The organism is Burkholderia sp. Bp8984, assembly GCF_003853755.1.
In the GTDB taxonomy this organism is placed as follows: Bacteria; Pseudomonadota; Gammaproteobacteria; order Burkholderiales; family Burkholderiaceae; genus Burkholderia.
On sequence record NZ_QTQN01000018.1, the window covers coordinates 1 to 57,671 of the forward strand.

At 69.3% G+C, this 57,671-nt stretch carries 46 protein-coding genes and 2 pseudogenes (1 of these 48 running past the window's edge); 29 read left to right on the plus strand and 19 right to left on the minus strand.

What is annotated here, in order from left to right; translation table 11 throughout:
* A pseudogene (locus tag DID98_RS36320) lies at positions 1–197 on the minus strand (hypothetical protein); the annotation flags it as partial.
* A gap of 197 nt (positions 198–394) precedes the next feature.
* On the opposite strand from DID98_RS36320, the gene DID98_RS19010 reads away from it, so the two are divergent.
* The gene (locus DID98_RS19010; RefSeq protein WP_124488002.1) at positions 395–676 is read left to right on the plus strand and encodes a XapX domain-containing protein; all 282 of its coding nucleotides are present in this window, start codon (positions 395–397) and stop codon (positions 674–676) included.
* A gap of 222 nt (positions 677–898) precedes the next feature.
* The gene (locus tag DID98_RS19015; RefSeq protein ID WP_124488003.1) at positions 899–1,807 is read left to right on the plus strand and encodes a LysR family transcriptional regulator; all 909 of its coding nucleotides are present in this window, start codon (positions 899–901) and stop codon (positions 1,805–1,807) included.
* 48 nt (positions 1,808–1,855) lie between these two features.
* Here DID98_RS19015 and DID98_RS19020 read toward each other — a convergent pair whose 3' ends face one another.
* The 3 genes from DID98_RS19020 to DID98_RS19035 all read right to left on the minus strand — a co-directional run bounded on the left by DID98_RS19020 (position 1,856) and on the right by DID98_RS19035 (position 5,905).
* A complete protein-coding gene (locus DID98_RS19020) occupies positions 1,856–3,319 on the minus strand; it encodes a mechanosensitive ion channel family protein (RefSeq protein WP_124488004.1) in 1,464 nt (487 codons plus the stop codon).
* Positions 3,320–3,491: 172 nt separating this feature from the next.
* Positions 3,492–5,291, minus strand: a complete 1,800-nt coding sequence (locus DID98_RS19025) for a winged helix-turn-helix domain-containing protein (RefSeq protein WP_124488103.1) — start codon at positions 5,289–5,291, stop codon at positions 3,492–3,494.
* A 230-nt stretch (positions 5,292–5,521) separates the two neighbouring features.
* Positions 5,522–5,905, minus strand: coding sequence for a hypothetical protein (locus DID98_RS19035; protein ID WP_124488006.1), 384 nt, complete (start codon positions 5,903–5,905; stop codon positions 5,522–5,524).
* Positions 5,906–5,961: 56 nt separating this feature from the next.
* Here DID98_RS19035 and DID98_RS19040 point away from each other — a divergent pair, with 56 nt between their 5' ends.
* Positions 5,962–6,207 (plus strand): hypothetical protein, encoded by a 246-nt coding sequence (locus DID98_RS19040; RefSeq protein ID WP_124488007.1) that lies wholly within the window; start codon positions 5,962–5,964, stop codon positions 6,205–6,207.
* A gap of 49 nt (positions 6,208–6,256) precedes the next feature.
* Here DID98_RS19040 and DID98_RS19045 read toward each other — a convergent pair whose 3' ends face one another.
* A complete protein-coding gene (locus tag DID98_RS19045) occupies positions 6,257–7,078 on the minus strand; it encodes an alpha/beta fold hydrolase (protein WP_124571207.1) in 822 nt (273 codons plus the stop codon).
* 67 nt (positions 7,079–7,145) lie between these two features.
* Positions 7,146–7,571 (minus strand): DUF3331 domain-containing protein, encoded by a 426-nt coding sequence (locus DID98_RS19050; RefSeq protein WP_124488009.1) that lies wholly within the window; start codon positions 7,569–7,571, stop codon positions 7,146–7,148.
* 549 nt (positions 7,572–8,120) lie between these two features.
* Here DID98_RS19050 and DID98_RS19055 point away from each other — a divergent pair.
* Complete coding sequence (locus DID98_RS19055; RefSeq protein ID WP_185640873.1) at positions 8,121–8,942, plus strand: alpha/beta fold hydrolase; 822 nt, start codon at positions 8,121–8,123, stop codon at positions 8,940–8,942.
* A gap of 130 nt (positions 8,943–9,072) precedes the next feature.
* Here DID98_RS19055 and DID98_RS19060 read toward each other — a convergent pair whose 3' ends face one another.
* A complete protein-coding gene (locus DID98_RS19060) occupies positions 9,073–10,659 on the minus strand; it encodes an MFS transporter (protein ID WP_124571208.1) in 1,587 nt (528 codons plus the stop codon).
* An 83-nt stretch (positions 10,660–10,742) separates the two neighbouring features.
* Here DID98_RS19060 and DID98_RS19065 point away from each other — a divergent pair, with 83 nt between their 5' ends.
* Both DID98_RS19065 and DID98_RS19070 read left to right on the plus strand, forming a co-directional pair.
* Positions 10,743–11,771 carry an HlyD family secretion protein gene (locus DID98_RS19065; protein WP_124488012.1) on the plus strand — a complete coding sequence of 343 codons (1,029 nt, stop codon included), beginning with the start codon at positions 10,743–10,745 and terminating at the stop codon, positions 11,769–11,771.
* Complete coding sequence (locus DID98_RS19070; protein ID WP_124488013.1) at positions 11,768–13,204, plus strand: efflux transporter outer membrane subunit; 1,437 nt, start codon at positions 11,768–11,770, stop codon at positions 13,202–13,204. The genes DID98_RS19065 and DID98_RS19070 overlap by 4 nt, the downstream gene beginning before the upstream one ends.
* Positions 13,205–13,308: 104 nt before the next feature.
* Here DID98_RS19070 and DID98_RS19075 read toward each other — a convergent pair whose 3' ends face one another.
* The 3 genes from DID98_RS19075 to DID98_RS19085 all read right to left on the minus strand — a co-directional run bounded on the left by DID98_RS19075 (position 13,309) and on the right by DID98_RS19085 (position 16,038).
* A complete protein-coding gene (locus tag DID98_RS19075) occupies positions 13,309–13,977 on the minus strand; it encodes a response regulator transcription factor (RefSeq protein ID WP_260428093.1) in 669 nt (222 codons plus the stop codon).
* Between the two features lie 118 nt (positions 13,978–14,095).
* Positions 14,096–14,467: a response regulator transcription factor gene (locus DID98_RS19080; protein WP_124488014.1), complete on the minus strand. Its 372-nt coding sequence runs from the start codon at positions 14,465–14,467 to the stop codon at positions 14,096–14,098.
* Positions 14,468–14,568: 101 nt separating this feature from the next.
* A complete protein-coding gene (locus DID98_RS19085) occupies positions 14,569–16,038 on the minus strand; it encodes a winged helix-turn-helix domain-containing protein (protein WP_185640874.1) in 1,470 nt (489 codons plus the stop codon).
* A gap of 357 nt (positions 16,039–16,395) precedes the next feature.
* Here DID98_RS19085 and DID98_RS19090 point away from each other — a divergent pair, with 357 nt between their 5' ends.
* Entirely contained in the window at positions 16,396–21,480 is a 5,085-nt protein-coding gene (locus DID98_RS19090; protein WP_124488016.1) for an ATP-binding sensor histidine kinase, read from the plus strand.
* Between the two features lie 40 nt (positions 21,481–21,520).
* Here the strand turns inward: DID98_RS19090 and DID98_RS19095 are convergent, their stop codons facing one another.
* Positions 21,521–22,792: an NAD(P)/FAD-dependent oxidoreductase gene (locus DID98_RS19095; RefSeq protein ID WP_124488017.1), complete on the minus strand. Its 1,272-nt coding sequence runs from the start codon at positions 22,790–22,792 to the stop codon at positions 21,521–21,523.
* Positions 22,793–22,998: 206 nt separating this feature from the next.
* On the opposite strand from DID98_RS19095, the gene DID98_RS19100 reads away from it, so the two are divergent.
* The 14 genes from DID98_RS19100 (at position 22,999) to DID98_RS19165 (ending at position 38,494) form a co-directional block, all read left to right on the plus strand.
* Positions 22,999–23,271, plus strand: a complete 273-nt coding sequence (locus tag DID98_RS19100) for a UBP-type zinc finger domain-containing protein (protein WP_124488018.1) — start codon at positions 22,999–23,001, stop codon at positions 23,269–23,271.
* A 134-nt stretch (positions 23,272–23,405) separates the two neighbouring features.
* Entirely contained in the window at positions 23,406–23,888 is a 483-nt protein-coding gene (locus DID98_RS19105) for a VOC family protein (protein ID WP_124488019.1), read from the plus strand.
* 1 nt (position 23,889) lies between these two features.
* Positions 23,890–25,116, plus strand: a complete 1,227-nt coding sequence (locus DID98_RS19110; RefSeq protein WP_124488020.1) for an FAD binding domain-containing protein — start codon at positions 23,890–23,892, stop codon at positions 25,114–25,116.
* 94 nt (positions 25,117–25,210) lie between these two features.
* Entirely contained in the window at positions 25,211–25,570 is a 360-nt protein-coding gene (locus DID98_RS19115) for a DUF485 domain-containing protein (RefSeq protein WP_124571210.1), read from the plus strand.
* The gene (gene actP / locus DID98_RS19120; RefSeq protein ID WP_124488022.1) at positions 25,567–27,213 is read left to right on the plus strand and encodes a cation/acetate symporter ActP; all 1,647 of its coding nucleotides are present in this window, start codon (positions 25,567–25,569) and stop codon (positions 27,211–27,213) included. The genes DID98_RS19115 and actP overlap by 4 nt, the downstream gene beginning before the upstream one ends.
* Positions 27,214–27,242: 29 nt before the next feature.
* Positions 27,243–28,388 carry an amidohydrolase family protein gene (locus DID98_RS19125; RefSeq protein WP_124571211.1) on the plus strand — a complete coding sequence of 382 codons (1,146 nt, stop codon included), beginning with the start codon at positions 27,243–27,245 and terminating at the stop codon, positions 28,386–28,388.
* A gap of 146 nt (positions 28,389–28,534) precedes the next feature.
* Positions 28,535–29,659 carry an FAD-dependent monooxygenase gene (locus DID98_RS19130; RefSeq protein ID WP_124571212.1) on the plus strand — a complete coding sequence of 375 codons (1,125 nt, stop codon included), beginning with the start codon at positions 28,535–28,537 and terminating at the stop codon, positions 29,657–29,659.
* 653 nt (positions 29,660–30,312) lie between these two features.
* Positions 30,313–31,596 carry a cytochrome c gene (locus DID98_RS19135; protein ID WP_124571213.1) on the plus strand — a complete coding sequence of 428 codons (1,284 nt, stop codon included), beginning with the start codon at positions 30,313–30,315 and terminating at the stop codon, positions 31,594–31,596.
* The gene (locus tag DID98_RS19140; RefSeq protein WP_044847105.1) at positions 31,593–32,093 is read left to right on the plus strand and encodes a (2Fe-2S)-binding protein; all 501 of its coding nucleotides are present in this window, start codon (positions 31,593–31,595) and stop codon (positions 32,091–32,093) included. Before DID98_RS19135 ends, DID98_RS19140 begins: the two co-directional genes overlap by 4 nt.
* A complete protein-coding gene (locus tag DID98_RS19145) occupies positions 32,093–34,354 on the plus strand; it encodes a molybdopterin cofactor-binding domain-containing protein (RefSeq protein WP_124571214.1) in 2,262 nt (753 codons plus the stop codon). The genes DID98_RS19140 and DID98_RS19145 overlap by 1 nt, the downstream gene beginning before the upstream one ends.
* Before the next feature lie 71 nt (positions 34,355–34,425).
* Positions 34,426–35,343 (plus strand): LysR family transcriptional regulator, encoded by a 918-nt coding sequence (locus DID98_RS19150; RefSeq protein ID WP_044847103.1) that lies wholly within the window; start codon positions 34,426–34,428, stop codon positions 35,341–35,343.
* Between the two features lie 141 nt (positions 35,344–35,484).
* Entirely contained in the window at positions 35,485–35,904 is a 420-nt protein-coding gene (locus DID98_RS19155; RefSeq protein WP_124571215.1) for a hypothetical protein, read from the plus strand.
* 98 nt (positions 35,905–36,002) lie between these two features.
* The gene (locus DID98_RS19160) at positions 36,003–37,220 is read left to right on the plus strand and encodes an MFS transporter (RefSeq protein WP_044847102.1); all 1,218 of its coding nucleotides are present in this window, start codon (positions 36,003–36,005) and stop codon (positions 37,218–37,220) included.
* Positions 37,221–37,381: 161 nt separating this feature from the next.
* On the plus strand, positions 37,382–38,494 hold the full coding sequence (locus DID98_RS19165; RefSeq protein ID WP_124488028.1) for an alkene reductase: 1,113 nt from the start codon (positions 37,382–37,384) through the stop codon (positions 38,492–38,494).
* Between the two features lie 137 nt (positions 38,495–38,631).
* Here the strand turns inward: DID98_RS19165 and DID98_RS19170 are convergent, their stop codons facing one another.
* The 3 genes from DID98_RS19170 to DID98_RS19180 form a co-directional block, all read right to left on the minus strand.
* The gene (locus DID98_RS19170) at positions 38,632–39,303 is read right to left on the minus strand and encodes a phosphohydrolase (protein ID WP_124521123.1); all 672 of its coding nucleotides are present in this window, start codon (positions 39,301–39,303) and stop codon (positions 38,632–38,634) included.
* 79 nt (positions 39,304–39,382) lie between these two features.
* Positions 39,383–41,359 (minus strand): amidohydrolase, encoded by a 1,977-nt coding sequence (locus DID98_RS19175; protein WP_124571216.1) that lies wholly within the window; start codon positions 41,357–41,359, stop codon positions 39,383–39,385.
* Positions 41,360–41,440: 81 nt separating this feature from the next.
* Positions 41,441–44,344, minus strand: a complete 2,904-nt coding sequence (locus tag DID98_RS19180; RefSeq protein WP_124571258.1) for a winged helix-turn-helix domain-containing protein — start codon at positions 44,342–44,344, stop codon at positions 41,441–41,443.
* Positions 44,345–44,740: 396 nt separating this feature from the next.
* Here DID98_RS19180 and DID98_RS19185 point away from each other — a divergent pair, with 396 nt between their 5' ends.
* Positions 44,741–45,649, plus strand: a complete 909-nt coding sequence (locus DID98_RS19185; RefSeq protein ID WP_124571217.1) for an AraC family transcriptional regulator — start codon at positions 44,741–44,743, stop codon at positions 45,647–45,649.
* Positions 45,650–45,671: 22 nt separating this feature from the next.
* On the opposite strand, the pseudogene DID98_RS19190 reads toward DID98_RS19185, so the two are convergent.
* Together DID98_RS19190 and DID98_RS19195 are read right to left on the minus strand one after the other, a co-directional pair.
* Positions 45,672–45,830 (minus strand): annotated as a pseudogene (locus DID98_RS19190) (MBL fold metallo-hydrolase); the annotation flags it as partial.
* A 216-nt stretch (positions 45,831–46,046) separates the two neighbouring features.
* Entirely contained in the window at positions 46,047–46,697 is a 651-nt protein-coding gene (locus DID98_RS19195; RefSeq protein WP_124571218.1) for a DsbA family oxidoreductase, read from the minus strand.
* Between the two features lie 104 nt (positions 46,698–46,801).
* On the opposite strand from DID98_RS19195, the gene DID98_RS19200 reads away from it, so the two are divergent.
* Positions 46,802–47,707 carry a LysR family transcriptional regulator gene (locus DID98_RS19200; RefSeq protein WP_044847188.1) on the plus strand — a complete coding sequence of 302 codons (906 nt, stop codon included), beginning with the start codon at positions 46,802–46,804 and terminating at the stop codon, positions 47,705–47,707.
* Positions 47,708–47,735: 28 nt separating this feature from the next.
* Here the strand turns inward: DID98_RS19200 and DID98_RS19205 are convergent, their stop codons facing one another.
* Genes DID98_RS19205 through DID98_RS19215 form a run of 3 tightly spaced genes read right to left on the minus strand, consistent with a single transcriptional unit; the run spans position 47,736 to position 50,926 of the window.
* Entirely contained in the window at positions 47,736–49,190 is a 1,455-nt protein-coding gene (locus tag DID98_RS19205) for an alginate export family protein (protein ID WP_260428094.1), read from the minus strand.
* Positions 49,191–49,204: 14 nt separating this feature from the next.
* Complete coding sequence (locus DID98_RS19210; protein ID WP_124488033.1) at positions 49,205–50,146, minus strand: glyoxalase; 942 nt, start codon at positions 50,144–50,146, stop codon at positions 49,205–49,207.
* A 48-nt stretch (positions 50,147–50,194) separates the two neighbouring features.
* A complete protein-coding gene (locus DID98_RS19215; RefSeq protein ID WP_044847097.1) occupies positions 50,195–50,926 on the minus strand; it encodes a YoaK family protein in 732 nt (243 codons plus the stop codon).
* Between the two features lie 362 nt (positions 50,927–51,288).
* Here DID98_RS19215 and DID98_RS19220 point away from each other — a divergent pair, with 362 nt between their 5' ends.
* The 6 genes from DID98_RS19220 to DID98_RS19245 form a co-directional block, all read left to right on the plus strand.
* Positions 51,289–52,008 carry a TetR/AcrR family transcriptional regulator gene (locus DID98_RS19220; RefSeq protein ID WP_044847096.1) on the plus strand — a complete coding sequence of 240 codons (720 nt, stop codon included), beginning with the start codon at positions 51,289–51,291 and terminating at the stop codon, positions 52,006–52,008.
* Between the two features lie 131 nt (positions 52,009–52,139).
* Positions 52,140–53,015: an alpha/beta fold hydrolase gene (locus tag DID98_RS19225; RefSeq protein WP_124571220.1), complete on the plus strand. Its 876-nt coding sequence runs from the start codon at positions 52,140–52,142 to the stop codon at positions 53,013–53,015.
* Between the two features lie 37 nt (positions 53,016–53,052).
* The gene (locus DID98_RS19230) at positions 53,053–54,195 is read left to right on the plus strand and encodes an FAD binding domain-containing protein (RefSeq protein WP_124571221.1); all 1,143 of its coding nucleotides are present in this window, start codon (positions 53,053–53,055) and stop codon (positions 54,193–54,195) included.
* A 176-nt stretch (positions 54,196–54,371) separates the two neighbouring features.
* Complete coding sequence (locus DID98_RS19235) at positions 54,372–54,713, plus strand: DUF4148 domain-containing protein (protein ID WP_124571222.1); 342 nt, start codon at positions 54,372–54,374, stop codon at positions 54,711–54,713.
* Positions 54,714–54,993: 280 nt separating this feature from the next.
* Complete coding sequence (locus DID98_RS19240; RefSeq protein ID WP_124488038.1) at positions 54,994–56,229, plus strand: efflux RND transporter periplasmic adaptor subunit; 1,236 nt, start codon at positions 54,994–54,996, stop codon at positions 56,227–56,229.
* Positions 56,226–57,671: the start of an efflux RND transporter permease subunit gene (locus DID98_RS19245; RefSeq protein WP_124571223.1), read on the plus strand. It continues 1,746 nt past the right edge of the window; only the first 1,446 of its 3,192 coding nucleotides appear in the window; it begins with the start codon at positions 56,226–56,228; its stop codon lies beyond the right edge, outside the window. The genes DID98_RS19240 and DID98_RS19245 overlap by 4 nt, the downstream gene beginning before the upstream one ends.

Below are 57,671 nucleotides of genomic sequence, written 5' to 3' on the forward strand. Positions count from 1 at the left end.
ACGCCGAACGCCATCTGCGGCTGCTGGTCGATGAAGATCAGCTGGCTGTTGTGCGGAGTGAGTACTTCAAGCTTCGGGTTGCTCATGGCGGTGATGTCCTTTGACGCGGAGAAAAATGCGGCCTGCCTCGCCGACCCATGCGGGAGGCAGCCAATACGCTGTGCCGGGAGATTCGACAGCCAGCCGGCATCATTCAATACGCAAATTCCCGATCACGCCAATTAATCATTCTGATTCGCGCGGGCCGCGACGCTCAGGCTTAAAAGATCTGAATTTCGTTGAACCGAACCATGGTGAACGCGAAGACCTGATAGGCTGATCGCGGACTGCCGAAGCGACGCCGGATCGGTAGTTATCCGTATTTTTTACACGACCGCCATTTCACCCGGATCCCATGAAACCGTACACCGCCTCGCTGTTCGCCGGCCTCCTCGCCGGTATCGTCTATGCGCTGATCGACGTGCCGTCGCCGGCGCCGCCGATCGTCGCGCTCGTCGGCCTGTTGGGCATCCTGGCCGGCGAACAGATCCTGCCGGTCGCGCGGCGGATGTTCAGCGGTATCCGGCTCGGCACCGCGTGGCGCGATGCGAAGTGCAGCCAGCACATGTTCGGTGCGCTGCCCGGTGCCCACGCACCCGACACCGCCGCGACGCGCCGCGATTCGACGCCGACGTGACGCCGACGTGACGCACGCACGTTGACCGGATGCAGCCATGCCCGTCCGCGGGCATCGCCACGCCGTCGTGTTCCTTCGATCACGGTGGTGCCACGCGGCCTGGCCCGCGCCATGCCGTTGCGTCCCGCCGCCTGGCCGCGCGATGGATCGTCCTGAACGGTATTGGATCGAGCGGCGCTTGACGCTAACATGGCAGCCCGACGTCCCTCCGTGGAATTCGCCATGAAGCTGTCATTCGAAGCGCTCGAAGCACTGGACGCGATCGACCGCACCGGCACGTTCGCCGCAGCCGCCGAACTGCTGCACCGCGTGCCGTCCGCGCTGACTTACCTCGTACAAAAGCTCGAAAGCGACCTCGACGTCGCGCTGTTCGACCGAAGCGGACGCCGCGCGAAACTCACGCACGCGGGGCGCGTGGTCGTCGAAGAGGGCCGCCGGCTGCTGCATGCCGCCGAACAGCTCGAACGCAAGGCGCAGCGTGCGCAGCAGGGCTGGGAAACCGAGGTCCGGATCTGTGTCGACGAGATCCTGCCGTTCGAGGCGATGTGGCCGTACGTGCACACGTTCTACGGTCTCGAGATGGACACGCGGCTGCGACTGTCCACCGAAGTGCTCGGCGGCACCTGGGATGCGCTGATTTCGCGCCGCGCGGATCTCGTCGTCGGCGCCACGGGCGAGCCGCCCGAGCTGCCGGACATCGTGGCACGGCCGATCGGCACGCTCAGGCACGTGTTCGCCGTCGCCCCCACCCACCCGCTCGCGGCGCTGCCGGAACCGCTGTCGCTGGCATCGGTCGTCGCCCATCGCGGCGCGGCGATCTCCGATACGTCCCGCGAGCTGCCGCCGCGTTCGGTCGCCATCGACGCGGGGCAGCCGTATCTCGCCGTCCCCACCCTCGCCGCCAAACTGGCCGCGCAGTGCGAAGGACTCGCGGTGGGCACGCTCCCCGACTGCATCGCGGCACGCGCGATCGCGCAAGGCAAGCTGGTCGCACGCCAGGTGACCGGCATGCGCGACACGACCCAGTGCTACCTCGCGTGGCGCGGCGACGAGGCCGGACGCGCGCTGCACTGGTGGGTCGAACAACTCGACCGCCCGGACCTCGTCGACCGGTTCACCGCGCTCGCCTGAGCCCGCTCTCTTCGCGGCCGCGACCACCCTTACCCGCCGCCCGCCGCGTCAGCCGAACGAATCGTGCAGGCGCTTCATCTCCTTCTCGAGCCACTCGATCAGGTTGAACGACGCATGCTCGCTCGCGGCCGGCGGCATCCGCATCTTCTCCTCGGTCGCGATGTGCTCGGTGAGCGATTCGCACATCAGCCGCCCCAGTTCGGGCTTCCTCGCGAGCAGCGGCGACAGGTCGCGACTGCTCAGCTGATAGGCCGTCACGGCCGTCACCGCGTAGACGCTCGCATGCAGCTGCGTGCCGGCGAGCACGACGGACTGGCCGATCGCGTCGCCGGGCGCCATCCGCCTGACTTCCGTGTTGCCCGTCGCGCCGGGCACGAACACCGCCGCGACGCCGGCCGCGACGATCGTCAGCAGGCGCGCGTCGGAGTTCGACGCGTAGATCACCTCGCCCTTGTTGAACACGCGTGACGCGAGCGCATCGGCCAGTATCGCCAGGTCCGCGTCGTCGAGCTGCCTGAACAGCTCGACCGCGCGCAGCAGGCGTTGCCCGCGCGACGCCGGACCGGGTGCCGCCGGTGCGCCCGTCAGCGGGCGCAGCGCGACGTCCGCGGCAGCCAGATGCCGGTGGGCCAGATCGTAGAGCCGGTTGCGGACGTCGATCTTTTTCTGCAGCGAGTCGACGTAACAGACGAGTTCGTATTCGATCGAGTTGGTCCTGAACGCCTTGACGACCGGGATCGGCGCCGGACTCGCGAGCACGTCCAGCGAACTGGCCGCGGCATGCGCGAGCGCATCGACGACGACCGCGGGCCGCGCTTGCGGGTCGAGCTCGATCGTCAGCGTCACGCCGTACACGTTCGCCGGTTCGCTCAGGTTGACGATCGCCGCCTTGGCCGCGACGCTGTTCGGCACGACGACCAGGTTGCCGAGGCTGTCGATCAGCTTGGTCGCGCGCCAGTTGCTTTCGACGACGCGCCCTTCCAGCGCGCCGATCGCCACCGTGTCGCCGAGACGAAACGGCTGCGTGGTATTCAGCACCAGGCCCGAGAACACGTCGTTCAGCGTGTTCTGGACCGCGAGCCCGAGGATGACGGCGACCGCCCCCGACGTCGCGACCACGCCGCTGAGCGGCAGCCCCAGCACGTAGCCCAGCGCGGCGACGGCGGCCGCACCGAACACAGCGCCCGCGGCGATGTCGTGGAACAGCCGCTGGTTGCGCCATGCGCGCGGCAGCAGCAGATGATCGAGCATCAGGCTGAACACCAGCGCGCACTGCAGCCACCATGCGACGCCGATCACCTGGATCGCGAGCCGGTCGAACCGGTCGGGCGACGCCGGCACCGCGAGCGGGCTCACGCCGGTCGAGAACAGCACGTAGGTCAACGCTGCGAACGATGCGCAGCGCCACACGGCTTTCGTCGTCGAACGGCCGCGCCCGAGCAGCCGCCAGGCGATCAGGTCGGCAAGAACGATCGGCGCGCCGTAAGCGACCGTGACGGACAGGTTCGGCATGCTGGAATGGGCTGAGGGCGTGCTTCGCGACGGGCGGGGACCCTGCGCCGGCAGTCGGTGGCGTCGCGACAGCGATGAGCGGACAGTCCCCGCGCATGCAATGTAGACGCGCCGGCCGGCCAGGTCCTGTGTTCGGCCTGAAATGTTCTGAATGCGCGCTCGGCGCGCCGCGCTACGCGTCGCGCGGCGGCAGTTCGGCCTCGCCCGCCTCGAATCCGAGCGCATGCACTTCCGACCATGCGTCGTGCGCGATCTGCGTCGGCCCCGACGTGTGCGCGAGCGCGGCCGCATACGCGGCCAGCAGCCGCACGCGCGCGTCGGCGCACGCGGGCGTGTCGTCGAGATCGCGCATCGCGTCGAGCGCCGCGCGCGCCCGTTCGCGACACTCGTCCACGAGCGACAGGTCGAACAGGCAGGGCACCGCGACCGCGGCCAGCGCGATGCCGACCCGCGCGTCGCCGTTCGGCGAAAACGCCCAGTCGAGCGCCGCGCGTAGATTGCCGAGTTCGCGCCGGATCACGTCGAGCCGCGATTCGGCGAGCTGCCCGTCGTCGCTACCGGGCGCACGCCGGAACAGCGCCAGGAAGTAGCGCGCGTGCGCGAGCGCCGCGGCCGCGCATTCGCCGTTGGTCTCGAGCTGCTGCAGCGCGTACGCGCGCGTCGTCGTCAACAGCCGGTAGCGCGGCGCGCCATGCGCGCTCTCGAGGCTCAGCAGCGATTTCGACACAAGGCCCGCGATCGCGTCGAGCAGCGCCGTGTCGACGAGCCCCTTCGTTCCGACGATGTCGCGCACCGCGTCGATCGAGAAGCTGTCGCGGAACACGCCGAGCCAGCGCAGCAGCAGGCGCTCCGCGTCGTCGAGCAGGCGGTAGCTCCAGTCGTACATCGCCTGCAGTGTCTGATGACGCGGCAACGCCGTGCGAAAGCCGCCGGTCAGCAGCCGGAAATGGTCGTCGAGATGCGCGGCCAGCACGTCGATGCCGAGCACGGCTGCGCGGGCCGCGGCCAGCTCGATCGCGAGCGGCAGCCCATCGAGACGCCGGCAGACCGACGCCATCAGCGCCAGGCAGCGTTCGTCGAGCGGAAAGCGCGGGTCGGCGGCGCGGGCGCGCGCCGAGAACAGTTGCACCGCGCTCGCGCCCGCGGTCTCGCGTTCGTCCGCGCCCTCGGCGGGTACCTCGAGCGGCGGAACCGGACACAGTCGCTCGCCCTGGATCCGCAGCGCCTCGCGGCTGGTCGCCAGGACGCACAAACCGGCATCCGACTCGGTCAGCGCGGTCGCGATCCGCGCGGCGGCATCGAGCAGGTGTTCGCAATTGTCGAGCACGAGCAACATCCGCCGATGCGCGACGCTGGCGAGCACGGCTTCGAGCGTCAGCGACCCGGCCGGGTGCACGAGGCCGAACGCGCCGGCCAGCGCGTCGGGCACGAAGTGCGGGCACGCCACCGTGGCCAGCGATACGAACGCGGCGCCATCCGGAAAGCGCGCTTCGGCCCGCATGGCCGCTTCGAGCGCCACCCGCGTCTTGCCGATGCCGCCCGCACCGACCAGCGTCACGACGCGCGCGGTGTCGAGCGCCGCGAGGACGTCCGCGACCGTCTGCTCGCGGCCGATGAGTGCGGTCGGCGCGGGCGCCAGCCGCGATGTCGCGGGACGCACGGGCGCCGCGGCCGGCGCTTGCGCTTGCCCGGCGACCAGCCGGTAGCCGCGCCCCGGCACCGTGATGATCAGGTTCCGGTCGCCGGCGAGCGCCTTGCGCAACGCGGCGACATGCACCTGCAGGTTGTTTTCCTCCACGACCGTGTGCGGCCACACGCGCTGCATGATCTCGTCTTTCGATACCAACGCACCGTTCGCCCGAATCAGGAGTTCGAGAATTTCGAATGCGCGACTGCCGATTCGCAGCAGTTTGCCGTTCGAGCGAATTTCACGCCTGTCGAGGAAAACGTGAAGTGTTCCAATCCGGATCATTTGAATTCTTAATCGCTTTCCATTCATCGATGCCCTGTCGGAAATGACACCGGTGATGCAGATGCTACGGCATTTTAAGCATCCATTGATTCAAATTATTAGAAGCCAAAGAGCAAATTTTTTGAATCGACGACAACCGCGAATGGCCGCCGCAGGCCGGTATTCGCGCTGCACCTCGTCCAGCGCCGCGCATCACGGCTTCCAGCGCCGGCAACAGGCGAAACAGCGATTCACCAATGAACCCGTTTGGTGTGATAAAAGCGCCGCCATTCCTGATTTGCTTTTGCACGAATCACTTGCCGTGGCGATTTGAATGAATTGCGCCGAGGTTGCGGGAAAAAACTTTTGTTCTGCATGCGATGCGCGTGTTCGCATTTGCATCGATCATCGGTATGCGCCGCGGCATCGCATTCGATGCCGAATTGCTGTACGCCGCCGCGTTGTTCCATCGCATCGGGCCGACGGAAGGCCAGCGGCACAGGCGCCGGCGCGACGAGAGCGACGGCGCGAACGTCACGCACGCGTTTCTCTTTCCCGGCGGACACGGCGTCGCCGCCGAAGACGGGGCCGCGGTATGGCGCGCGATTGCGCTGCACGCGGCTGTCGGCATTCATCCGTACATGACACCACCGACGGCATTACTCGGCGCGGGGTCGAAGCGGATCTCTTTGTGCTGCGTTTCGACGAGGTGGGCCGCGCCAAAACACGCCAAAACGCGACGAGATCGTGCAGGCGTGGCCACGGGCGGAGCCCACGCTTCAAGGCGCCGTTCCTCGAGGCATACGCCGCGGGCACCGCGCATCGCCCCGAAATCGCGTTCGGCAACGTCGTCGCTGACGTGCTCGAGCGCTGCGACCCGGACTATCGTCGGACGAATTTCTGCGGCCTGGTGCTCGGGTCGAAATGGGCGGAGTGAGTGCGAGCGGCCGGCCGTGTTCGCCGCGCCGCGTCGCTCCGCCGCCGCATCACGCGCGGACGAACGCCAGCAGTTCGTCGTTCAGGCGTTGCGCGTGCGTCAGATACAGCGCGTGCGGCCCGCCCTCGTAGACGCTCAGCGTCGCGCGCGGCACGCGCTTCGCGGTCGCGGCGCCCGTCAGCGCGAGTGGCACCGTCTGGTCGTCGTCGCCGTGAATCACGAGCGTCTGCACGTCGAACCGGTCGAGATCCGCCCTGAAATCGGTTTCGGAAAACGCCCCGACGCAATCGAGCGTGCCCTTCAACCCGGCCTGCAACGCCATGAACGTGGTCCAGTCGAGCGCCGCGCGCGAGATCGTCGACGCGGGCCGGTTCGAACCGGTGAACAGCGGCCAGAAGTTCTCGAAGAACGCCGCGCGATCCGCGACGATGCCCGAGCGAATGCCGTCGAACACGGCGACGTCGACACCGTCGGGATGATCGTCGCGGCGCGCGACCAGCGGCGTCACCGCGCCGATCAGCACGGCTTTCGCGATGTGCCGCGTACCGTGCCGGCCGATGTAGCGCGCCACCTCGCCGCCGCCCATCGAAAAGCCGACGAGCGTGACGTCGCGCAGCCCGAGCGTCTCGATCAGCGTCGCGAGATCGTCGGCCAGCGTGTCGTAGTCGTAACCCGTCCACGGCTGGCCGGAGCGGCCGAAGCCGCGCCGGTCGTAGGCGATGCAACGCATGCCGTGCGACGCGAGATGATGCATCTGGACGTCCCACATGTCCGCATTCAGCGGCCAGCCGTGAATGAACACGACCGGGCGGCCGGCGCCCCAGTCCTTGTAGTAAATCGAAACGCCGTCGCGTGTCGTGAACGTGCTCATGCGGATTCCTCGGTGGTGATCAGGCGGCCGCCGGCCGGTGCCGACGGACGGCGCGCGGAGCGCCGCGTCATGACCGCGACAGCCTGGCGATGAAGCGGTTCAGCTCGGCCGCGAGGATCACGTCCCGATAGTTCGCCGGGCGCTTCGCGCCGCGCCATTGCGGCTTGTAGATCGCATCGCCGGCACGGATCGTGATGCCGGTCAGCGCGCAGCGCCCGAGACCGCGCGACTTGGCGCTGATCCAGCGCTGCTCGTCGTAGCGAAAGCGCGTGGGATCGCTCCACGATATCAGGACCGACGAATCGGTCTGCCGCTCGGCCGCGACGATCGCGCACCGGCGGCGCATGCCGCCGCTCGACGCGGCCGGCACTTCGTCGCGATGGCGACGGCACGCGGCGTCCGGGTCGCGAAGTGGCGGCGGCGCGTGGCGGCGCGCGGCGGCCGACGGGTCGAGCAGCGTCATCACGTGTTCCCAGCGATTGAAGGCGTCCATGGCGGCGTATCCGGGCAAGTGGCGACGGGCCGGATGTCTCGCACCCGCACGCATCGCGATGCGTCATCCGCCGCCGCGAACCGGCAAGATCCGCGACGGGATGACCTGATGCCGACGATAACGGGCCGCCGCTGAAGAGTCTTTACGCCGGGCTTAATTTTTCTGGCGGGTGCGCTCGCGCGGCGCGCGGCGGCCGCGTTCACGACAATTCAGCACGATTTCAGTACGCGCCGCGCGGTCGCGGGATAGCCTCCTGTCGGCGTTCGTTCGTGCCCTTGCGTGCCTGCCGGCGCGCGAACGCGAACGCGCCGGCTGCCCGCGCGAGCGCCGCTCGCGGGCAGATCCGAAACCCTTCAAATCCAACGCGGCACCATTGCACCGCACGTTCAAGGAGTCCTCATGCGTCCCGCAGATCACGACGCCATTCCCTCGGCGCGCCGCCGAGACATGCTGCTGGCCGGCGCGACCGCCGTTGCCGCCGCCGCGCTGCCGGCCGCTGCCGCCGCCGCCCCCAAACACGCCGCTTCCGCCCATCAAGGAGCCCATGCGATGAACACGATCACCACCAAAGACGGTACGCAGATTTACTTCAAGGACTGGGGCAGCGGCCGTCCGGTCGTGTTCTCGCACGGCTGGCCGCTGTGCGCCGATGCGTGGGACGCGCAGATGCTGTTCCTCGTGCAGCACGGCTACCGCGTGATCGCGCACGACCGGCGCGGTCACGGCCGCTCGAGCCAGCCGTCGCAGGGCAACGACATGGACACGTATGCCGACGACCTGGCTGCGCTGATGAATGCGCTCGACCTGCGCGAGGCCACGCTCGTCGGCCATTCCACCGGCGGCGGCGAAGTCGCGCACTACATCGGCCGGCACGGCACGAAGCGCGTGGCGAAGGCCGTGCTGATCGGCGCGGTGCCGCCGCAGATGGTGAAATCGGCGTCGAATCCTGGCGGCCTGCCGATGGACGTGTTCGACGGCATCCGCAAGAACGTCGCCGAGAACCGTTCGCAGTTCTACAAGGATCTCGCGGTGCCGTTCTTCGGCTTCAACCGGCCGAACGTCAAGGTGTCGCAAGGCACGATCGACGCGTTCTGGGCGCAGGGCATGATGGGCGGCGTGTACGGCCAGTACCAGTGCGTCAGGGAATTCTCCGAGGTCGACTACACCGAGGACCTGAAGAAGATCGACGTGCCGACGCTGATCCTGCACGGCGACGACGACCAGATCGTGCCGATCGACGATTCGGCGCGCCTGTCCGCGAAGATCGTGAAGCACGCGCAGCTGAAGGTGATCCCCGGCGGCGCGCACGGGATGTGCGTCGTCAATGCCGACCTGATCAATGCCGAACTGCTCGCGTTCCTGAAGGCGTAAGCGCTGCGGCACGGCGCGCGCGGCCCTGGCGCCGGCGCGCCGTTCAGGAAGATTCAGGAATTTTCAGGCCGACGCGATTCCGTCGCGGGGAGCGCGATCGCTAAGATCGTCGCTGCGCGATGCCGGGGGCTCATGGCGATGGCGCGCGCGCCGGCCTGAGCAGGATGCCGATCAACACCCCGGCGACGGCGAACGCCATCGCGACCCGGAAATTGTCCGCGAGCGCGAGCGTGGTCGCCTGGACCCGGACCGCCCGGTCGAGCAGCGCATAGGTCGCCTGATCGCCCGTGGCGAAGGTGGCGCCGTGCGACACGAGCGACGCCGCGCCAGCCCGCAGCCGCGCGAGCGTTTGCGGATCAGACAGCGTGACATGCAGACCGACGAGATTCGAATGGGTAGCCTCCATGATGCGCTGGATCACCGCGATCGACGTCGTGCCGAGTTGCCCGCTCAGCAGGCGCGTCGTCTGCACGACGGCGCCGAACGTCAGCGCGTGCTCGGCCGTCACATGCTTGCCGAAGAAGAAGATGACCGACGTGAGCGCCATCGTCTGCCCCAGCGCCTGGAGCAGTTGCGACGGGATGAAGTCCGGCTCGGCCCACGCGGGCGTGAGACGCGCGCCGAGCGCGAACGCGACCGCCACCATCAGGAAACCGGCCACGATCAGCCGGCGCGGATCGACGCGCTGCAGCAGCCACGCGACGCACGGCGCGAACAGCAGTTGCGGAATCGCGATCCAGCGCAGCGTATCGCCGATCTGCAGCGGGCGAAGCCCGTAGGTGCTCGCGAGAAACACCGACGGAATGAAGCTCGTGTTGAGCACGGTGAAGCGCACGAGACCGACGAGCAGGATCAGCAACGCGACGTTGGGCAGCGCGAGGTAGCCGAGATCGAGCCCGGCCTGCCGGGACGTGAGTTCGTGGATCAGGAATGCGGCAATCATCAGGATGCCGATGCACAGCAGCGCGACGATCAGCGGCGACTGGAACCAGAACAGCCGTTCGCCCTGGTCGAGCGCGATGCACAGGCACGCGAACCCGCCGGCGCCGAGCAGCATGCCGCGCGCGTCGAGGCCGGATGTGAAGCGCTTGACCGGCTCGTTCGACAGCGACAGCAACAGGCAGACGATGAACGGCACCGTCAGCAGCGCGTTCTGCCAGAACAGCCAGCGCCAGCTCAGGTGTTCGCTGTACCAGCCTTCGAGCGTCGCGGACAGGTTCAGCGACATCTCGAGGTTCATCGCATACGCGGCGATGCCGAACGGGATCAGCCGCGGCGGCAGCGTGCGGACGACGAACCCGACGGTCAGCGGCACGAACACGCCGGACGCGAAGCCGGCGAGGCTCTGGAACGCGATGAAGGTGCCGAAGTTCGTGCACAGCGGCAGCACGGTTTCGACGACGAGAAACACCGAGGCGCCCGCCAGCAGCACGCGGCGCGTGCCGAACACGAAGGCCGCCGCGATCGCGAGCGGGCCGACGAACATCTGCGACGCGGTGAACGCCGTGTTGATCCACGCGCCTTCGTCGAACCCCACGCCGAGCGCGCCGCGCACGTCGGCGAGCCCGAGCGACGTGATGCGCGACGTCAGCGTCGCGATGATCGCGCCGAGCAGCACGGACGCGATCGCGGCGATCGAGCGAAACGTCGGTATGTCGGCGGCCGGCGCGGCGGCTGGCCCCGGTGTCGCGCCACCGGGGGCGAACGTGGTGTTCATCGTCGAGCGGCTCCCGCATATGAGGCTCGCGCAAGCATAGCGCGATACGAAGAAAGTCGTCCGTACGATGGAGTATCCCGACCATGACCCCGAACCCGCCGGACTCGCCGTCCGTTCCCGCCGCGCGTTCGCGCAAGTGGCCGGTCGTGCTGATCGCCGCCGGCGCGCTGCTGCTCGTCGCGCTGCTGGTCTACGAATACGATGCGCACGAGCGCGGCACCGACGACGCGTACGTGACCGGCCATCTGCACGTGATCTCGCCGCGCGTGGCCGGCACGGTCGAGCGCGTGCTGGTGGACGACAACCGGTTCGTGCATGCGGGCGAGCCGCTCGTGCGGCTCGACCCGCGCGATTTCGACGTGCGCGTCGCGCTGCAGCGGGCGCGCGTCGCGCAGGCCCACGCCGATGCGAGCCGCGCGAAGGCGCTGGTCGAGCAGGCCGACGCGACGCGCGTGTCGGCGCATGCGGATGCCGAGAAGGCCGAGCTCGATTACGCGCGGGCCCGCGAGCTGACCCGCGAAACGCCCCGCGGGCTGTCGCAGCAGGAATTCGATGCGGCCAACGCGGCCCGCAAGTCCGCCCGCGCGCGCATCGACGCGGCCGACGCGCAATGGCGCAGCGCGCAGGCCGCGTGGCAGGCGGCGGCCGCCGTGTCGAACCAGAACGACGCCGAATTGCGCGACGCGGAACTCCAGTTGCAATACACGACCGTCGTCGCGCCGTCCGACGGTTATGTCGGCAAGAAGACCGTCGAGACCGGCGAGCACGTCGCGCCCGGCCAGGCACTGCTCACGCTCGTCGAGCCGCACCCGTGGGTGGTCGCGAACTTCCGCGAAACCCAACTGCGGCACGTGCGCACCGGCGACGCCGTGCAATTGCGCTTCGACGCGCTGCCGGAGCGGACCTTCAGCGGCCACGTCGACAGCCTGTCGCCCGCGACCGGCGGGCAGTTTTCGCTGCTGCCGCCCGACAACGCGACCGGCAACTTCACGAAGGTCACGCAGCGGGTGCCCGTGAAGATCCTGCTCGACGGGCAAGCGGTGACCGAGCCGCGCATCCGGCCCGGCCTGTCGGTCGTCGTCACGCTGCAACCCGAGCGCGCGCAGCCATGATCCGCATCGCCGCCCCGTTCGCCGCCGTGTTCGCGGCCTGCCTGCTGAGCGCATGCACGATCGCGCCGCGGCCGCTTGCGCCCGTACCGGTCGGACCGGCCCCGTTCCGCCATGCGGATGCGGCGAACCCACCCGCCGCGCCGCTCGCCGAGTGGCCCGCATGGTTCGGCGCGCCGCCGCTCGTCACGCTCGTCGACGCCGCGCTCGCGGGCAATCCCGACCTCCGCGCCGCCGCGGCGCGCGTCGACCAGGCGCAGGCGCTGCTCGGCGTGCGCGAAGCCGCGCTGGCGCCCACCGTCGGTGTCGCGCCGTCGTTCAGCCGCTCGCGCGTGTCGGGCACGGTCGACAACGCATTGCCGAAACGCACGATGCACAACTGGTCGGTGCCGTTCACCGCGAGCTACGAAGTCGATCTGTGGGGCCGCCTGCGCGGCGACGCCGAGATCGGCCGGCAGAACGTGCTGCAGGCCGACGCGGATCGCGCGGCGGTGCGCCTGCGCGTGGCGACCGACGTCGCGGCCGACTACCTGACGCTCCATTTCGTCGAACAGGATCTCGCGACGCTCGCGCGCGCGATCGACCTGCGCCGCACCGCGCTCGACGTGATCGCCGCGCGCGTGCGGGCCGGCGCGGCGAGCGATCTCGACGCGCTGCGCGCGTCGGCCGATCTCGATACGGCACGCGCCGATCTCGCGGACAGCCGCCGGCTGCGCGAGAACCTCGTCGACGCGCTCGCCGTGCTGACCGGCGTGTCGCCGACCACATTCGCCGTCGCGCCCACCGCATCGCTCGTGCGCGTGCCGGACGTGCCGCCCGGGCTGCCGTCCGCGCTGCTCGCGCAACGGCCCGACGTCTACGCGGCCGCGCGCCGTGCCGACGCGGCGTCGCTCGAGATCGGCGTCGCCCGCACCGCATGGCTGCCGACGTTGACGCTGACCGCGCAGGGTGGTTTCGCGAGCCGCGATCTCGGCACGTTTCTCGATCGCAACAGTTCGCTGTGGGGGCTCGGCGCGAGCGTCGCCGAAACGCTGTTCGACGGCGGCAAGCGCGACGCCGCGGTGGCCGCCGCGACGGCCGGCGCGGACCTCGCCGACGCGAACTATCGCGCGACCGCGCTCGGCGCGCTGCGCGAGGTTCAGGACGCGCTCAACGACATCGCCGCGCAGAAGGAGCGGATCGCGCGCTACGACAGCGCGGCGCGCGCGACCGAGGCGGCCGCGCGGTTGTCGCTGAGCCGTTATGCGCACGGCTACGTCAGCTATCTCGAGGTGATCGACGCGGACCGCGATGCACTGAGCGCGCAACGCCAGCTGATTCACAGCCGGCAGTCGCTCGCGATCGCGACGATCGGCCTGGTGCGCGCGCTGGGCGGCGGATGGACGCCGCCGGCGTCGGCGTCGGCCGGCGACGCACGTCGCGCCGGACGCTTGTGACGCTGCACGAACGCGCGCCGCGCGTTCGCCGGACGGGCGTCAGACGCTTTCATGCCGCTCTTAAGCTTACCTAACGTTTTTTGCGTTGTTGCACGGTCACCCGCTCAGTCACCCGCTCTGCCACCCGCCCCCGCCGGGCGCACGCCGAGCGCTTCGGCCTGGCGCACGAGATCCGGCAGCGTGCGGACCTGCATCTTCTTCATCACCTGCGCACGATGCACCTTCACCGTGATTTCCTGCAGCCCGAGATTCGCCGCGATCTGCTTGTTCATCAGGCCCGCGATCACCTGGCTCATCACTTCGCGTTCGCGCGGCGTCAACGACGCATAGGCCTGCCGCACCGCATCCAGCGCACGCTCGCGCGCGAGGCGTTCGCCGTCGCTGGCCAGCGCGCGGCCGACGGCATCGAGCATCGTGTCGTCGTCGAACGGCTTGGTCAGGAAATCGAGCGCGCCGCCCTTCATGGCCTTGACGGTGGTGGCCACGTCGCCGTAACCCGTCATGAACAGGATCGGCACGTTCATGCCCGCGCGCACCGCTTCCTCCTGGACGGCGAGCCCGCTCTCGTCGGCCAGGCGCACGTCGAGGATCAGGCAGCTCGGCACGTCGGGCCGCTCGAATGCGAGGAACGCGCGCGACGACGCGAACGTCTCGACGCGAAACCCGGCCGAACGCAACAGTGCGCTCAGCGCGCGCCGCAGCGTTTCGTCGTCGTCGACCACATAGACGATCGGCGCGGGATCGCCCGCGCCCTGGTGACGGTTCGAAGTCATATCCGGCGTGCTCGCCATCGCATTCCTCGTGTAGGCATCCGCTTCATTATCGAATGATAAACCGAGAAAAGTCCGGGCGGACACGCCGGCGCGCGCGGCATGACGGCGGACGCGCCACTCACGCGGGCGGTGTGCCGGATGCGACCTGATCGATCAGGTCGAGCAGGTCGTCCGATGGAAACGGCTTGCGCAGGAACGCGACCGCGCCTTGCGCGAGCGCACGGCGGACCGACTCGTCGTCGCCGTGCGCCGACATCAGGATGACCGGCAGCGCCGCGTTGCGCCGCACCAGCAGGCGCTGGACGTCGAGACCGCCCATCCCTTTCATCTTCAGGTCGAGCAGCACGCACGCCGCGTCGTCCAGCGGGCCGGTCGCGAGAAATTCTTCGCCCGACGCGAACGGCAATGCGGTATGGCCCGCCGATTTCAGCAGGCTGGCAAGACTCTTTCGGACCGACGCATCGTCATCGATGATGCAAACAAGGGCCATGAAATAAAAACCTAAATGGTGTCAATCGAGGTGAGCGCCGTGCGGTTCATGCCGCATCGACAGGCGCCGCCGCTGCGCGCCAGGTCCGCGCAGCCCGGCTGTCACGCCCACGATCCGGCGACCGGCACGGCCGGCGCCGGCTGCAGCGCGTCCGCGTGCGGATCGGCCGCAAACGACGCGCGGCGCGCGTGGAGACGCCCGGCTTCGCCCGATTCCGCCAGTTTCTCGAGCGCATACGCGCGCACGACCTCGAGCAGCGAGTAGCGCTTCGACAGTCCGACCGAATGAACGACCAGCAGCGATTTCGACGCCAGGCTGACGAGACAGTCCAGCACCTCGTCCGCACCCAGTTCGTTGCAGGCGGCCAGCGCGCAGGCCGCGTCGAGCCGGAACGCATCCGGAAACACCGCGAGACGGCACAGCACGGTGCGCTCCATGTCATCGAGCAGCCGATAGCTCCACTCGATGGTGGCCCTGAGTGTCTGCTGGCGCGGGTGCGCCGTGCGCAGGCCGCCGGACAGCGACAGCACCGACTTGTCGAGATCCGCCGCCAGCCCCTGGATGCCGAGCGACGCGACACGGGCCGCGCCGAGCTCGAGCGCGAGCGGCAGGCCGCTCAGGCGGCGGCAGAGGGTTGCGATCGCGTCGAGCGTCTTCGCGTCCGCCGGAAGATCCGTACCCATCGCGCGCGCGCGCGCCAGGAACATCCGGACCGCGCCGCTCGCGACGATGTCGTCGGCGTTCGCGCCGGCCGGCGGCAACGACAGCGGCCCGACGCGATAGACCCGCTCGCCCGCCACCCGCAACGGCTCCCGGCTCGTCACGACGAGTATCGCGCCAGGGTTCGCGTCCGCGATCGCTTCGCTCAGGTCGGCCAGTTCGTCGACGTACTGCTCGGCGTTGTCGAACACGAGCACGACGCGCTGCTCGCCGATCGCCTGGACGACGTCGGCGGGACCCGCGCCCGGGCCGCCCGGCAGGTCGAACGCGTCCAGCACCGCGCACGCCAGGGTCGCGTCGGCCCGCAGGCCGGCCAGGTCGACCCGGACGATCTCGATCGCGTGCGCCATCGACCAGGCCGTCGCGACTTCCAGCGCCAGATGCGTCTTGCCGACGCCGCCGGGACCGACCAGCGTGACGAGCGCCTCGCGTTCGAGCAGCCCGTGCAGCTCGGCCGCTTCCTGCTCCCGGCCAATCATCGGACATTTGCGCGGCGTAGCACTCGCGCGGACATTGCCTGCCGAGTCGAACGCGAGCGGCGGGCGATCGCCGTGCGCATGGTCGGCCGGCGGCGCGAGCCGGTAGCCGCGGCCCGATTCGGTCCGGATCCACCCGTGCTTGCCGCCGAACAGCTTGCGCAGCGTCGAGACGTGGACCTGGATGTTGTTCTCGACCACGATCGTGTTCGGCCACACGGCCTGCATGATCTCGTCCTTCGACACGAGCCGGCCGGCCGCCTTCACCAGCAGTTCGAGGATCTCGAACGCCCGGGCGCCGATATACCGGGGCTGCCCGTCGACACAGACTTCGCGGCATTCAAGGGAAACCGTCACCCGTCCGAACGTGTACATGATCCGCACTCGCTTATGCTGCCTGCCACCTCGCGCCGCCTCGCGAGGCGACGCGCTCCTGGGTTGCCCGTCCGGCCATGCCGATGCATGCCGGAAGGCGTGACCGTATCGTAGGTCGCAACCGGCGCCGCGAATATTATCCATAGGTTTAAGTCCGGCCCCGGCCGGCCGCCGGGGCTCAAGGGCGCGGCGGGTACTGCAAAATCCCGCGGGCTGTCGGACAATGCACGGGTCGCGGCCCGAACGCGCGCGACCGAGCCCGGCCGATCCCGCATCGCGAGCCGCTTCCACCTCCTCCACCCAGCCCGCCGCCCCACCGTGAATCAGCCCTTGCGTAACCCGGACGACACGAACCGAATGGATGCCGAATGGCTCGCGCGTGCCCGCCTGTCGAACGTGGTGCGCTCGGGCGACGTCCTGACCTTCGACCTGACCGACCGCGCGACGGGGCGCGTGTGGCCGGCGTGCCAGACCGGCTGGGAATTCGACCAGCGCTGCCGGCAGTTCGAGCAGGAACATGCGTTGAACGGGATCCTGGACCCGGCCTGGGCGCTCTTGCCGGTGGCGCTGATCCGCGCGGCCGACGGCCCGGTGCTCGTTCATCCGCGCCTGGACGTGCGTGCGTTCGACACGCTGACCGACGGCCGGCTACCGCTCGACGCCTTTCTCGAAACGGCGATCGGCGCCGCCCGCACGCTCGGGGAACTGCATCGGCGCGGCTGGCTGCACGGCGATCTCCAGCCGGCCAGTTTCGTCATCGCAGCGGACGGCACCGTCATGCTCCGCTCGTTCGCCCATGCCCGGGAGCGCGCGACGAAACAGGCGGCGGACCGCACGATGCGCACGGATTTCGCCGCGTACGCCGCGCCGGAAGTCTCGGCAGGCGCGTGCGTCGACGAGCGCGCCGACCTGTACGCGTTCGGCATCACGCTGTTCCGCCTGCTGACGGGCGCGATGCCTTACAAGGCCGCGTCGACGTCCGACTGGGTCCACGCGCACGTCGCGATCAAACCGTCGCCGCCCACGGCGTTTCGCGGCGACGTGCCCGCCATCCTGAACGATCTGATCCTGAAGCTGATCGCCAAGGAACCCGCCGATCGCTACCCGTCCTGTGAAGCGGTGCAGCACGATCTCGAACGGATCCTGCACGACTGGCTCGCCGCGGGGCGCGTCGAGCCCTTCGCGCTCGGCGGCTGCGATCCGTTCGCCGGTCTGCACACGCTCGACCTGCCGGTCGGCCGAGACGTGGAAATTCATCTGCTCGAGGGGATCCTGGAGAGCGTCACGCGCACCGGCGAGTCGGCCCTCGTGCTGGTCGGCGGACCGGCCGGCGTCGGCAAGACCGCGCTCGCCGAACACTTCGTGCGTCATGCGCGCGCCGCGTCGCGCACCGCCTGGTTCGCGTCGGCCACGGTCGACCGGTTCCAGCCCGCGCGGCCGTATGCGCCCGTGCTGCAGGCGCTGCGCACGCTGTTCGGCAGTGCGCTGGCGAGGCGCGACGACGAAATCGCGGCGATCGCCGCGCGGCTGCGCGACTGCGTGGGTCGGCAGGCCAGTCTTCTTGCGGCGATCTTCCCGGAAACCGGGTGGCTGCTCGACGTCGAGCCCGTCGCGTTCGACCCTACCGATGCGATTCCCGAATTCCATCTGTGCCAGATCGTCGTGAATGCATTCCGCGCGTTCGCGGCGCCGGGCGAGCCGCTCGTCATGACACTGGACGACATCCAGTGGGCCGACGAAGCGACGCTCGCGTTCCTCGCATCGATCGCGCTCGATCCGCCGGCCCATGTCTGCATCGTCGCCAGCTATCGGAGCGGGCCGCCGCATGACGACGCGCCGGCGTTCCGGCACCTGCGCGAGCAGCTCGATCGCGCCCGCGTCGCGTCGCTGACGCTGGCACCGCTCGATACGCCCGACGTCACGCGGATGCTCGCCGGCATGCTCGGCGAGGCGCCGGCCCGCTTGTCCGGGCTCGGCGACATCGTTCATCGCAGGACGGGCGGCAATCCGTTCTACATCCAGCAGCTGCTGCGCACGCTGATCGACGAGCAGCTGCTCGGCTACGATCCGGTGCGGCAAGCGTGGCAATGGAATGCGGACGACATCGAGGCGCGCCACGAGACCGAGAACGTCGTGAGCCTGCTCGCGGTCCGGATGCAGCGCTTGCCGCACGAAACGAGAACGCTGCTGGCGCTGATGGCCTGTATCGGCATCGACATCGACGAAGCGCTGTTGCGCGCGGCCGCCGACAAAACGCTGGCCGAACTCCGCTTCTGGCTGGACCCGGCGCGCCGGATGGGTCTCGTGTCGCTCTCCGGCGACCGCTGGCGCTTCGCTCACGACCGCATCCTCGAGGCCGTCTACGCGCTAACGGGGCGCCCGGAGCGCGCGCTGCGCCACGCCCGGATCGCCGCCGCGATGCTCGCGCGCGCGAACCCGCCGTCACCCGACTCCTTGCTGGCGCTCGCCGCCCAGATCGAACTGGCGCAAGGCGTGCCGCTCGACGACACGCTCGCGCTCGCATACGCGGGTGCGCTCGCCGACGCCGCGGAGGCCGCGGCCACGGCCGCCGCGCGCGATCGTGCGTTGTCGTTTCTTGCGTCGGCGCAATCGCTGCTCGGCCCGCATGCCTGGTCGCAACACTACGGCCTCGCCAGCCGGATCGGCATCCTGCGCAGCGGCCTGCTGCTCGCGACCGGCGAAACCGCACAGGCGTCCGACGCGATCGACACGCTCATGGCACGTACGCGCACGCCCGCCGACCGCGCCGAGGCGCATCGGCTGAAGGCCGCGCAGCTCACGGTGGAGGCGCACTACCGGCAAGCCATCGACGTCGCGCTGGCCGGGCTGGCGCTGCTCGGCGTCGAACTGCCCGCCGAGCCGGTCGAGGCCGATCTCGCGGCGGCCTGCGATGCGGTGCGCGCGGCGCTCGACGGCCGCGACATCGCCGACCTGGTCGACCTGCCCGTGATGACCGACACGCGCGTGGAAGCCACGATGGCACTGCTGACCGCGCTCGAAGCCGCGATGTTCTATCCGAGCGGCGGGTTGATGCTGCTGCATTTCGCGACGATGGTGCGGCTGACGCTGCGCCACGGCGTCACCGCCGCGTCGGTGCAGGGGCTCGCGTGGTACGGCGTGAGCATCGCGGAGCACCACGGCGCGTATGAAGACGGCTTCGAATTCGCCAGGGTCGCGCTCGCGCTGGTCGATCGCCACGGCTTCGAGCGCTATCGCTCCGCCACGCTGATCGCGCTCGACCAGGTGAGCGTCTGGACCCAGCCGCTGTCCTACGCACTCGAACGCGCACGCGATGCGAAAGCCGCGGGCAATGCGAGCGCCGAGCTGCGATGGATGTGCTACAGCTGCAATCACATCGTCAGCGATCTGTTGTCGATGGGCGAGGCGCTGCCCGCGATCCGCGCCGAAATCGACCCGCTGCTGGAGATCGCGCGTGGCGCGCACTACGACGACATCACCGACCTCGTCTCCACACAATCCGAATTCATCGATGCGCTGCAGTTCGGCCAGGACCGGCTGATCGGCAGCTGGCGTGCCCGTGCGTCATCGCGGACCCCGATGTCGGTCCTGGCGTTCTGGACCGACGTGCTCGCCGGCCAGGCGGCCTTCATCTTCGGCGACGCCGCGACGGCGCGCGCATCGCTCGATGCGGCTACGTCGAGTGCATGGTCGACGCCCGCGCACATCATGCTTGCCGATTTCCACCTGTTCAGCGTGCTGGCCGGGATCGCATGCGACGACGGCGCAACGCCGCCCGAACGCATGCTCGAACGCTTCGCGCCCCAGCGCGCCCGCTTCGCGGTGTGGAGCGAGCGAAATCCCGGAACGTTTCTCAACAAGCTCGCGCTGATCGATGCCGAGTTCGCGCGCGTGCGCGGCGAGCACGTGGTCGCGATGCAGCAGTACGAAACGTCGGCCAGCCTCGCGGCGGAACACGGCTTCGTGCACGAACAGGCGCTCGCGCACGAGCGGGCCGCGCAGCATGCCGCGTCGCTCGGGCTCGGCGGCCAGGCCCGTCATCAGTTGCGGCTCGCCCATGCGTGCTACCGGCGCTGGGGCGCGACCGGCAAGACGCGGGCGATGGAAGCGCAGCATCCGTTCCTCGTGATGGATCCGTCGCCGGGCGGCCCGGCCGCGCCCGCGCGCGAAGATCTCGATTTCGCGCTCGCGATGCGCGCCGCCCATTCGTTATCCGAAGAAATCGTGCTCGGGCGCCTGATCCAGACGCTGATGCGCAACATGCTCGTGTATGCCGGCGCGCGCCATGGCCTGCTGCTGCTCACCCGGCACGACCGGCTGACCATCGAGGCGGTGGCGCGCATCGCGGGCAGCGACGTGATCGTCGATATCGCCCGCAGCGAACCCACCGAACAGGATGTGCCGCTGTCGATCCTGAACACCGTCGCGCGCACGCGCAAGCCGATCGTGCTCGAGAATGCGCAGCGCGACGGCGTGCCCGATCACGTCGACAGCCTGCGCGCGCACCCGACGCGCTCGCTGTTCTGCCTGCCGCTGTTGAAACAGGGCGCGCTGGTCGGCGTGCTTTATCTCGAGAATGCGCTGAGCAACGGCGTGTTCTCGCCGCGGCGCATCGCGATGCTGGAAGTGCTCGCGCCGCAGGCGGCCAACGCGCTCGAATCCGCGCGGCTTTACGCAGAACTGATCGACGAGAACGCGCGCCGGGTCGAGACCGAGGCCGCGCTGCGGCACGCGCGCACCGAGCTCGCGCGCACCGCGCACATGACGGTGATGGGCGAACTCGCCGCATCGATCGCGCACGAGATCAATCAGCCGCTGACGAGCATCGTGTCGAGCGCCGGCGCGGGCATGCGCTGGTTGCGCGGCCCGCAACCCGATCTCGGCGAGGCGCTCGCGAGCCTGGACGACATCCGTGCATCCGGCGTGCGCGCGGCCGACATCGTCCGCGCGTTGCGATCGCTCGCGCGCCAAACGCCGCCCGCGCTGGCGCCGGTCGCGATCGACGACCTGATTCGCGACATGCTGCGTCTCACCGAGACGGAAATCGACGCGAAGCAGGTGGTGCTGCGCACCGAACTGCACTGCGACGGCATCTGCGTGATGGCCGACCGCACCCAGATCCAGCAGGTGATCCTCAACCTCGTCACCAATGCACTCGACGCAATGGACGGACTCGTCACGCAGCGCGAACTCGAAATCGCGTCGCAGGTCAGCGACGGCCATGCGGTGGTCCGCATCGCCGATCGCGGCGCCGGCATCGCTGCGGACATCGCCAACCGGATCTTCGATCCGTTCTTCACGACGAAATCGCACGGCATGGGAATGGGACTCGCGATCTGCCGCTCGATCATCGAGGCGCATGGCGGCACGCTCGAAGCGGCGCCGCGCGACGGGCACGGTACCGTGATGACGTTCCGGCTGCCGGTGTCGACGCGCGGCTGATACCGGCGGCCAACGCATCGCGGCGCCAGCGCCGCACGGCTCAGGCTGCGCCCTGCCGCTGCGCATCCTCGCTCAGGAAGCGGTGGACGAAGGTCACGGCCATCGCCCCTTCGCCGACCGCCGACGCCACCCGCTTGACCGAGCCCGACCGGACGTCGCCCGCCGCGAACGAACCCGGCACGCTCGTTTCGAGATAGTAGGGCCGGCGCTCGAGCGGCCACACGCGCCCGAATGCAGGACAGTCGTAGAGGTCGCTGCCCGTGACCAGGTAGCCGCTCTCGTTGCGAATGATGTTCGTGTCCCTCGCCCATTCGGTGTTCGGCGCACCACCGATGCAGACGAACAGGTGCGTGGCCGGCAGCACTTCCCGCGCGCCGTCTTCCGTGCGCAGCACGATCGCCTCGAGCCGGCCGTCGCCCTGCAACGCGTCGACGGTCGTGCCGTAGCGGACGGTCACGTTCGGCATGCGCTCGATCCGGTCGATCAGGTAGCGCGACAGCGTTGCCGCGAGCGATGCGCCGCGCACGACCATCGTGACTTCACGCGCGTGCCGTGCGAAGTTCATCACCGCCTGCCCGGCCGAATTTCCGCCGCCGACGATGAACACGTGCTTGCCCTCGCACATCGGCGCCTCGCTCGATCCCGCGCCATAGAACAGGCCCGCGTTGAGAAAGCGCTGTTCGTCCGGCAGACCGAGGCTGCGGTATTCGATGCCGGTCGCGCAGATATTTGCGCGCGCGGTCAGAATCGAGCCGTCGGCCAGGTCGACGCGAATCTTGCCGTCGACGAACGTCGCATGCACGCCCTCGCGCATCATCAGCAGCTCGACGCCGAACTTGACCGCCTGCTGGCGCGCACGCTCGGCCAGCTCGGCGCCGGGTATGCCGTCCGGGAATCCCATGTAGTTCTCGATCAGCGAACTCGTCCCCGCCTGTCCACCGACCGCATCGCGCTCGATCACGACGGCCCGCAACCCTTCCGATGCCGCGTAGACGGCAGCCGACAGGCCCGCCGGGCCGGCACCGTAGATCGACAGGTCATACTCGATGAAGCGCGGCCGCGCGACCCAGCCGAGCTTGGCGGCGATCTCCGGCAGCGTCGGCTGGTACATGCACGTTCCGTCCGGAAAGACGACGACCGGCAACCGGACATCGCGCAGCGGCGCGATGCCCAGCTCGCGCACGCAGTCGGTGTCGGACGTCAGTTCGCACCACGCGTACTCGACCACGCCGCGCTTCAGGAAATCGCGAATTGCGTAGGCTTCCCTGCTGTTCGGCAAACCGATTACCCTGACATGCTGAGACTGCGTCATGAAGCCCTCCCGGCGACCGCACCGCGACATTGCACCCCGGCCGCACTTGCGACTGTACGTCGTCGTCGCCATCGCGCCGCGACGTTTAATAAGAATTAAGGTCCGCTCGCGCCACGACCGTCCACAATGAATCCTGTCCACCTCCGCTTGCAGCTTCGTGCCGGCCGCGCTGCGAGCGCCCTGCGGCGCCGGCATCGGAGCGAAAGATGACTACCACCTGCAGTCACCTCGGCGAAGCGCGCGTCCTGCACACCGACAAGGACTACTGCGAGGAATGCGTGAAGTCCGGCAGCCGGTGGGTGCATCTGCGCCTGTGCCTGAGCTGCGGGCAAGTCGGTTGTTGCGACTCGTCGCCGAATCGCCACGCGAGCCGGCATTTCCACGAAACCGGCCATCCGCTCGCCCGTTCGATCGAGCCGGGCGAGCGCTGGGTAAGGTGCTACGCGGACGAAGTCATGGCCGGCGAAATCGCGTCGTAGCGCATCGCGCGCCGGCATCCGGCACCCATTTCCACTGCGGGTAAACACCGCTCGATCGCGGCTTTGTCCTGCCGATCTTTTCCACTAGAATTTATCGAACGATAACTTATCGACTGATAAACACGAGGTGTCCCATGCCTGTATCCAGACTTGCGCACTACTCGATCCGCACGCTCGATCTCGAGAAATCGTGCCGGTTCTATGAACGCGTGCTCGGCTTCAAACGCGGCTATCGTCCGCCGTTCGACTTTCCCGGCGCATGGCTCTACAAGGGCGGCGACGAAGCCGATTACGGCACCGTGCACATCATCGGCGTCGATCCGTCCAATCCGGACGGCCTTGCCGCCTATCTCGGCGACAAGCCGCTGCCGGCCGCCGGCACCGGCACCGTCGACCACATCGCGTTCCTCGCGACCGGCGTCGAGGCGACGTGGCGCACGCTGCGCGCCGAGAACATCCCGTGGCGCGACCGCACGGTGCCCAGCCTCGGCCTGCACCAGGTCTTCATCGAGGATCCGTCCGGCGTGACGATCGAACTCAACTTCCCTGCCGCTGAGGTTGAGGGCCTCGCGCTTCCCGACGCGGCCGCATCGGCCGGCGCATCCACCGGAGACTGACATGAACAACATCACTGCAAGCAAACGCAAGGCCGCCATCGTCGGCGGTTCGCTGGGCGGGCTGTTCGCAGCCAACCTCCTGCTGCGCAACGGCTGGGACGTCGACGTGTACGAACGCGTGCCCGAGGCGCTGTCGGGCCGTGGTGCCGGCATCGTCACGCATCCGGAACTGTTCGACGTGATGCTCGCCGCGGGCGTGCGCATCGACGCGTCGATCGGCGTCAAGGTCGAGTCGCGCATCACGCTGTCGCAGGACGGAGCCGTGGAATCGGAACGGCGCTTGCCACAGACGCTCACCGCGTGGAGCAAGATGTACCACGTGCTGCGTGCTGCGCTGCCCGATCAGCACTATCACGCGGGCGCCGTCGTGACCGACGTCGCGGACGGGCCGGAGCACGCGTCTATCACGCTGTCCGATGGCTCGGTCGTGCATGCCGATCTCGTCATTGCCGCCGACGGGTTCCGCTCCGCGATTCGCGAGCGGCTGCTGCCGGACGCGCAGTTGCAATACGCGGGCTATGTCGCATGGCGCGGGCTGGTCGACGAAGCCGCGCTGTCGGAAGCGACCCACGCGAGCCTGTTCGACAAGTTCGCGTTCGGCTTGCCGCCGCACGAACAGATCCTCGGCTACCCGGTCGCCGGCCAGGGCAACAGCACGCAACCCGGCGAGCGCCGCTACAACTTCGTCTGGTATCGCGCGACGCGCGAAGACACCGACCTGCCGAACCTGCTGACCGACGAGACCGGCAAGCTGTGGGCCGGCGGCATTCCGCCGACGCTGATCCGGCGTGAGGTCCTCGCCGATCTCGAGGACGCGGCCGACGCGCTGCTCGCGCCGCAGTTCGCGGAAGTCGTCGCACGCGCGACGCAGCCGCTGTTCCAGCCGATCTACGACCTCGAAGTGCCGCGCATGGCGTTCGGCCGGATCGCGCTGCTCGGCGATGCCGCGTTCGTCGCGCGGCCGCACTGCGGAATGGGCGTCACGAAGGCGGCCGGCGATGCGCTCGCGCTCGTCGCGTCGCTCGCCACGCGCGCCGACACGCTCGACGCGCTGTGCGAATACAGCGAGACGCGCACCGCCTTCGGCGTCGCGATCGTGCAGCACGCGCGCCATCTCGGCGCGTACATGCAGGCACAACTGAAGAACGACACCGAGCGCGCAATGGCCGAGCGCTATCGCACGCCGGAAGTCGTGATGCGGGAAACCGCGGTGCCGCCGCATTTCTGAGCCGCATTTCCGAGCCGGGCACGGGCGGGCGCCGCGCACGAGACGCGCGACGCCCGACGCCCGGCCGCGACATTCGATCCATCGAGGAGACACCGTGAACCACCCGCTTCCGGCCACCGCCGGCACCGCGCCCGCGCATGACTCGCCGGCGCAGGCCGCCCATCCGCTGCTGCGCGATGCCCGTTTTCGCACGCTCGTCAGGTGCAGAAGGCTGCTCACCTGGTCGCTGACGCTCGTCATGCTCACCCTCTATTTCGCGTTCATCCTGACGCTCGCGTTTTCGCCGGCGCTGCTCGGCCAGCCGATCGTGCCGGGCAGGCCGACGCCGTGGGGCATCCCGGTCGGCTTCGGCATGTTCGTCGTCACGTTCGCGCTCGTCGCGCTGTACGTATTCCAGGCCAATTCGGTCCACGACGCGCTCGTCGCGTCCCTTCGTCACGGAGACACGCCATGAAACGCCTGCTTCTCGCCGCGATCGCCGCCGCCGGCACGGCACCGGCGTTCGCGGCCGGCCCCGCGGCGATCGCACACGGGCACAACCCGGTCGCGATCGGCATGTTCCTGCTGTTCGTCGCGTCGACGCTCGTCATCACGCGCTGGGCCGCGCGCAAGAACCACAGCGTGGCCGACCACTATGCGGCCGGCGGCCGGATCACCGCGTTCCAGAACGGCTGGGCGATCGCCGGCGACTACATGTCCGCGGCATCCCTGCTCGGCATTTCCGCGCTGGTGTTCACGAGCGGCTACGACGGCCTGATCTATTCGGTCGGCTTTCTCGCGAGCTGGCCGATCATCCTGTTCCTGATCGCCGAGCCGCTGCGCAACCTCGGCAAGTACACGCTCGCCGACGTCGTGTCCTATCGCCTGCGGCAACGGCCGATCCGCGCGTTCGCCGCGTCGAGCTCGATCGTCATCGTACTGCTGTATCTCGTGTCGCAGATGGTCGGCGCGGGCAAGCTCGTCGAGCTGCTGTTCGGTCTCGACTACACGGTCGCGGTGCTCGTCGTCGGCGTGCTGATGGTCGTCTACGTATTCTTCGGCGGGATGCTCGCGACCACCTGGATCCAGATCATCAAGGCCGTGCTGCTGCTCGCCGGCGCGGCGTTCATGGCATTCATGGTGCTGAGCCGTTTCGGATTCAGCCTCGACGCACTGTTCGCGCAGGCAGTCAGCGTGCATCCGAAGCATGCGGCGATCCTGCGCCCCGGCGGCCTGGTCTCCGATCCGGTCTCCGCCGTGTCGCTCGGCCTGGCGCTGATCTTCGGCACGGCGGGCCTGCCGCACATCCTGATGCGCTTCTTCACGGTCGGCGACGTCAAGGCTGCCCGCAAGAGCATCCTCCATGCGACCGGCATCGTCGGCGTCGGCTACGTGCTGATCGTGATCATCGGCTTCGGCACCATCGCGCTCGTCGCGCCGGACCCGCATTACCACGACGCGTCCGGCGCCGTGACGGGCGGCGCGAACATGGTGGCGATCCACCTCGCGCACGCGGTCGGCGGCAACGTGTTCCTCGGCTTCATCTGCGCGGTCGCGTTCTCGACCATCCTCGCCGTGGTCGCCGGACTCACGCTCGCGGGCTCGTCGGCGATCTCGCACGATCTCTACGCGAACGTGCTGCGCCGCGGACGCGCATCCGACCAGGAGGAAATGCGCGTGGCGCGCGCGACGACCGTGGTGCTCGGCGTGCTCGCGATCCTGCTCGGCGTCGCGTTCGAGAAGCAGAACATCGCGTTCATCGTCAGCCTCACGTTCTCGATCGCGGCCAGCTCGAACTTTCCGGTGCTGCTGCTCTCGATCTACTGGCGCGGGCTCACGACGCGCGGCGCGGTGCTCGGCGGCCTGCTCGGGCTCGCCACCGCCGTCACGCTCACGGTGCTGAGCCCGACCGTGTGGGTGACGGTGCTCGGTCATGCGCATGCGGTCTATCCGTACGAATACCCGGCACTGTTCTCGATGGCGGCGGCGTTCGCCGGCGTCGTCCTGTTCTCCGTCACCGATCGCTCGGCCCGCGCGCGACACGAGCGTGCGCAGTTCGACACCCAGCTCGTCGCGTGCGAAATGGGCACCACAACGGGCATCACGCAACGCGGCTGAGCCGCACGATTCGAAGGGCCGACATCCTCATGAGACATCCCACGTTGACCTGCACCTGCTGCCCGTCGCCGGCCCGGCGACGCCTGCTCGGCACGTTCGCCGCGCTCGCCGGCACGGCCTTGGCCGGCCGTTCGGCATCGGCTGCCGCAACCGCGAGCACGCCGGCCGCATCGGCCACCGCGCCGCTGCAGCGGCCGCGCGCGATCGACATCCACGCGCACTACTACCCGGAAAGCTTCTGCAATCTGGTCGGCGGCGAAGGCAAGCGCTTCGGCGGGTCGTTCACGTGCGACGACGCGTCGTTCACGTTCCGCACGCCCGCCGGCGGCCTCGGCCCGCTGCCGATGAAGTTCATCGACGTCGATGCCCGGCTCACGGACATGGATGTGTCCGGCGTCGACGTCCAGGCGCTGTCGCTCAGCGTGCCGATGGCGTACTGGGCCGACCGGCCGTTCAATGCGAAGCTCGCGCGCGACTGGAACTCGGCCGCGTCGCGCGTCTACGAGCGGCATCCGACGCGCTTCGTCGTACTCGCGACGCTGCCGATGCTGAACGCGACCGACGCGATCGACGAACTCGAGCGCGCCGCGCAGCTGCCGGGCGTGCGCGGCGTGTACATGGGCACCAACATCGACAATCGCGATCTCGACGACCCGCTGTTCGCACCCGTCTTCGCGCGCATCGCGCAACTGAACCTGCCGGTGTTCCTGCATCCGCAGCAAACGGTCGGCGGCGCACGGCTCGGTGACTTCTATCTGAGCAACCTGCTCGGCAATCCGTTCGACACGGCGATCGCGGCCGCGCACCTGATCCTCGGTGGCGTGCTCGATCGCCATCCGGACCTGCACTTCACGCTGCCGCATGCCGGCGGCGCGTTGCCGATCGTCGCGGGGCGCCTCGACGCGGGCTGGACCGTGCGCCCCGAAACGCGCCGGCTCGCGCAGAAGCCCAGCAGCTATCTGCGGCGCTTCAGCTACGACACGGTGTCCCATTCCGGGCCGGTGCTGGACTTCCTGATCGCGAACGTCGGCGTCGACCGGCTCGTGCTCGGCAGCGACTACTGCTTCGACATGGGTTACGAACAGCCGGTCCGCTTTCTCGACCGGCTCGACCTGAGCGCGGACCAGCGCGCGCTGATACTCGGTGGCAATGCGGGGAAGCTGCTGCGGATCTAGCGCGATCGGGCCGCCATGTCGCGCTCGCGCGACGACGCTTGCACGATCGGCGCAGCCCGCCGGTCGACATGCCATCATCCGGCGAGCCGTCGGCACGCCGCGCAGCCGGACCGCCATGCCGCTTTTCCAACAAGGAACCACGCAGAATGAAGATAGTCATTGCCGGCGGGTCGATCGCCGGTCTCGCGACCGCGCTGACGCTCGATTGCATCGGTCACGACGTGACGGTCTACGAGCGCTCGCCGTCCCCGCTGCGCGGCCAGGGCGGCGGCGTGGCCGTGCTGCGCCGGATGATGGCGTTTCTCGAACAGCATGGCCGTCATTGCCGGCAGATGATCAGCGTGCCGACGCGTCGGCGTCGCTGGATCGAGCGCGACGGCAGCGTCACGCGGGACGAACCCGAAATACTGCCGTTCTCGTCGTGGGACGCCGTCTACCGGTCGCTGTGCGACACGCTGCCGCGCGGACGCATCCGCTATGGCCGCGCGGTCAGCGGCTTCACGCAGGACGCGACGGGCGTCGACGTGCACCTGGGCGACGAACACGTTCGCGCGGACGTGCTGGTTGCGGCCGACGGGTCGGGCTCGACCCTGCGCACGCACCTGTTTCCCGGCTATGCGCCGTCATTCGCGGGCTATCTCGCGTGGCGCGGCATCGTCGACGAAGCCGATTTCGACGTTGCCGCGATCGCGCCGCTGGTCGAGAACATGACCCTTCACAAGGCGCCGGGCGAGCTGTTCATGGCCTTCCTGATTCCCGCGCTCGACGGCTCGCTCGCGCCGGGGACGCGCCGTTTCAACTGGTTGTGGTATCGCAACGAAACCGATCGCGCGGCGCTGCGCCGCCACCTGACCGATCGTCACGGCAACGTCCATCACGCGTCGGTGCATCCGGGGATGCTGGCCGATGAGGTCGTCGGCACGCTGCGGCAACTGGCGCAAGCGCGCTTGCCGGCATCCCTGTCGCAACTGGTGCTCGCCACGCGCGCGCCGTTCAACCAGGCGATCTTCGACGCGCTGAGCCCTGCCTTCGTCGACGGCCGCGTCGTGCTGATCGGCGATGCGGCGTGCACCGTGCGCCCGCATACGGCCTCCGGCACGTCGAAGGCGGCAGGCGATGCGGTGTCGCTCGCGCAGGCGCTGCCGGCCGACGCGTCCAATGTCGTCGAGCGTCTCGCGCAATGGTCGGCGCGGCGGCGCGAGGAAGTGACCGCGTTGCTCGAGAAAGGGCCGCAACTCGCCGCATCGTTCGGCCTCGGCTCGCCGCGCTGAGGTCATTGCATGATGTTCCGTGTTCCCTTTCTGCTTCGTTATCCTGACCTTGTGGCATCGGCGGCCGCGTTCTTCGACGGAACCCGCCCGGTTGATGCCGCACGGCGCGGCCATTGCTGCGCCGGCCTGTTTTGCCACGCGCATCATTCGACCCGCGCACGGCTGCTAGAAAGTGGTCGCCGCCGGCAGGGACGAAGGTGGGCGACTTCACGTTCGTGCTGCTCGCGCCGGCGCTGGCGCCGCTCGCGCGCAAGTCACGGCCGGCGTGTGCGCGTGCGCCGCCCGTCACCGTTCAGAACGATTCAGCGCGGCTTCAGGAATTGCCGCCGACGCCAGCGTAGACTGCCTCCATCAATCGCCGCGCGGCCTCTGGCCCGCGCGCCCCACCCCAGGAGTGACGACATGATTGCCGCCGCGAATCGCTGCGGCCGGACAGGCCTCGCATGGCCGGATCGATCGGCGATGCCGCATCGCCATCCGGCGGCCCCGGCTGCGACATCCACCGCCGGCACGCGCTGTCCCGGCCGCGCACACCGGCCCGCGCGCTACGCCACACCGGTGCGCGCCGCAGCGGGCAACCGGCCTGGCCGGCGTCCGTTCCCGTGCCACGCCGATTGCATGACGCCGGATGAACCGGTTCGCGCGGAGTACGCATGAAGCACAAACGACTCTGGTTCAGCGCGGCGGTTGTCGCGGTCGTCGGTCTCGCGGTCGCGATCGGCATCATGGTCCGGCCGTCGATCGCGCCGGTCGATCCGCCCGCGCGCACGTCTTTCGATCCGCAGCTCGTGCGCGCGGGCGCACGCGTCGTCGCGCTTGGCGACTGCGTCGTGTGCCACACCGCGAAGGACGGCAAGCCGTTCGCCGGCGGCCTGCCGCTCGCGACGCCGTTCGGCACGATCTACGCGACCAACATCACGCCGGATGCCGACACGGGCATCGGCCGCTGGTCGCAGGCCGCGTTCGCGCGGGCGCTGCGCAGCGGCATCGCCCGCGACGGCCATCCGCTCTACCCGGCGTTTCCGTACATCCATTTCACGCGGATGTCCGACCAGGACATCGAGGCCGCATACGCGTACCTGATGACGCGCGAACCGGTGCAGACGAAGACGCCGGCGAACGACCTGATCTTCCCGCTCAACTTCCGGCCGCTGGTCGCGTTCTGGAACGTGCTGTTCCTGCGCGAGGGCGCGTACCAGCCCGATCCGTCGCAATCCGCGCAATGGAATCGCGGCAAGATGCTCGTCGACGGCCTCGGGCACTGCGCGTCCTGCCATTCGCCGCTGAACGCGATCGGCGGCGAACAGGCCGGCAAGGCGTTCGACGGCGGCATCGTCGACGGCTGGGACGCGCCGCCGCTCAACACGCTCGGCAACGCGGCCCGGCCGTGGACGCAAGCGCAACTGGTCACGTACTTGCGCACCGGCCGCGCGAGCGAGCACGGCGCGGCTGCCGGACCGATGCTGCCGGTCACGCGCGATCTCGCGACGGTGCCGGCGGAAGACGTCGAGGCGATCGCCGCGTACATCCTGTCCATCCAGAAGCCGGCCGCCGCGCGTCCCGCAACGACGGCCGCCGCGGAACACGGCCCGACGACGCCGGCCGCGCAGCGCGGCGCCGTACTGTTCCAGGCGTCGTGCGCGCAGTGTCACGGGCCGGTCTCGCCGATGCAGTCGATCGGGGAGCGGCCGACGCTCGCGTTCAGCACGGCCATCCATGCCGACACGCCGCGCAACGCGATCCAGATGATGTTCAACGGCATCGGCTGGCATGGCGAGGACACGCTGAACTACATGCCGTCCTACCTCGACCAGTACGACGACGCGCAGATCGCGGATCTCGCCGCCTACCTGCGCGAGACGTATTCCGATCGCCCCGCATGGAGCGGCATCGACACCCTAGCCGCGAAGCTCAGAAAGGAGGACCGCGCACCATGATCGCCCTCACCGTGAACGGCGTGCGGCACACGCTCGACATCGATCCGTCGACGCCGCTGCTGTACGCGCTGCGCAACGACCTGCACCTGCACGGCGCGAAATTCGGCTGCGGCCTCGGGCAATGCGGCGCATGTACCGTGATCGTCGACGACAAGCCGATGTTCTCGTGCCTGATTCCGGTCGCCGCGCTCGGCGAGCGCCGCGTCAGAACCGTCGAAAGCCTCGGCACGGCCGACCATCCGGGCAAGCTTCAACAGGCGTTCATCGACCACCAGGCGGCGCAGTGCGGCTACTGCATCGCGGGCATGATCATGCGTGCGCAGGCGCTGCTCGAACGCAACCCGAAACCGACCGAACGCGAGCTGCGCACCCACATGGAACCGAACCTGTGCCGTTGCGGCACCCACATGCGGATCCTGGCCGCCGTGCGCCAGGTCGCGGGCCTGCCGGAGCCGGAACCGTCCGCCGCGCCGGTCATGATCAGCAAGGGAATCTGATGAACGCACCCGACGACATCGACGAAGGCCGCCGGCACTTCATGGTCTCCGGCGCGCTCTTCGTCGCGTTCAGCCTCGCGCCGGCCGCGCGCGCGGCCGCCGAAGTCGTGATCGCGGACGAAGGCGCCGCCGTCCACGTCGCCAAGGCCACCGAAACGCTGGCCGGCAGCCTCAAGACCAACCCGCTGCTCGACGCGTGGATCAAGATCGCGCCCGACGGCAAGGTCACCGTGTTTACCGGCAAGGTCGAGCTCGGCACCGGCGTGCGCACCGCGTTGCTGCAGGTAGCCGCCGAGGAGCTGAACATGAAGCCCTCGCTGATCACGTTCCTGACCGCCGACACCGGCGCGTCGCCGGACGAAGGCCTGACGGCCGGCAGCCACACGATGGCGGACAGCGGCTCCGCGCTGCTGAACGCCGCCGCGCAGGTGCGCGGGCTGCTGGTCGACGGCGCGGCGAAGCAGTTCGGCGTCGATCCGCGCACGCTCACCGTCGCCGATGCCGTCATCAAGGCGCCGGACGGTCGCACGATGCGCTACGGCGACGCGGTGCGCATCGTCGACCTGCACCGCAACGCGACGCCGACCTCGCCGCTGAAGCCCCCGGCCACGTTCACCGTGATCGGCACGTCGCTGCCGCGCGTCGACATCCCGAACAAGGTCACGGGCGGCGTCAGCTACGTGCAGGACATGGAACTGCCGGGCATGCTGCACGCGCGCGTCGTGATGCCGCCGGTGTACGACGCGGCACTGCAGTCGTTCGACGAAGCCGCGATCCTGAAGATGCCGGGCGTCGTGCGGATCGTGCGCAACGGCAGCATGCTCGCGGTCGTCGCGCACGGCGAATGGCAGGCGGTCGTCGCGCAGCGCGCGCTGGCCGCAAGCTGCCGCTGGTCCGGCGGACGCACGCTGCCCGATCGCGCGACGGTCCACGCGGAGCTCAAGCGGATCGCGACCCAGCGCATCGAAATCGCCAACACGCATGCGCCCACCGCACCTGCGACGAAGACGCTGTCCGCCACGTTCCTGAAGAACTACCTGCTGCACGGCTCGATCGGGCCGTCGTGTTCGGTCGCGCATCTCGAGAACGGCACGCTGACGGTGTGGACCCACTCGCAGGGCGTGTACCCGCTGCGCGACGCCCTTGCCGAGATGCTGTCGCTGCCGAAGGCGAGCGTGCGCTGCATTCACACCGAGGGTTCCGGCTGCTACGGGCACAACGGCGCGGACGATGCGGCCGCGCATGCGGCGCTGATCGCGGCGGCGATGCCCGGCAAGCCGATCCGCGTGCAATGGATGCGCGAGCAGGAACATACGTGGGACCACTTCACGCCGGCGATGGTCACCGAGCTCAGCGCGTCGCTCGACGCGGGCGGTCGCATCGTCGACTGGAACTATGCGCTGTGGAGCAGCTCGCACAACGAGCGCATCGTCAACGCCGGCCGGCTGCTGCCCGCGCGGATGCTCGAGCCGCCGTTCGTGTCCGCGCCGTCGACGCCGATGCTGCAGCCCGAGGGCGGCGGCGATCGCAACGCGATCCCGCTCTACGCGCTGCCCAACATGCACATCGTCAACAACTTCTCGCCGACGATGCCGCTGCAGACTTCCGCGATGCGCTCGCTCGGCGCGCACACCAACGTGTGGGCCATCGAGAGCTTCATGGACGAGCTCGCGCACGCCGCCGGCGTCGATCCGGTCGAATTCCGCCTGCGCCACATGCAGGACCCTCGCGCGCGGCAGGTGATCCAGCTCGCCGCGGCCCGGTTCGGCTGGCCGCGGCCGCCGCGCGCGCGCAATCGCGGCGTCGGCTTCGCGTTCGGCAAGTACAAGAACCTGATGGCCTACGTCGCGATCGCGATCGAGATCACGGTTGAGCCGGAGACGGGCCACGTGACGCTCGATCGCGCGGAAGTCGCGGTCGACGCCGGCCAGGTCGTGTCGCCGGACGGCATCCGCAACCAGATCGAGGGCGGCATCGTGCAGGCCGCCAGCTGGACACTGTACGAGGCGCTGAAATACGATACGCAGCGCATTCGCAGTTTCGACTGGAGCAGCTATCCGATCCTGCGGTTCGGCTCGGCCCCGCAAAGCATCAAGGTGCATCTGATCAATCGCCCCGGTGCGCCGTTCCTCGGCGCGGCCGAGGCGTCGATGGGGCCGACCGCGGGCGCGCTGGCCAACGCGATCTTCGACGCGACCGGCCAGCGCATGCGCGAAATGCCGTTCGCCGGCGATTCGCTCAGGAAACGGATCGACGCATAGCCGCACCTCACAACCGACCGCGCCGGCACGGACCGGCGCCGGCAACCCGACAGGCTGGAGATTTCTGAACGATGGATACCTTGCTTTCGATGCGCGTGTTCACGCGCATCGTCGAGACGGGCAGCTTCACGCGCGCGTCGGACACCACCGGGCTCACGACGCCGCGCGTGTCCGCGCTGCTGAGCACGCTCGAACAGCATCTCGGCTGCCGGCTGCTGAACCGCACGACGCGACGCATCTCGCTGACCGAGGACGGGCAGGCCTATTACGAACGCTGCGTCGGCGTGCTGCGCGAGATCGACGACATGGAAGCGGCCGTCTCGCAGGCGCGCAACGTGCCGCGCGGCCGCCTGAAGGTGAACCTGCCGCCGGCGATGGCGAAACAGATCATGGTGCCCGCGCTGCCCGAATTCCTCGCCGCCCATCCGGGCATCTCGGTCGAACTCGGCGTGACGGACCGGCAGATCGACCTCGTCGGCGAAGGGGTCGACTGCGTCGTGCGCATCGGCGCGCTCGACGACTCGGGGCTGGTCGCGAAACGGATCGGCAGCCTCACCACCTGCACCTGCGCGGCCCCCGCGTATCTCGAGCGCTGCGGCGCACCCGATACGGTGGACGACCTCGCGCAGCACATCGCGGTCAGCCACATGTCGGCCGATACGGGCCGGCCGCGGCCGTGGGACTACGTCGTCGACGGCGAAACGCGCATCATCCAGATGTGCGGCACGGTCGCGGTCAACGACGCCGACACCTACATCGCATGCGGCGTCGCGGGAATCGGCCTGATCAAGACCTCGCTGTACCTGGTCGAGCCGTACCTGAAATCGGGACGCCTGCGCGAGGTGCTGACCGATTTCAACACGCCGCCGCGGCCGATCTCGATCCTGTATCCGCCCAACCGGCACACGCCCGTCAAGCTCAAGGTCTTCGTCGACTGGCTCGCCGGCCTGTTCGCGCAGATCCCGACGCTGCAGGGCCAGCGCGGCTGAAGGCCACCCGCATCGCGCAGCGCATGAATCAAGTGATTTAAGGCGGCGTTTTAGGACAATTCAGCCCGCGCGATCCAGACTGGTTTCATGGGCTTCGCGATCCGCGATATCCGCGCCGGAGGCCCGCGACGAGAGGCCATCATGAAGATCGCGATCGCCGGCGGCTCCATCGCGGGCCTGGCTGCCGCCGTCACGCTGAATTGCATCGGCCGCGAGGCCGCCGTCCACGAACGTCGCGACCGGCCGTCGCCCGCTCAGGGCGGCGCGGTCGCGGTACTGCGCCGCCTGACCACCTTTCCCGACACGCACGGCGAACCGTTGCGCGGCCATCTGGCCCCCCCCCGGGCGTCCGCCTGCGCGCTCGCGTCGGCCAGGCTCGCCGCCACCGGCGTCCACCTGCGCGCACGCCGCGGCCGGGCTCGCCGTCACCGGCATGCGGTTCGCGGCCGATCCCTGCCGCGGTGGACGCGCATGACGCCGCCCGCGATCCGCCCCCTTTGCGCGCCGCGCAATGCTCGATTGCGCGGCGGCCATATTCCCTTGTTATCGATCGATCAATAATCTTGACGGCAATGCGGCGGCTTCCGTTTCGCCGCGACCCACACCGCATCATCCGCCCGACGACCGGGCACCCGACATCTCTTTCGAAGGAGTCGATCATGTCAGCAGAATCCACCCCGCTCGCGCCCCAGGGGCACGCGGCCAAGCTCACGCAGGGCCTCATCCTGCTGTTCGCGTTCAGTTGCGGCGCGATCGTCGCGAACCTGTACTACGCGCAGCCGATCACCGAACTCATCGCACCCAGCTTGCACATGTCGGGCGAAACCGCGAGCCTCATCGTGTCGCTGACGCAGATCGGCTACGCGCTCGGCCTGTTCTTCATCGTGCCGCTCGGCGACCTGCTCGAGAACCGCAAGCTGATGATCACGACCGCCGTCGTGTCGATCGCGAGCCTCGCGGCGGCGGCGATGGTGCATACGCCCGGGCCGTTCCTCGCGATCTCGCTGCTGATCGGCTTCAGCTCGGTCGCCGTGCAGATCCTGGTGCCGCTCGCCGCGCACCTCGCGCCCGATCATTCGCGCGGCCGCGTGGTCGGCACGATCATGAGCGGGCTGCTGCTCGGCATCCTGCTCGCGCGCCCGCTGTCGAGCGTGGTGGCCGACGCGTTCGGCTGGCGCTTCGTGTTCGCGGCCGCCGCCGTGCTGATGACGCTCGTGACGGCCGTGCTCGCGCTGACGATCCCGTCGCGCCAGCCCGATCACCGCGCGACCTATTTCGAACTGATCGGCTCGCTGCTGCATCTGGTCCGCACGATGCCGGTGTTGCGCCATCGCGCGTTCTACCAGGGCCTGATGTTCGCGTCGTTCAGCCTGTTCTGGACCGCCGTGCCGGTCGAGCTCACGCGTCACTACGGCCTGTCGCAATCGGCCATCGGCCTGTTCGCGCTGGTCGGTGCGATCGGCGCGACGTCGGCGCCCGTCGCCGGCCGCCTCGCGGATGCCGGGCATACGGTGCGGGCAACGCTGATCGCGCTGGTCGCCGGTGCACTGTCGTATGCGGTTGCACTGGTCCACGGCGCCGGGCTGTACGGCCTCGTCGTCACCGGCATCGTGCTCGACTTCGCGGTGCAGATGAACATGGTGCTCGGCCAGCGCGAGATCTACGCGCTGCATGCGGCGAGCCGCAACCGCCTGAACGCGCTGTACATGACCAGCATCTTCGTCGGCGGCGCCGTCGGCTCCGCGCTCGCGAGCCCGCTGTACGAGCATGGCGGCTGGCCGCTCGTCGCGGCCGTCGCCGGCGCGTTCCCGATCGTCGCGCTCGCCCACTACCTCGTGATCGGGCGGCCGCACGCGCAACGCCACGCCCAGGCTTGAACCGGCGCCGGCACCGGTTCACGCGCGAATCCCGAGCGGGCGCTTCGCGCACCGGAATGCTGCCGGCACGTCATCTCCGATTTTCCGCAGCGCCAGCCGCCGCACCGGCCGCAACCGGACGACATGCGGCGGCGCCCTGCTCCACTGAAGAGGAATCCTTCATGTCTTCCCTGCTCAGCCACTACGATCTGCGCGGCCTGCCGCTTCCCAACCGTATCGTGATGGGGCCGATGACGCGTTCTCGCGCGCCTTCGCGCGGCCAGCCGACCGCGCTCATGGCCGAGTACTACGCCCAGCGCGCATCCGCCGGCCTGATCGTCACCGAAGCGACCAACGTCAGCCCGGCCTCCGCGGCGTTCGAACTGACGCCCGGGCTCGTCACCGACGAGCAGGCGGCCGGCTGGAAACAGGTCACCGACGCAGTTCATGCGAACGGCGGGCGCATCTTCGCGCAGCTCTGGCACGGCGGCCGGGTCAGCTCGCTGACGCTGCTCGGCGGCGAAGCGCCGCTGTCGCCGTCCGGCGTCAACGACGATCTCGAACAGCTGCAGGTGTGGGCGCAGTTGCAGAACGGCTACTACACGAAGATTCACGCGACGCCGTCGCGCGCGATGACGACCGACGAGGTCGCCGCGACGGTCGAGGAATTCCGCCAGGCGGCGCTGCGCGCGAAGGCGGCCGGCTTCGACGGCGTCGAGATTCACGCAGCCAACGGCTACCTGCCGCACCAGTTCCTGTCGTCGACGCTGAACCGCCGCGACGACCGCTACGGCGGCTCGCTCCCGAACCGCGCGCGCTTTCTCGAGGAAATCGTCGACGCGGTGGGCGGCGTGCTGCCGCTCGACCGGGTGGGCGTCCGCATCTCGCCGTACGCGAAGTACAACAACGTGCGCGACGCGGATCCGGATGCGACGTACGCCTACGTCGGGCGCATGCTCGACGAAGCCGGCGTCGCCTATGTACACGCGGCGGACACCAACGGCTGGAGCGGCGAACCCGACCTGCCGCGCATCGTCGCGAACACGCGCAACGCGTACCGCGGCACGCTGATCGTCAACGGCGGCATCGCGCCGGAAGCCGCGAATGCGCTGATCGATGCGGGCGACGCCGATCTCGTCGCGTTCGCACGCGCCTACATCGCAAACCCCGACCTCGTCGAGCGCATCGCGGCGAAGGCGCCGCTCGCCGCGCCGAAGCCGGTCGGCTGGTATGGCGGCGACCGCGCGGGATACGTCGACTATGCGCGTCATGACGCGGCGGGCGCGAACGTTTGAACGTTTGAACGTTTGGGCGTTTGGGCGCTTTGACGCATGGACGTCCGAGCGCCTGAGCACCTGAACGCCCAGGCACCGCAACAGCGGCCAAGCTGCCGCCGCGGCAAGCTCGCGCCGCCGGCTCCGGAACGAAGCCGTCAAACGTCCTTCCAGCGCGCACCCAGCACGCGCCCGCAGAAATTCGGCCGCTGAAAATCCGGGTCGGCACGCTCGAGCACATCGGCGCTCCACGTGCCGAACGTCGACGCCGGCCGGTGCGCGACGCCACGTGCGACCGCATCGAGGAACGCGTCGCCGAACCCGTCTTCGCGCGGATACGCGGCGAGCAGCGCCCGACGCTCGTCCACCGAATACGCGTCGAAGCCGCTCGCCATCAGGTCCGCCGCCACAGCCTCGGCCAGCGCGCACGCCAGCGGCGAGACGCGCGCGGCCACACCGGGCGTCGTATGCAGCGCGATCGCGCGCCACACGTCGTCGCACTGGCGCTGCGACGTGTGATGCCGCAGCAGGAACGCGTGCGCGGCATCGGCGCTGTCGACCTCGTAGCGCGCGCTCGAGCGGCAATAGGCGGGGCTCAGTCCCATGTTCGCGTACATCGCGGCCACGTACAGCGCATCGGCATCGAGCGTCTCGCCGGCACGGCGCGCGGCAAGCGACGCCAGGACGAACACCCGGCATGCGTGACCGGTCAGCACCGGCGGCAACGATGCACACGCCGCTTCGGCCGCTTCGATCGCCATCGGCGTCCGCGGAATGCGAACGCCGGCGACTTCGTCATCGGCGGGTGCGCACGTCGGCGCTCCACTCATCTCGTCTCCTTCTGCCCCGCGCCGGGGCGGAAAATTGTCTGTTCATCGGGCCGCAAGCACCGGCCCGCCGACCTGCCGCCTACGAGGCGACGCCGGGATAACCGAATGCTTCGCACTGCTCGACGACTTCCCGCGCAGCCACCTGCAGGCGCCGCGCGAAACGCACCGCGGGGCCGCGCACGGCACCGGCGTCCGCGCGGGCGGCATCCGCGCTGCCGCCGCCCGCCGCGCGCAGCGACGCCGCCGCGGGACGACGCCGGCCGAAACCGCCGAATTCGACCACCGGCGACCACGCGGGGCTGACCGGCAACGGCGGCGGCGCCAGCGGCGCGAACTCGTCGTCCGCATGCACGACCTTGCCGCCGACGACGGTCAGCACCGAGGAGAGCGTCTTGATCTGCGCCTCGTCGATCGTGAAGTAGTCGTCCGTCAGCACGGCGAAATCCGCGTACTGGCCGGGCACCAGCGCGCCCTTGCGATCGTCTTCGTTCGAAAACCACGCGCTGCCGACCGTATAGCGGCGCAGCGCTTCCATCCGGCCGAGCCGGTTCCATTCGGGATAAAGCGCCGTGCCGCCGACGGTGCGCCCGGACACCATCCAGTACAGCGACAGGAACGGGTTGTAGCTCGCGATGCGCGTCGCATCGGTACCCGCGCCGACCGGCAGCCCGGCCGCCAGCATCGCGCGGATCGGCGGCGTGCGCGCGGCCGCTTCCGCGCCGTAGCGCGCGATGAAGTACTCGCCCTGGAACGCCATCCGGTGCTGGACCGTCACGCCGCCGCCGAGCGCGGCGATGCGCGCGATGTTCGCATCCGAGATCGTCTCGCAATGATCGAAGAACCAGCGCAGCCCGTCGAACGGCAGCTCGCGGTTCACGGCTTCCAGCACGTTCAGGAAGCGGCCGATCGATTCGTCGTAGGTCGCGTGCAGCCGGAACGGCCAGCGGTGCCGCACCAGCAGCCGGACCACGGCGGCCAGTTCCGCCTCGAGCGCGTCGGGCAGGTCGGGGCGTGGTTCGAGAAAATTGCCGAAATCGGCCGCGGAATACACCAGCAGTTCGCCGGCGCCGTTCATCCGCAGGAACGCGTCGCCGTCGCCGGGCTTGGCCAGCGTCACCCACCGCGCGTAGTCGTCGAGCTCGCGCCCCGCCTGCTGCACGAACAGGCTGTACGCGATGCGCACCGTCAGTTCGCCGCGCTTCGCGAGCGCCATGACCGCCGCGTAGTCGTCCGGATAGGCCTGGAAATCGCCACCCGCGTCGATCGTGCTCGTCACGCCGAAACGGTTCAGTTCGCGCATGAAATGCCGCGTCGAATTGATCTGGTCGTCATGGCCGAGCTTCGGCGCGCGCTCGAGCACCGCATGCAGGATGCCCATGTCGGGGCGCGCGATCAGCATGCCGGTCGGCCGGCCGAGGCGATCGCGCTGGATCTCGCCGCCGGGCGGATCGGACGTGTCGCGGCCGTAGCCGATCGCGCGCAGCGCGGCCGCGTTCAGCAGCGCGCTGTCGCCCAGGTGCAGGATGAAGACCGGCGTGTCGGGCGCGATCGCGTTGAGCTCGGCCACCGTCGGCCCGCGCTTTTCCGCGAACTGGAATTCGGTCCAGCCGCCGACCACGCGCACCCAGTGCGGCGCGGGCGTGCGCAGCACCTGGCGACGCAGCATGCCGAGCGCGTCGGCCAGCGTCGGCACGCCGTCCCAGCGCAGCTCGAGGTTGAAGTTCAGGCCGCCGCGGATCATGTGCAGGTGCGAATCGTTCAGCCCCGGGATCACGGTGCGGCCGTTCAGGTCGATGCGCGGCGTGCCGTCGCGCGCATGGCGCAGCACGTCGCGGCCGCTGCCGCTCGCGAGGATCCGGCCGTCCTTCACCGCGAGCGCGGTCACGAACGACTGCCGCGCATCCTGCGTCGCGATCTTGCCGTTGTAGACGATGAGGTCCGCCGCTTCGGCGAATGCCGTCGTGTCGAGCACCGTCAGCCTCCCCTGCTCGCGCCGAACGCCGGCATGCGGCCGCACGCGGCATGCACCCGGTTTGACGATACACCGACCATCCATTCCCCCTTGAACATTGCACGATCAGGCCGCCGCGCCGCGGCGCGCGGACGCGACGGCGCCCGGCGCGGGCCCGGCACGCCGTTACGCCGCCGACTGCATCGCATCCGCCGCCTCGCGTCGCCTGCGCGTCAGGCCCGTCGGCGCAGCCGTCTCCGGGCGAACGAAGTTCTGCAGGCGCGCCAGGCGGCGCACGTCGAACGCCCGCGATTGCGGGTCGACATGCCCCGACAGGTCGGCCACCAGCGACGACGCCTGCGCGGTGCGCCCGCGCTCGATCAGGTGATCGGCCAGGTCCAGCGTCGCGCGCAGCGCCCACATCGCGGCACCCTGGCCGTTCGCCGCATGAATCGCCATCAGCAGATGACGGTGCCCGTCGGCTTCGCACGCGATCGCGAGATCCGGGTCGGCGGTGCGGGCCTGTTCGAGCGTCGCCAGCCCCCTCGCGCGCAGCAGTTCCGGCACGAACAGATGCTCGCCGTGCGCGCGGCAGCGCGCGAGCGTCGCGTCGAGCTTCGTGCACGCGTCGGCCGCGCGGCCCGTGCGCGTCAACCCTTCCGCGTAGGCGACGACCAGCGGCGCGAGCAGGCGCCGGAAGCCGCTCGCTTCGATGCGCCGCAGCGCGGGCTCGAGCCGCGCGAGCCCGGCGCCGGGATGGCCGGCCTGCATGTCGAACTGCCCGGCGAGACATTCGGCATGGCTGCGCCAGATGTCGAAGCCGTGCGCATCGGCGGTCGAGCGCAGCGTCTCCAGATACTCGGAAATCGCGTCATGATCGCCGTAGGACAACGCCATCGGCACGGCCGCGGCGCCGAGCACGACGCACAATGCCGGCGCCGAGCCGCTGCGGCGCGCGGATTCGACCGCCTGCGCAGCCAGCCGCATCGCATATTCCGCATCGCCCTGCAGCCAGACGAGCCGCGTCAGCATCGTCCGGCCGAGCGTCGCGACGTCGATGCCCAGCGCCGCCTGCGCGCAGGGCGGCTCGCCGGCGACGGCCAGCTCGGCCGTCGCCGCCTCCAGCCGCTCGCGCGCCTGCGCATGCTCGCCGAAGTAATGCAGCGAGGTCGCGACCATCGCGTCCGCCAGCAGCCGCTGCGGCCGGTCGCCGCGCCGCTCCGCGGCCCGCTCGAAGCGCGTCGCGTAGCGCAGCGATTCATGAATGTCGGAGCGCGTCAGCATCGTGTTCCACAGCCCGACCAGCGCGCGCGCGTCGAACGCCTCGTCGCCGATCCGGCCGGCGAGACCGAGCGTCCTGTCCCACGTCGCGGCGGCCGTGTGCGTATCGCCGTCGGTATGCAGCAGCGCCGCCGCATAGGCCGCGCGCAGGCGCATCTCGCGTGCCGCGTCGACGGCGCCGTGGGCGCCGGCATCGAGCGTGTCGAGCGCGCGCCTCGCCGGGATCGAACTTTCGCGCATGCGCGCCGGCTCGAGCAACGCATGCGCCAGCGCGTCGATTTCCGCGGCCGGCGGCCCGGCCACCGCGAGTTCGCGCAGCGGCGCGATGCCCGCGCCGGCACCCAGGCTGGCCGCATGCGCGGCCTGGGCCTGGGCCGCCATCGCGGCATCCGCCTGCTCGCGTTCGTAGCGCGCATGACGTGCGGCGACCGTGTCGAACTCGCCTTCGTTGTGCAGTTTTTCGAGCGCGTACGCGCGGGTCGATTCGGTCAGCCGGTAGCGCGCCTGCGCGCCGTTGAACTCGACGGTCACCAGCGACTTCGCGACCAGCTCGCCGAGCAGCGCGATCATTTCGGCGGACGGCATGCCCGGGTCCATCGCGACATCACGCGCGGCATCGAACGTAAACGGGCCGACGAAGCAGGCCATCCGGCGAAACAGCGACCGCGCGGCCGCATCCAGCAGCACGTAGCTCCAGTCGAACGTGGCGCGCAGCGTCTGGTGGCGCGGCAACGCCGAGCGCAGCCCGCCCGTCAGCAGGTTCAGCCGATCGTCGAGACGCGCCGCGACGACCTCGAGCCCGAGCGTCGCGACCCGCGCGGCGGCCAGCTCGATCGCGAGCGGCAGCCCGTCGAGGCGCCGGCAGATGTCGCCGATCAGCCGCATGCCGGCCGCATCGACCGCGCAATCGGGCGTGGCCGCGCGAATCCGCGCGAGGAACAGCTCGACGGCCGAATGGCGCGCGATCTCGTCGACGCCCGCATCGGCGTCCGGCACCGCCAGCGGACTCACGCGAAACACGGCCTCGACCGAGATATGCAGCGGCTCGCGGCTCGTCACGAGCACGCGCAGCGGCGCGGCGTGCGACGTCAGCGTTTCGACGAGGTCGGCCGCCAGGTCGACGACGTGCTCCGCGTTGTCGAGCACGAGCAGGCCGCGCGACGCGGCGAAGGCCTCGCCGATCCGTTCGACGGCCGGCACGCCATCCGCGTCGAGCCCGAGTTCCGCGCCGATCGCGCGCAGCACGTCGTCGCGCGTCGCCGCGCGCGCCAGTTCCACGAACAGCACGCGCTCGCCGGCGCGGCCGCGCAGTTCATGCGCGACGCGCTCGGCCAGGCTCGTCTTGCCGATGCCGCCCGCGCCCACCAGCGTGACGACCGATGCCCGCTCGAGCATGTCGACGATCTGCCCGATCTCGGTCTGACGCCCGACGAGCGGCGCCGGATGGGGTGCCGCGGCCGCCTCGGGTCCAACCTCGGGCGCAACCTCGGATGCGCGCGGCGCCACCGCGTGCGCGACCGGCGGATGCGCGATCAGCAGGTAGCCGCGGCCCGGCACCGTCTTGATCAGGTCGCGGTTCGGGCCCAGCGCCTTGCGCAACGTCGCGACGTGCACCTGCAGCCGGTTCTCCTCGACGATCAGGCCCGGCCACACCGCGTCCATGATGTCGTCCTTCGATACGAGGGAGCCGTTCGCGCGATGCAATACTTCCAGTATGTCGAGCGCACGCGCGCCGATACGCAACGACGCACCGTGGTCGCGTATGTCGCGCTGCTCGAAATCCACCGACAAATTCCCGATCTGGATCATGGCCGCCTCCAGGTTCCCCACGATGACCGCCATGTGAACACGCGGTTCACCGGGGCGGGAGTCCGCACCGGCCTGCACGGCAGGCGGGCGCAAAGTCTCAAAAAGTGGCCCGAGTCTAAACGCCATATCGATAAAAATCTTGAACGAAAATGCACTGGCGCCCGCCGCCTCGGCCCGCGGCGGATACGCGGGCCGCGCGGATATAAATGGGGCGATATCGTTCGACCTGTCGCTTCCGCCAGCAGGTCGAGCGTCGGCGCCGGCGCCCGGCCGGACGGCGATTTTTTCGTCAGCAAGCGGACATTTATTCAAGTTATGCTGAGCCGGATGTGTGTGCCGTATAAACTTGCACGTAAAACTGCTCGTATGCCGTACCCCATTGAAGGACGTTCCGTCATGTCAGATCCTTTCGCCGCAGTGCCCGCGGCGGTGCCGAAAGATACGCTCGGATGCGTGTCGAGCCTGTTGTCCAAGGATATCGACCGGTCGGTCGGCGGCCTGACGCTCCACCGCAAATGCATGCGCGACGAACACTTCGAGCGCATCGAGATGGCCGCCAGCGATCGCGGCTTCCTGATCGGCGTGTCGCTGAACGACGGCCACCGGCGCACGATCTATGGCGGCGCCGGCAAATCCGAGCGGCGGTTCCAGCACGACTCGATCTACATTCGCGACTTTTCCCGGAATTTCCGCGCCGACCTGTACGGCAAGTTCGATTTCGTGCTGATCGAGCTGTCGCACAGCTATCTCGACCGCCTCGGCCGCGAACACGACGGCACGGCGATCGGCGGCCTGACCTGCGCGCCCGACGTGCAGGACCCGGTGCTCGGCCATCTCGCGCACGCGGTCGCCGACAGCCTCGACGTGCCGGGCGCGCTGAACACGCTGTTCGTCGAGCAGATGGGAGTCGCGATCGGCGCGCATCTCGCCAGCCGCTACGGCAACGCGCGTGCGCGCGACCTGCGGCACAAGGGCCTGCTGTCGCCGGCCAAGACGGCGCTCGCCAAGGAACTGCTGATGGAAAAGGCGAACCTCGGCGTATCGATCGAGGAAGTCGCGAGCGAATGCGATCTGTCGCGCGGCTATTTCATCCGCGCGTTCTCCCGCACGACGGGGCGCACGCCGCATCAGTGGCTGCTCGAGCAGCGCGTGATCCGGGCCCGCCAGCTGATCGAGACGACCGACATGACGCTCGCGGAAATCGCGGCCGTCTGCGGTTTCGCCGACCAGAGCCACCTGAACCGCATCTTCGCGCGCATCGTCGGCCATCCGCCCGGCGCATGGCGGCGCGGCATGACGCGCTGACACCGTCGCGCACGTCATCCGGTCAGCGCAGCGGCGTCGCGTCGTAGTTGACCGGCACCCAGTCGTACCGCTCCCCGTCCCTGCGCAAGTGCCCGAGCCCGGGAAACGCGATGTGCGCGGCGCCGACCAGATAGCGCCGGCCGGCCACGCGCCGGAGCACGTCGCGCCGCGTGCGGCGCGCGCATGCGCCGCTTCAGTGAGTTCATGTCCGATCCCCCGGTTGCGTATCGACGTCGCACGACACTTGCCGGCCCGACGGTCGGCCGGGCCTGTACGCGCGACATCGAGCCTACCGGCCGCTCGCGCCCTTGTCCTGAGGCGAACGTGAAACGTTCTGAAGCCGGGCCGCAACGGCGCCGGTCGGGCTTCAGCGTGGGCACCGCTTCAAGGCACCGCTTCAGGCTGCCGCGTCATGCGCGCGCTGCGCGGCCAGCAACGCGCCGCGAAACACGGCGGCCGGTTGCGCGCCGCTGATGACGGTGGATCCGATGCGCGTCGACGGCACCGATGCGATGCCTGCGCGCACCGCGTCGGCCTCGAGCGCGATCACCGCGTCGAGCCCCTCGCCGGACGCGAGGAACGCCCGCACCGCGTCGCCCGGCAAGCCGGCGCCGGCCGCGATCTCCACGAGCATGTCCGCATCGCCGATGTCGCGGCCGTCGCGGAAGTACGCGGCGAACAATGCATCGACGAGCGCGGCCGCACTGCCGCGCTGCTGCGCGAACCAGACGAGCCGGTGCGCGAGCCGGGTGTTCGGCGTACGCGCGATCCGCGCGTGATCGAACACCAGGCCCGCCGCACGGCCGGCCTCGGCCACCTGCGCGTCGAGTGCCTGCGAGCGCGCCCAGCTGCCGAATTTCGCGCTGCGGTATGCCTTGCGATCGATGCCTGCGGCCGGCATCGCCGGGTTCAGTTCGAACGGCACGAACCTGACCTTCACGTCACCGGTCAGTCCCGCTGCGTCGATCGCCTCCGCGAGCCTGCGCTCGGCGATCCAGCACCACGGGCAGATGAGGTCGTAGGTGACCGTGACTTCGACGGAATTCATTGCGCTCTCCTGTTGATTGCAGTTTCAACGATAGCGCTTGCCGGCCGGCGCTAGAATGCGAACGGCGCGCAACGGATCGTTGCGGCATGCACAAAGGCGACGACATGGACAAATTCTCCGCGCTGCGCGCGTTCGTGGAAGTGGCGGAAGCCGGCGGCTTCTCGAGCGCGGGACGCCGTCTCGACCTCGCGGCCTCGTCGGTCGTGCGCGCGGTGGATGCGCTCGAGGCATCGCTCGGCACCGCGCTGCTGAACCGCACCACGCGCCAGGTAACGCTGTCCGATGCCGGCTCCATGTACTACGCGCGCGCGAAGCGGCTGCTCGAGGAGCTCGCGGAAGCGGACGCGCTTGTCTCCGATCGCGGCGACGAGCCGTCCGGGCCACTACGCGTGTCGGTGCCGGTCGCGTACGGCGTGCGACGCATCGCGCCGCATGTCGCGGCCTTCCTCGCGCGCCATCCGAAACTCGATCTCGACCTGCAGCTCACCGACGAACGCGTCGATCTCGTCGCCGGCCGGATCGACGTCGCGATCCGGCTCGGCGAAGCGGCGCCTTCCGCGGAGGTCGTCGCACGGCAGCTCGCGACGTTCCAGCGCTACGTCGTCGCGAGCCACGACTATCTCGACGCGCACGGCACGCCGGCAACGCCGGGCGAACTGGTCGATCACGCGTGCGTGCGCTTTCACTTCGGCGGCGACCAGCAGGCGTGGTCGTTCGCCGATGCGCACGGCACGACGCGGGTGCTGGTTGCCGGGCGCCTGAAATCGAATCACAGTGAAGTGTTGCGCGAGGCCGTGCTCGACGGCGCCGGTATCGCGCTGCTGCCCGACTGGCTCGTCGATGCCGATGTCCAGTCGGGCCGCCTGCGCAGGCTGTTCGAAGCGTACGACGTCACGCCCGATGCGGCGCGCTCGGTCGTGACCGCGCTGTACCTGCCGAATCAGCGCGGCTCGAAGCGCGTCACCGCGTTCATCGATTTCGTCGAGGCGCTCGCACGCGCGCAGCCGTGAGCCACGCGACGCGGCGCGGCTTGCCGCGTTACCAGCCGAACTTCGCCTCCATGCCGACGTAGTCGGCATTGCGCGCGCCGAGCGCGCGAATCGAATCGGCGACCTGGAAATGCACGGCCTCGACCGCCAGCGCCACGTTCGCATTGACCAGCCAGTCGACGCGCGCCTGCGCATACATGCCCGTGCGCGCGCCGCCCTTGCCGGCCGTGCCGGGCACCGCCTGCATCCCCTGCCCGTAGATCGCATCGGCGGTCGTCTGGCGCCACTGGAAACCGACCGCGGTCAGCACCGTCACGTTGCTGGCCGGCTTGAACGTCAGCGACGGCTTCACGTGAATCAGGTTGCTGTAGCCGGTGTAGCCGGCGAGCGTGAAGTAATAGCCGTTCGGGAACAGCGGATTGAAGGTGCCCATGCGCCCGTCGCCGGGATGCTTGTCGCCCGACGCGCCGTCGACCTGGATGCCGATGCGCGGCGTGCCCGGCGCTTTCGCGAACGTGTAGCCGCCGAGCGCGCCAAAGGCCCATGCGCCGATCGTGTCCTGGCCGATGTGGCCGGTCTGCAGCATCGCTTCGGCGTCCCAGTCGAACCCGGAAGACTTGCCCGCGTAGCGCATGTCGAACACGTCGCGCCGCTCGGTGCCGGCGCCGGCGAGATAGCGCGCGTTGTCGCGCGTATAGCGTGACCAGTAGGCCGACAGTTCGCCTGGGCCCACGGCGTTGTGCTCGATCCGCACGCCGTCGAAGCGCAGGTGCCGATTCGACACGTCGTCGAACACCGCGTCATTGCGATATTGCACCGGACGCGTCACGTAGCCGATCAGCCGCCAGTTGCCGATTTCGTAATCCGCCCACAGCGCGTCGAATGCCTGACGCACGTTCGGGCCGTCCCGCACCGACACGAACCGCTGCAGGTCGTACGCCATTTCCTGCCGGCCGACACGCGCCTTGAACGTGCCGCCGCCCAGCTGATCGACATACGCGACGAACGCCTGCTCGATGTCGAGCTGATCCTTGTCCACCGTACCGACCGTGTCTTTGCCGAACGGCCGCGCATCGACGAACTGCACGAACGCCTGGAAATGCCCGGCATAGCGCAGGTCCGCGTGCACCGTCGCGCGCTGGATCACGTAGTTGTCGTCGTGCGCGGTGCCGAGCCCGAACAGCGGCGCGTTGTTCAGCTCGAAACGCTCGCGCAGGTTCGCGCCGAGCGACAGGTAGGTCGACGGGTCGCCGCCGAGCGGGATGTACTTCAGCCCGTCGAGCGGCTTGCGCGGCACGCACGGATTCGCGAGCACCGACCAGTCTTCCTGCCAGCGGTTGAACAGCACCGCGGGCCGCTTCGCGGTGCACGTCGTGCCGGCGGCCGAGGCCGAGGTCGGCGCCGGCGCCACGGTGTCCTCGGCGGCGGCCGCCGTCCCGGCGTATGTCGCGACGCCGCCCGCCAGCACGGCGGCCGGCAGCACGCCCCGCCACGCCCACCTCATCGCCCGATGCGCCATTACTTCGACCGCGCGTGGATCTCGGCGACGTAGCCGCCCGGGAACTGCACGAGCGCCGCATCGCGCCCGTCCGACGTGAAGGGCGGCACCAGCACGGTCACGCCGGCGGCCTTGGCCTTCTCCAGCGTGGCGGCGAGATCCGGCACTTCGTAGCCCGTCATTTCGCGCCCGAACGGATAAGGCAGACGGCCGTCGGTCGCCAGCACGGTCATCTTGCCGAAGCCCGACTCGATGCGGATGCGGCGATACGTGTCGTTCGGCCGGCCGATCTCGATGCCCGGCGCCTTGCGCACGTCGGACACGACCTTGCCGCGCGAGAACGCGACGAAGTCGTGCACCAGCTTGCTCGCGCTTTCCGGCGACACGTACACGCGGTTTTCCGGCACCGTCTGCAGCGGGTCGTAGTGCGGCGCCTGGGTGTGCCAGTACAGCTGCATGTTCACGCCGCCCGGCCAGCGGATGATCGCGTCGCGGCCGATCGGATCGGGGAACGTGTCGACGACCACGTCCGCGCCGTGCGCGCGCGCCGATTTCATCGCGACGTCCATGTCGGTGACGAGGTAGCCGGTGCGCTCCTCGCAGAACGGATACGGGATCGGCGTCTTGAAGCCGAACACTGAAATCGTGCCGAACGGCGTCAGCACGAGCTGCGACATCGTCTGGCTCGGCGTCGGCGTGACCTGGAACACGCCCTGCTGCGACTTCTTGCCGCCGAACGTCGCGACGAAGCTGTCGGTGAAGCGGTCGAAGTCTTCCGGCGCGACGCACACGTGCGTCGTGTCGTATTGCGGGCCGACCGCGACGGCCGGCACCTTCCCTGACGAGGTATCGAGCAGGCGCGTCTCGTCCGCGTGGGCCGGCGCGCTCGCCAGCAATGCGCCGAACACGGCCGTCGATGCGGCCATCATCCGCAGTACCTGTCGCAACTTCAGTGCAATCATCGAAATCTCCTTGAAAATGACAAGCGCGGCCATACGCCGCGCGCGGATTCAGCGTGACGCCGGCCCGTCGTCGGGCCGGCCGGATCGGTAGGCGAGGAAGCACAAGGCCGCGAGCGGCAACGCCAGCGCCCAGAACGCGGCGGACACGTAGGCCGCGGCCCCCGCGCCGGCCCCGAGCGCGAAGCCCGCGACCGGCGGCAGCGTGCGCCGCAGCCGCACGCGCGCGGCTTCGCGTTCGGCCGGCGCGGCAAGCGGCACGAGCCAGTCGAATGCATCGATCACCGCCTGCGTGACGTTGCCCGTCATCACCGTGTTGGCGACGACCGAGCGCGCCGTCAGCCGGCCGTGCGCGTTCTGGACGCCCATCGCCGCGGCGCCGAGCAGGCCGCACAGGATCGTGCGCGGCGCGTCGGCGTCCGCGATCGGCGACGCCATCACGCCGGCCAGCATGAACCCGGCCAGCAGCACGGCCTGCAGTGCATACAGCGAACGCGCGCGCGGGCCGTGGCCGAGCGAACGCATCCGGTGGTCGAGCACGCGCGCGCCGACGATGCCGGCGATGAAGGCCGGGAATGCGAGCCACTTGATCACGAGCCCTTGCCCGACGCCGGCCAGCCCCGAGCCGATCAGGATGAAGTTGCCGGTGACGTGCGCGGTGAACAGGCCGAACAGCGCGACGAAGCCGAGCGTGTCGACGTAGCCGGCGATAGACGCGAGAAACACGTCCTCGCCGCGCACGTGATCGGGCGCCGCGGCCGCGGTTACCGGCTGCGTCGGCATGGACCGGCTTCCTGGATGGCGACGGTTGCGCCGGCGCACGTGCTGCCTGCGTCCGGCGAGTTCAGATAACGCATGTTCCGCTCCGGTTACGCCGAACGGCCCGGGGGCGCCGACTGGCGTCCGGTCCCAACGGCGGTTCGGAAGCAAGACTAGTTAAGGAACGTCTTAATGTCATGGCGGCGGCCCTGAATTTTCCTGAATATGCCGCCCGGGCGCCCGGCCGGACTGCGGGGTCGACGCGACGCGGTACGCTTAGGAAAACGCTCTCGCATCGCAGCGACCTCGGCGCAGCGATCGGCCCGCACGGTCCGATCGTGTTATTTTTCGAGCGATAGCTTAAGCGCGCCATCAGGAGCCGATGCATGACCGAAAGAAAACGCAGCACGCCGGCCCGCGAGCGCGGGACGGACGCCGACGGCAACGCCGTCACGCCGGGCCGCCGGCTCGCGCCGGAAGCGCGCGAGCGGCAAATCGTCGAGAAGGCGATCGAGCACTTCGCGACGCACGGCTTTTCCGGCAGCACGCGCGAACTCGCGCGGCAAATCGGCGTCACCCAGCCGCTCTTGTACCGGTACTTCCCGAGCAAGGAAGCGCTGATCGATCGCGTGTACGACGAGATCTACACGTGGAACTCCGACTGGGAAAAACTGATCGCGGACCGCACGGTCCCGCTGCAGGAACGGCTCGTCACGTTCTATCGCGCGTACGCGCAAACCATCCTGCGGCGCGAATGGATCCGCACCTTCATCTTCGCGGGGCTCAGCCGCGAGGGTTTCAATACTCGCTACCTGTCGCGGTTGCGCGAACGCGTGTTCCTGCCGGTGCTGCGCGAGTTGCGGCACGAGTACGACATTGCGACGCCGGCGACGGAAGCCCAGCGCAACGCGGAAATCGAACTGGTCTGGAGCTTGCACGCGAGCATCTTCTATTTCGGCGTCCGCAAGTGGGTCTACGGCCTGCCGGTGCCCGACGATCTCGACACTGAAATCGAACGGCTGGTCGATGCGTTTCTCCACGGCACGCCCGCGACGCTGAAGCAGCTCGCGTCCGGCGCGGGTGGCCGGCGCCGCCGGCGCGCGTAATCCGGCGCGGCGCACGCCCCCAGACGATTTCAGAACAATTTATCCGGCGCGCCGATCGCTTCGCCTATCCTCGAACGGCATCTGCGCCCGCCTCCGGCTGCGCGCACACCGAACCGGACAGGGACCACCCGATGACCCACGACGCGCCTTCGATCACGCATCACACCGTCACCGCGAACGGCATCCGCCAGCACTACATCGATGCCGGCAGCGGGCCGGTCGTCGTGCTGCTGCACGGCTTCCCGGAAACCAGCTTCGCGTGGCGCTTCCAGATCCCGGCGCTGGCGCGGCGTTACCGCGTGATCGCGCCCGACCTGCGCGGCTACGGCGAAACCGACAAGCCGGCCGCCGGCTACGACAAGCGCAACATGGCGCGCGACGTAGCCGGCCTGCTCGATGCGCTCGGCATCGGCCGCATCGCGCTCGTCGGCCACGATCGCGGCGCGCGTGTCGCGACGCGCTTTTCGAAGGACTTCCCCGAGCGCGTCGACCGGCTCGTCGTGATGGACAACGTGCCGACGCGCATCGTCGCGCAGAACATGACCGCGCAAACCGCGCGCGCGTACTGGTTCTTCCTGTTCCATCAGGTGCCCGACCTGCCCGAGGCACTGATCGCCGGCAAGGAAGCCGAGTGGCTGAGCCATTTCTTCGCCGACTGGTGCTACAACCCGCACGCGATCTCCGGCGACGCGTTCGACACGTACTTGCGTGCGTACCGGCGCCCGGGCGCCGTGCGCGGCGCGCTGGCCGACTATCGCGCGAACGCGGAGGACGTGAAGCAGGATCTCGTCGACGCCGACGTCCCGATCGCCTGCCCGACGATGGCCATCTGGGGCGAGGATTTCTACGCGGTCGGCAAGCTGTTCGACATGAAGTCCGTATGGGAAAGCATGGCGACGAACCTGCGCGCCGAGCCGATCGCGCAGTGCGGGCACCTGCCGCAGGAGGAGCAGCCGGAGCGCGTGAACGCGTTGCTGCTCGACTTCCTCGCGCACTGGGAAGGTTGAACCGCCGCGTGCGGCGAATCATCGGGGGAAAGCAATCATGAGCGACGTTTCGGGCCCGTCGGCGATCGTCGTCGGCGGATCGGTGGGCGGACTGTTCACGGCAACCGCGTTGCGGGCGGCCGGTTGGCGCGTCAAGGTGTTCGAGCAATCGCCGAACGATCTCGACAGTCGCGGCGGCGGCATCGTGCTGCAGCCGCCGATCGAGCGCGCGTTCGCGTTCGGCGGCGTGCCTGTGCCGCGCGATGCGGGCGTCGATTCGGGCGACCGGATCTACGTCGACGAACACGACCTTATCGCGCAACGCTTCTACATGCCGCAGACGCAGACCGCATGGAACGTGATCTATACGGCGCTGAAGCGCGCGCTGCCCGCCGACGTCCTGCACGCCGGCGTCGCGTTCGACCGGTTCGAGCAGGACGGCGCGCGCGTGTTCGCGCATTTCTCGGACGGCCGCGTCGAGCAGGCCGACCTGCTGGTCGGCGCCGACGGCGGCCGCTCGGCCGTGCGCGCGCAGCTGCTGCCCGATGCGCGGCCCGCATACGCGGGGTATGTCGCGTGGCGCGGGCTCGTCGACGAGCACCTGCTTCCCGACACGGTGCTGCAGGTGCTGCGCGAGCGCTTCACGTTCCAGCAAGGCGACGCCCATCTGTTCCTGACCTATCTGGTGCCCGGCCGCGACGGCGCGATCGCGCCCGGCAAGCGGCGCGTGAACTGGGTCTGGTACCGGCGGCTCGCGCAGGATCGCCTGCCATCGCTGTTTCTCGGCCAGGACGGCATGCAGCGCGACGGCTCGCTGCCGCCCGGCGCGATGCGCGACGACAACCGGCTCGAACTCGTGAACGCCGGCCGCCGGATGCTCGCACCGACGCTCGCCGCGCTCGTCGACGCGACACAGGCGCCGTTCGCACAGGCGATCCTCGATCTCGCGGTCGAGCGCATGGCGTTCGGCCGCGCCGTGCTGCTCGGCGACGCGGCCTGCCTCGTGCGGCCGCATACGGCCGCAGGTGTCGCGAAAGCGGCGGACAACGCGGTCGGTCTTGCCGAGGCGCTGCGCGGCGGCGTGCCCGCCAACGCGTTCGACGCCGCGCTGTCGCGCTGGGAAGCTGTTCAGCTCGCCACCAGCGCGTCGCTGTCCGAACTCGGCATCTCGCTCGGCGCGCGGATCATGGGGCGCGCGTGACCGGCCGGCCGCCGTGTGCGGGCTCGATCGTTTGCATCGACCGCCGATTCGTGATTCCAGGTCAAAAATGATTTCGCCGGCGGCCCGTTTTTCCGCGGCGTCGGGATACCTATATTGGCAGCACTCGCAACGACGACGACGTGGTTGCGGTTCACTCGACCCGATAGGTACCCCTGATGAAAACGCTCGTTTCTTCCACGCTTGCCGCACTGATCATCGCCACGCCGGCCGTTTCGTTCGCGCAGCAGCATGACCGCCCGCTGACCCGCGCCGAAGTGAAAGCCGAAATGGCCCGCCTCGCGGCCGTCGGCTATACGCCGGCACTGGACCACAACCAGTATCCGGTCGCGATCCTCGCCGCCGAAAAGCGCGTGCGTGAAAACGCCGTCGCGCAAGCGGCATCGAACACCGCACCGGCAGCCGACACGACCGGCTACGGCAGCGAAGGCACCGGCACCAGCGCATCCGGCCGCGCACTGACGACCAACGGCCGCGACGCGATCTATCGCGGTCATTGAGCGGCATCGACGCGCGCGCGAGCCCCTTGCCCGCCACGCGCCCCCGCTCGTCCATCCCCTCCGCATCGCCGGCCCGAATCGCCTGAACAGGCGTTCGGGCCGCGCGTCGTCGCACCGCTTCCCGCATCACGCCCCTGCCGCGCGCATCGTCGCCGCACCGCGCGATTCGTGACTGCGCAGTACAAGTTCTTATGACGCCGCGTCCGTTTATCCATCGCGCGCCACGCACGATACTGCGCACCATCCGGCGCCGTGCGCGTCATTCGATACATCGAACAACATGAACAGCTACCCAGGATTGAAGCGCTTCGCGCGACCGGCCGTGCTGGCCGCCCTTCCGCTCGCCGCATTGCTCGCGTTGACGGGCTGCCGGTCGGACGACACCGCGCCGGCCCCGAAGCCGAACGTGATCGTCAGCGCACCCGTCGCGCGCAACGTGAACGACGTCGACGTCTACACGGGCCGTTTCGAAGCGGTCGACACGGTCGACGTGCGCCCGCGCGTGAGCGGCTATCTCGAACGCGTCGCGTTCCAGGATGGCGCGACCGTGAAGAAAGGCGACCTGCTGTTCGTCATCGATCCGCGCCCGTACCAGGCGGCGGTGACGGCCGCGCAAGGCACGCTCGAGCGCGCGCAGTCGCAACTGAAGCTGAGCCGGCAGGATTTCGAGCGGGCCAGCGTCCTGATCAAGACCGACACCATCGCGCAGAGCCTGTACGACCAGCGCCGCCAGGCCGTGCAAAGCGCGCAGGCCGACGTGACGAGCGCGCAAGGCGCGCTCGAACGCGCGCGGCTCGACCTGTCGTTCACGCGCATCGTCGCGCCGATGTCGGGGCGCATCAGCCGCAAGCGCGTCAGCGAGGGCAACCTCGTGAAGGGCGGCGACAGCGAAGCCACGGTGCTGACGACGATCGTGTCGCAGGACCCGATCGACATCTACTTCGACGTCGACGAGGAAAGCTACCTGCGCTACACGCGCGAAGCCGCGCAACACGGCGGCAACGCGTCGTCGCGACAGGTGGCGATCGCGCTGCCGGGCGACGCGAAGCCGTCGCTGTCGGGCACGATGGATTTCGTCGACAACCGCCTCGACAACTCGACCGGCACGCTACGCCAGCGCGCGCGCGTCGCGAATCCGGACGGACGCCTGAGCCCCGGCCAGTTCGGCCGCGTGTCGCTGTCGAGCCGCATCGCGCACGCGGCGCTGCTCGTGCCGGATTCGGCCGTCGCGACCGACGCGACGCGACGCGTGCTGTATTTCGTCGACGCGAACGGCACCGTGTCGGTGCGCCCGGTGACGCCCGGCCGCCTGTTCGGCAACCTGCGTGAAATCGATGCGGGGCTGAAGGCCGGCGACCGCGTGATCGTCGACGGCTTCCAGCGCGTGCAGGCCGGCGATCAGGTCAACGCTGTGCCGCGCGCGATCGATGCGGCTCAGATGGCGAATGCGACGAATTCCGAAAAAGTTGCGAACGCAACCGCTGCGTCCAGCACCGCGACCGGGAGCGCGCAATGAACCTCGGCCGCCTGTCCGTCCAGCAGCCGGTGCTCGCGATCGTCCTGTCGATCGTGCTGACCATCGCCGGCGCGCTGGCCTATTTCTCGCTCGCGGTGTCCGAGTACCCGGACATCGCGCCGCCGACCGTCGTGATCCAGGCGAGCTACCCGGGTGCGTCCGCGGAAACCGTGTCGCAAACCGTCTCGACACCGATCGAGCTGGAAGTGAACGGCGTCGAGGACATGCTGTACATGTACAGCCAGGCGACCTCCGACGGCAGCCTGAACATCACCGCGACGTTCAAGCCCGGCACCGACGTCGACAAGGCGCAGGTGCTGGTGCAGAACCGCGTCGCGCTCGCGACGCCGCGCCTGCCCGAGCCCGTGCAGCGCAGCGGCGTGTCGGTCCGCAAGTCGTCGCCGACGCAGCTCGGCACGATCTTCATCTACTCGCCCGACCAGCGCTACGATCCGCTGTACGTGTCGAACTACGCGATCCGCAACGTCGCCGACGTGCTGAAGCGGATCGACGGCGTCGGCGACATCAACCCGCTCGGCGCGCGCGAATACTCGATGCGCATCTGGCTCGACCCGGAACGCGTCGCGTCGTTCGGCCTGAGCCCGCGCGACCTCATCGCCGCGGTGCGCGCGCAGAACACGCAGCTCGCGGGCGGCGTGGTCGCGCAGGCGCCGATCACGAACCAGGCGTTCCAGCCGAACCTGATCTTCGAAGGGCGCCTGAAGCGGCCCGAGGATTTCAGCGACATCGTCGTCAAGCAGGGGCAGGACGGGCGTCTCGTGCGGCTGAAGGACGTCGCGCGCATCGAGGTCGGCGCGCTCGCGTACGCGACCGACAGCTACATGCTGCGCCACCCGACCATCGCGCTGCAGGTGCTGCAGCAGCCCGGCGCGAACGCGGTCGCGACGATGGACGCGGTCGAGAAGAAGATGACCGAGCTCGGCAAGGCGTTCCCGAAGGGCATCGTCTACAACATCGGCTACAACCCGACCGCGTTCATCGGCGACAGCATCCACGAACTCGTGAAGACCATCTACGAGGCGGTCGTGCTCGTGGTGTTCGTCGTGCTGCTGTTCCTGCAGGGCTGGCGGCCTTCGATCATCCCGATCCTGTCGATTCCGGTGTCGCTGGTCGGCACGTTCGCGGCGATGGCCGTGCTCGGCTACTCGATCAACAACCTGACGCTGTTCGGCCTCGTGCTCGCGGTGGGGATCGTCGTCGACAACGCGATCGTCGTGGTCGAGAACGTCGAGCGGCACCTGGCGGCCGGCACCGCGCCGCGCGATGCGACGCTGCTGACCATGAAGGAAGTCGGCGGTGCGCTGTTCGCGATCACGCTGGTGCTGTGCGCGGTGTTCGTGCCGACCTCGTTCATTCCGGGCATCTCCGGCCAGTTCTTCCGCCAGTTCGGCGTGACGATCGCCGTGTCGACCGCGATCTCG

Excerpts from the sequence above, each read along its gene's own strand:
- DID98_RS19010 (WP_124488002.1), top strand. The coding sequence starts at position 395 with ATGAAACCGTACACCGCCTCGCTGTTCGCCGGCCTCCTCGCCGGTATC.
- DID98_RS19015 (WP_124488003.1), top strand. The coding sequence starts at position 899 with ATGAAGCTGTCATTCGAAGCGCTCGAAGCACTGGACGCGATCGACCGC.
- DID98_RS19020 (WP_124488004.1), bottom strand. The coding sequence starts at position 3,319 with ATGCCGAACCTGTCCGTCACGGTCGCTTACGGCGCGCCGATCGTTCTT.
- DID98_RS19025 (WP_124488103.1), bottom strand. The coding sequence starts at position 5,291 with ATGATCCGGATTGGAACACTTCACGTTTTCCTCGACAGGCGTGAAATT.
- DID98_RS19035 (WP_124488006.1), bottom strand. The coding sequence starts at position 5,905 with ATGAATGCCGACAGCCGCGTGCAGCGCAATCGCGCGCCATACCGCGGC.
- DID98_RS19045 (WP_124571207.1), bottom strand. The coding sequence starts at position 7,078 with ATGAGCACGTTCACGACACGCGACGGCGTTTCGATTTACTACAAGGAC.
- DID98_RS19050 (WP_124488009.1), bottom strand. The coding sequence starts at position 7,571 with ATGGACGCCTTCAATCGCTGGGAACACGTGATGACGCTGCTCGACCCG.
- DID98_RS19055 (WP_185640873.1), top strand. The coding sequence starts at position 8,121 with ATGAACACGATCACCACCAAAGACGGTACGCAGATTTACTTCAAGGAC.
- DID98_RS19060 (WP_124571208.1), bottom strand. The coding sequence starts at position 10,659 with ATGAACACCACGTTCGCCCCCGGTGGCGCGACACCGGGGCCAGCCGCC.
- DID98_RS19065 (WP_124488012.1), top strand. The coding sequence starts at position 10,743 with ATGACCCCGAACCCGCCGGACTCGCCGTCCGTTCCCGCCGCGCGTTCG.
- DID98_RS19070 (WP_124488013.1), top strand. The coding sequence starts at position 11,768 with ATGATCCGCATCGCCGCCCCGTTCGCCGCCGTGTTCGCGGCCTGCCTG.
- DID98_RS19075 (WP_260428093.1), bottom strand. The coding sequence starts at position 13,977 with ATGACTTCGAACCGTCACCAGGGCGCGGGCGATCCCGCGCCGATCGTC.
- DID98_RS19080 (WP_124488014.1), bottom strand. The coding sequence starts at position 14,467 with ATGGCCCTTGTTTGCATCATCGATGACGATGCGTCGGTCCGAAAGAGT.
- DID98_RS19085 (WP_185640874.1), bottom strand. The coding sequence starts at position 16,038 with ATGTACACGTTCGGACGGGTGACGGTTTCCCTTGAATGCCGCGAAGTC.
- DID98_RS19090 (WP_124488016.1), top strand. The coding sequence starts at position 16,396 with ATGGATGCCGAATGGCTCGCGCGTGCCCGCCTGTCGAACGTGGTGCGC.
- DID98_RS19095 (WP_124488017.1), bottom strand. The coding sequence starts at position 22,792 with ATGACGCAGTCTCAGCATGTCAGGGTAATCGGTTTGCCGAACAGCAGG.
- DID98_RS19100 (WP_124488018.1), top strand. The coding sequence starts at position 22,999 with ATGACTACCACCTGCAGTCACCTCGGCGAAGCGCGCGTCCTGCACACC.
- DID98_RS19105 (WP_124488019.1), top strand. The coding sequence starts at position 23,406 with ATGCCTGTATCCAGACTTGCGCACTACTCGATCCGCACGCTCGATCTC.
- DID98_RS19110 (WP_124488020.1), top strand. The coding sequence starts at position 23,890 with ATGAACAACATCACTGCAAGCAAACGCAAGGCCGCCATCGTCGGCGGT.
- actP (WP_124488022.1), top strand. The coding sequence starts at position 25,567 with ATGAAACGCCTGCTTCTCGCCGCGATCGCCGCCGCCGGCACGGCACCG.
- DID98_RS19125 (WP_124571211.1), top strand. The coding sequence starts at position 27,243 with ATGAGACATCCCACGTTGACCTGCACCTGCTGCCCGTCGCCGGCCCGG.
- DID98_RS19130 (WP_124571212.1), top strand. The coding sequence starts at position 28,535 with ATGAAGATAGTCATTGCCGGCGGGTCGATCGCCGGTCTCGCGACCGCG.
- DID98_RS19135 (WP_124571213.1), top strand. The coding sequence starts at position 30,313 with ATGAAGCACAAACGACTCTGGTTCAGCGCGGCGGTTGTCGCGGTCGTC.
- DID98_RS19140 (WP_044847105.1), top strand. The coding sequence starts at position 31,593 with ATGATCGCCCTCACCGTGAACGGCGTGCGGCACACGCTCGACATCGAT.
- DID98_RS19145 (WP_124571214.1), top strand. The coding sequence starts at position 32,093 with ATGAACGCACCCGACGACATCGACGAAGGCCGCCGGCACTTCATGGTC.
- DID98_RS19150 (WP_044847103.1), top strand. The coding sequence starts at position 34,426 with ATGGATACCTTGCTTTCGATGCGCGTGTTCACGCGCATCGTCGAGACG.
- DID98_RS19155 (WP_124571215.1), top strand. The coding sequence starts at position 35,485 with ATGAAGATCGCGATCGCCGGCGGCTCCATCGCGGGCCTGGCTGCCGCC.
- DID98_RS19160 (WP_044847102.1), top strand. The coding sequence starts at position 36,003 with ATGTCAGCAGAATCCACCCCGCTCGCGCCCCAGGGGCACGCGGCCAAG.
- DID98_RS19165 (WP_124488028.1), top strand. The coding sequence starts at position 37,382 with ATGTCTTCCCTGCTCAGCCACTACGATCTGCGCGGCCTGCCGCTTCCC.
- DID98_RS19170 (WP_124521123.1), bottom strand. The coding sequence starts at position 39,303 with ATGAGTGGAGCGCCGACGTGCGCACCCGCCGATGACGAAGTCGCCGGC.
- DID98_RS19175 (WP_124571216.1), bottom strand. The coding sequence starts at position 41,359 with ATGGATGGTCGGTGTATCGTCAAACCGGGTGCATGCCGCGTGCGGCCG.
- DID98_RS19180 (WP_124571258.1), bottom strand. The coding sequence starts at position 44,344 with ATGATCCAGATCGGGAATTTGTCGGTGGATTTCGAGCAGCGCGACATA.
- DID98_RS19185 (WP_124571217.1), top strand. The coding sequence starts at position 44,741 with ATGTCAGATCCTTTCGCCGCAGTGCCCGCGGCGGTGCCGAAAGATACG.
- DID98_RS19195 (WP_124571218.1), bottom strand. The coding sequence starts at position 46,697 with ATGAATTCCGTCGAAGTCACGGTCACCTACGACCTCATCTGCCCGTGG.
- DID98_RS19200 (WP_044847188.1), top strand. The coding sequence starts at position 46,802 with ATGGACAAATTCTCCGCGCTGCGCGCGTTCGTGGAAGTGGCGGAAGCC.
- DID98_RS19205 (WP_260428094.1), bottom strand. The coding sequence starts at position 49,190 with ATGAGGTGGGCGTGGCGGGGCGTGCTGCCGGCCGCCGTGCTGGCGGGC.
- DID98_RS19210 (WP_124488033.1), bottom strand. The coding sequence starts at position 50,146 with ATGATTGCACTGAAGTTGCGACAGGTACTGCGGATGATGGCCGCATCG.
- DID98_RS19215 (WP_044847097.1), bottom strand. The coding sequence starts at position 50,926 with ATGCCGACGCAGCCGGTAACCGCGGCCGCGGCGCCCGATCACGTGCGC.
- DID98_RS19220 (WP_044847096.1), top strand. The coding sequence starts at position 51,289 with ATGACCGAAAGAAAACGCAGCACGCCGGCCCGCGAGCGCGGGACGGAC.
- DID98_RS19225 (WP_124571220.1), top strand. The coding sequence starts at position 52,140 with ATGACCCACGACGCGCCTTCGATCACGCATCACACCGTCACCGCGAAC.
- DID98_RS19230 (WP_124571221.1), top strand. The coding sequence starts at position 53,053 with ATGAGCGACGTTTCGGGCCCGTCGGCGATCGTCGTCGGCGGATCGGTG.
- DID98_RS19235 (WP_124571222.1), top strand. The coding sequence starts at position 54,372 with ATGAAAACGCTCGTTTCTTCCACGCTTGCCGCACTGATCATCGCCACG.
- DID98_RS19240 (WP_124488038.1), top strand. The coding sequence starts at position 54,994 with ATGAACAGCTACCCAGGATTGAAGCGCTTCGCGCGACCGGCCGTGCTG.